The organism is Micromonospora sp. IBHARD004 (assembly GCF_052814115.1).
The window spans coordinates 1286127-1341594 of sequence record NZ_CP199934.1 but is presented as its reverse complement, the minus strand read 5'-3'; the positions used below and the strand labels follow the sequence as shown (position 1 = coordinate 1341594).

Genomic DNA, 55468 nt, shown 5'->3' with positions numbered 1-55468 from the left:
GTCGCCTTCCAGGGCCTGCCCGCACGGATCTGCTGGCTGGGCTACGGCGAGCGGGACAAGGCGGGGGTGCGGTTCAACGAGATGGTCGCCTCCGGCGAGCTGTCCGCGCCCGTGGTGATCGGCCGCGACCACCTGGACTGCGGCAGCGTGGCCAGCCCCTACCGGGAGACCGAGGCGATGGCCGACGGCTCCGACGCGATCGCCGACTGGCCGCTGCTCAACGCGCTGGTCAACACCGCCAGCGGGGCATCCTGGGTCTCCATCCACCACGGCGGCGGGGTCGGCATCGGCCGGTCCATCCACGCCGGCCAGGTCTGCGTCGCCGACGGCACCGCCCTGGCCGGGCAGAAGATCGAGCGGGTGCTCACCAACGACCCGGCGATGGGCGTCATCCGGCACGTCGACGCCGGCTACGACACCGCCCGCGAGGTCGCCGAGCGGACCGGTGTCCGGGTGCCGATGGCGGAGGGTCCGGCGTGACCGACCTGGCCGGCCGGTTCCGCCGGCTCTGGGACGAGATCGCCCCGGTCGGGCGGGACGCCGGCAGCGGCGGCTACCTGCGCTACGCCCTCACCGAGCCGGAGGTGTGGCTGCGGGAGTGGTTCCGTGAGCAGGCCGACCGGCGGGGCATGCCGGTGCACTCCGACGGCAACGGCAACCTGTTCGCCTGGTGGGGCGACCCGGCGGCCGGCGAGGCGGTGCTCACCGGCAGCCACTTCGACTCGGTGCCGCACGGCGGGGCGTACGACGGGCCGCTCGGCATCGTCAGCGCGTTCCTCGCCGTGGACGAGCTGCGGGCCGCCGGGGTCACCCCGGTCCGGCCGGTGGTGGTCGGCGCGTTCGTCGAGGAGGAGGGGGCGCGCTTCGGCGTACCGTGCCTGGGGTCGCGGCTGCTCACCGGGGAGATCGCGGTGGAGCGCGCGGCCGGGCTGCGCGACGCGGCCGGGGTGAGCTTCGCCGACGCGCTGGGTGACCGTCCGGCGGGCGCCGACCCGGCGCTGCTCGGCCGCTTCGCGGCCTTCGTGGAGCTGCACGTCGAGCAGGGCCGCGCGCTGGTCGAGCAGGACGCGCCGGTCGCGGTGGCGAGCGCGATCTGGCCGCACGGCCGCTGGCGCTTCGACTTCCACGGCGAGGGCAACCACGCCGGTACGACCCGGATGGCCGACCGCCGCGACCCGATGCTCACGTACGCCTTCACGGTGCTGGCGGCGAACAAGGAGGCTCGGCTCCGCGACGCGCACGCCACCGTGGCCCGGGTGGCGGTGGAGCCGAACGCCACCAACGCCATCCCGTCGAAGGTGACCGGCTGGCTGGACGCCCGGGCGGCCGAGCCCGATACCCTGCACGGCCTGGTCGAGGCGGTCCGCGCCAAGGCCGCCGAGCGGGCGAGGCGGGACGGCACCGAGCTGACCCTGACCGAGGAGTCGGCGACGCCGCTGGTGGCGTTCGACGGCGGGCTGGCGAAGCGGCTGGCCACGCTGCTCGACGCGCCGGTGCTGCCGACCGGCGCCGGGCACGACGCCGGGGTGCTGTCCGCGCACCTGCCCACCGCGATGCTCTTCGTGCGCAACCCGACCGGGGTGTCGCACTCCCCGGCCGAGTCCGCCACCGACGCCGACTGCGCGGCCGGGGTGACCGCCCTGGCCCGGGTGCTGGAGGAGCTGGCATGCCGCTGACCCGCTGGCTCGCCGAGTACGCCTGGCTGCCCGACCACGCCGAACCCACCGCCGACGTGCTGATCGAGGCGGAGGACGGCCGGATCACCGCGGTGACGCCGCTGGTCGGCGGCGGCGCCCCGACCGCCGGGATCGAGGTGCTCCGCGACGCGGTCCGGCTGCCCGGGCTCACCCTGCCCGGGCTGGCCAACGCGCACTCGCACGCCTTCCACCGGGCGCTGCGCGGGCGGACCCACGCCGGCCGGGGCGACTTCTGGAGCTGGCGGGACCGGATGTACGACGTCGCGGCCCGCCTGGACCCGGACTCCTACCTGGCGCTGGCCCGGGCCGCGTACGCCGAGATGGCACTCGCCGGGATCACCTGCGTCGGCGAGTTCCACTACCTGCACCACGGCCCCGACGGTAAGCCGTACGCCGACCCGAACGCGATGTCCGCCGCGCTGGTCGAGGCGGCGGCGCACGCCGGCATCCGGCTCACCCTGCTCGACGCTTGTTATCTCACCGCCACGGTGGACGGCGCGCCGCTGGCCGGGCCGCAGCGGCGGTTCGGCGACGGGGACGCGCTGCGCTGGGCGGAGCGGGTCGGCGCCTTCCGGCCGGAGAACGACCACACGCGTGTCGGGGCGGCGATCCACTCGGTCCGCGCGGTGCCGGCCGAGCAGCTCGCCACCGTCGCCAATCTGGCCGACCGCGCCGGCGTGCCGCTGCATGTGCACCTCTCCGAGCAGCCCGCCGAGAACGACGCCTGCCGCGCGCTGCACGGCTGCACCCCGACCCGGCTGCTCGCCGACCACGGCGTGCTCGGCCCGGGGACCACCGCCGTGCACGCCACCCACCCCACCAGCGCCGACCTGGCGCTGCTCGGGGAGAGCCGGACGGGCATCTGCCTCTGCCCCACCACGGAACGGGACCTGGCCGACGGGATCGGGCCGGCCCGGCGGATGGCCGAGGCGGGCAGCCCGCTCAGCCTGGGCAGCGACAGCCACGCCGTGGTCGACCTCTTCGAGGAGGCCCGCGCGGTGGAGCTGGACGAACGGCTGCGGACCCGGCGGCGCGGCCACTTCAGCCCCGTCGAGCTGCTGACCGCGGCCACCGCCGCCGGGCACGCCGCGCTGGGCTGGGCGGACGCCGGCCGGCTCGCCGTCGGCGACCGCGCCGACCTGGTCACCGTACGGCTGGACAGCGCCCGCACGGCCGGGGTGCCGCCGGTCGGGGCGTTCTTCGCCGCCACCGCGGCCGACGTCAGCCACGTCGTGGTGGACGGGCGCGTGGTGGTCGCCGAGGGACGGCACCGGACGGTGGACGTGCCGGCGGAGCTGCGCGCCGCCATCGGGGAGGTCACCGGATGAGCAGCGTGCTGATCGACGACATCGGCGAGCTGGTCACCAACTCCCCCGGCGAGGGTGAGGCCGGCCCGCTGGGCATCCGCCGGAACGTCGCCCTGCTGGTCGAGGAGGGGCGGGTGGCCTGGATCGGGCCGACCCGGGACGCCCCGGCCGCCGACCGGCGGATCGACGCCGAGGGGGCGGCCGTGCTGCCCGGCTTCGTGGACAGCCACGCCCACCTGGTCTTCGCCGGGGACCGGGCCGCGGAGTTCGCCGCCCGGATGGCCGGGCAGCCGTACACCGGGGGCGGCATCCGCACCACGGTCGGCGCCACCCGGGCCGCCTCCGACGACGAGCTGCGGGCCACCGTGCGCCGGCTCCGCGCCGAGGCCATGCGGCAGGGCACCACCACCATGGAGACCAAGAGCGGGTACGGCCTCACCGTCGCCGACGAGGCCCGCTCGCTGCGGATCGCCGCCGAGGTGACCGAGGAGACCACCTTCCTCGGCGCGCACGTCGTCCCCGCCGAGTACGCCGACCGTCCCGACGACTACGTCGGCATGGTGTGCGGGCCGATGCTCGCCGCCGCCGCCCCGTACGCGCGCTGGATCGACGTCTTCTGCGAGCGGGGCGCCTTCGACGTCGACCACGCCCGGGCGATCCTCGCCTGCGGGCAGGCGGTCGGGCTCGGCGTGCGGCTGCACGCCAACCAGCTCGGCCCCGGGCCGGGCGTCCGGCTCGGGGTGGAACTCGGCGCGGCCAGCGTCGACCACTGCACCCACCTGTCCGACGCCGACGTCGACGCGCTGGCCGGCTCGCCGACCGTCGCCACCCTGCTCCCGGGGGCGGAGTTCTCCACCCGGTCGCCGTACCCGGACGCCCGCCGGCTGCTCGACGCGGGCGCGACCGTGGCGCTGGCCACCGACTGCAACCCCGGGTCGTCGTACACCTCGTCGATGCCGTTCTGCGTCGCGCTCGCCGTACGCGAGATGCGGATGACCCCGGCGGAGGCGGTCTGGGCCGCGACCGCCGGCGGGGCCGCGGCGCTGCGCCGCGACGACGTCGGCCGGCTGCGGCCCGGCGCCCGGGCCGACCTGATGATCCTCGACGCCCCGTCCCACCTGCACCTGGCCTACCGGCCAGGTGTGCCACTGATCCGCCAGGTTCTGCACAACGGAGTCCCGCAATGTCGACCGTAATGATCCAGCCCACCGGAATCTCCCCCGCCGACGTGCTCGCCGTGGCCCGCGGCACCGCCAAGGTGGTGCTCGATCCGGCCACCGTGGACGCCATGGCGACCAGCCGGGCGATCGTGGACGGCATCGAGGCCGCCGGCCGGCCCGTCTACGGCGTCTCCACCGGTTTCGGGGCGCTCGCCAACACCTTCGTCGCGCCCGAGCGGCGGGCCGAACTCCAGCACGCGCTGATCCGCTCGCACGCCGCCGGAGTGGGCGCGCCGATGCCCCGCGAGGTGGTCCGGGCGATGATGCTGCTCCGGGTCCGTTCGCTGGCGCTGGGCCGCTCCGGGGTCCGCCCGCTGGTCGCCGAGGCCCTGGTCGACCTGCTCAACCACGAGGTCACCCCGTGGGTGCCGGAACACGGCTCGCTGGGCGCCTCCGGCGACCTGGCCCCCCTCGCCCACTGCGCGCTGGTGCTGCTCGGTGAGGGCTGGGTGCTCGGGCCGGCCGGCGAGCGGCTCGACGCGGCCGAGGCGCTGCGCCGGGTCGGGCTGGCGCCGATCGAGCTGGCCGCCAAGGAGGGGCTGGCGCTGATCAACGGCACCGACGGGATGCTCGGCATGCTGCTGCTGGCCATCCACGACGCCCGGCACCTGTTCGCCATGGCCGACGTCACCGCCGCCCTGGCCATCGAGGCGATGCTCGGCTCGGAGCGGCCCTTCATGCCCGAGCTGCACGCCATCCGCCCGCACCCCGGGCAGGCCACGTCGGCGGCGAACATCCACCGGCTGCTCCAGGACTCGCGGGTGATGGACTCGCACCGGGACGACCTGGCGCACGCCGTGCAGGACGCGTACTCGATGCGCTGCGCGCCGCAGGTGGCCGGCGCGGCCCGGGACACCCTCGACTTCGTCGAGACGGTCGCCGGGCGGGAACTGCGCTCGGTGGTGGACAACCCGGTGGTGCTGCCGGACGGGCGGGTCGAGTCGACCGGGAACTTCCACGGCGCGCCGCTCGGCTTCGCCGCCGACTACCTGGCCATCGCCGCCGCCGAGGTGGGCGCGATCGCCGAACGCCGGGTCGACCGGCTGCTCGACGTCACCCGGAACCGGGAGCTGCCCGCCTTCCTCTCCCCCGACGCCGGGGTCAACTCCGGCCTCATGATCGCCCAGTACACGGCGGCCGGGATCGTCGCGGAGAACCGCCGGCTCGCCGCCCCCGCCTCGGTGGACTCGCTGCCCACCAGCGGCATGCAGGAGGACCACGTCTCGATGGGCTGGGCGGCGGCCAAGAAGCTGCGCACCGTGCTGGACAACCTGACCAGCCTGCTCGCGGTGGAGCTGCTGGCGGCCGTACGTGGGCTCCAGCTCCGTGCCCCGCTGGAGCCCTCGCCGGCCGGCCGGGCCGCGGTGGCGGCGCTGGGCGGGATCGCCGGCGAGCCGGGGCCGGACGTCTTCCTCGCCCCCGTGATGGAGGCGGCCCGGGCGGTGCTGGCCGGGCCGGAGCTGCGCGCCGCGATCGAGCGGGAGGTCGGTCCGCTCGGCTGACCGGTTCCGGACCCGGGCGATCCACACTGGAGGGGTGGAGCCGACGACCCGACCGGTCGACGTGCCGGCGCCCCTCCGGCGGGGCCGGCTGCTCTGGCCCGCCCTCGTGGGATACGTCCTGGTGGCGGCGAGCGCCCGACCGCTCACCGGTCCCGCCGCCGTCGCCGTCCTGCTGCCCGGCTGCGTGCTGCTCGGGGTCGGCCTCCGGCGGACACCGACCCGGCAGCGGGCCGTGGGCCGGCGGACCGCCGCCACCTGGCTCGGTCTCGGGGTGCTCTTCTGCCTGTGGGAGCTGGGCGCTTTCCTGGCCGGCAACGACGAGGCGCACCCGACGTTCAGCATCCTCGCCGATCCGCTGCTCGCCACCTACCCGGGGCGGGTCGCCGGCTATCTGCTCTGGCTCGGCACCGGCGGATGGCTGGTGACCCGGTGAACGGCCGCGCCGTGATCGTCGCCGGCTTCGCCGCGATCATCCTGGCCATGCTGTGGACGGACGTGGCCGCCCGGCGCGGCGCGGGCCGGGCCGGGCTCGTCCCGCTGGGTGAGGCGCTCACGGCGGCGCTCCGGAGCACCGCCGGCCGGGCGGTCGTGCTCGGCGTCTGGCTCTGGCTCGGCTGGCACTTCCTCGCCCGGTGACGCCGCCGCAATCGGAGGGGGCATCCCGGTCAGAGGTCGATCACCGTGAGCCACTCCCCGCCCCGGACGGCGCGGTAGCTGTACCTTTCGCGCAGGGTCTGGACCACCGTGGGCAGGTGAGCCGCCCCGTAGACGACCGCGACCCGGATCGCCTCGTCGTGGCGGGCGTCGTGGATCCGGGCCAGCTCGGCGAGGAGTTCGTCGTCCCGATCCTCCAGCAGCGGCTTCTGCAGGAAACGCAGGAAGATCCGCGGGTCGGTGTCGTCGCTCACCTCGTACCCGCGCCGCAACAGCTGACTCCGGCCGCCGACGGCCGCCATCACGGTGAGCACCGGGACGAGCAGGACCACGTCGAGCCAACCCCACCACGACAGCCGGTCCCGTCGCCCCCCACCGGTCAGCCGCTCCGGCCACACCACCGGTACGCCGAGCGCCCGGTAGTCGATGTCCTGGTTGACGAGCCCGCGCGCGCCGCGCTGCCGGGTCAGTCGGTAGGCGATCGCGTACGCAAGGCCGGTACCGCTCGGGCCGTCGTACCCCTCGGCCATGATCAGGTCGCACGCCGAGAGCCGGCTGGAGACCTGCCGGTAGAAGGACGGCAGCCCGAAGTGGACCATCGGGAAGAGCACGATCCGCATCGGTGACCCGGCCCGGGCGAGGGTGATCACGGCGGACCGCAGCCCCAGCTCGCTGACCTCGGTGATCTGCACGGCCGCCCTCCCCTGCCAGCGGTGCGGTCAGGGTAGACGGGGCGGACAAAGGAACCGCCACCGAGCGGACGGCGCGTCGGACACGTGCTGGTCCGCCGGTCCACTCAGCCGGCCAGCGGGCGGTCAGGCCGGCGGCGGGAGCACCTTGGCGACCAGCTTGGCCAGCTCGCGCAGCGCCTTGCCGCGGTGGCTGACCGCGTCCTTCTCCTCGGGCGTCAGCTCCGCGTTGGTCCGCTGCTGCCCGTCGCCGAGGAAGATCGGGTCGTACCCGAAGCCGCCGTCGCCGCGCGGCGCGCGCAGCAACCGGCCGGACTGGCGGCCGTCGACCAGGTGCTCCTTGCCGCCCGGCAGCACCAGGGCCACCGTGCAGACGAAGGAGGCGGCCCGGTGCTCGTCCGGCAGGTCGGCGATCTGGTCCAGCACCAGCTGGAGGTTGGCCAGGTCGTCGCCGTGCCGGCCGGCCCAGCGGGCGCTGAACACGCCGGGCATGCCGTTGAGCGCGTCCACGGCCAGCCCGGAGTCGTCGGCGATCGTCGGCAGGCCGGTCCGCCGGACGCCCTCGCGCGCCTTGATCAACGCGTTCTCGCCGAAGGTCAGGCCGGTCTCCGGCAGCTCCGGGTACTCCTCCACGTCGTCGAGGCCGAGCAGGGCGATCCGGTGCGCGCCGAGCGCGCCGTCGAGGATCCGCTGCAGCTCGACGAGCTTCTTCCGGTTCCGGGTGGCGAGGAGGACCTTGTTCATGAGGCGAGCGCCTTCCGCTGTGCGTCGGCCAGTTCCAGACAGCCCGCCACGCCCAGGTCGAGCAGGGCGTCGAGCTGGTCGCGGGCGAAGATCCCGGCCTCGCCCGTCCCCTGCACCTCGACGAAGTCGCCGGTGCCGGTGCAGACCACGTTCATGTCGACCTCGGCCGCCACGTCCTCGGTGTAGCAGAGGTCCAGCCGCGGCTCGCCGTCGATGATGCCCACGCTGACCGCGGCCACCGACCGGTGCATCACCTTCTCCGGCTTGCCGGCGAGGGCCTTGCGCTCGCCCAGCCAGCTCACCGCGTCGTACAGCGCCACGTACGCGCCGGTGATCGCGGCGGTCCGCGTGCCGCCGTCGGCCTGGAGCACGTCGCAGTCGAGCACGACCGAGTTCTCACCGAGCGCCTTCAGGTCGATGCAGGCGCGCAGGCTCCGGCCGATCAGCCGGGAGATCTCGTGGGTACGACCGCCGACGCGGCCCTTCACGCTCTCCCGGTCGGACCGGGTGTTCGTGGCCCGGGGCAGCATCGCGTACTCGGCGGTCACCCAGCCGAGCCCGGAGCCCTTGCGCCAGCGGGGCACGCCCTCGGTGACGCTCGCGGTGCAGAGCACCCGCGTCGCGCCGAACTCGACGAGGACGGAGCCCTCCGGGTGGGTGCTCCAGCCCCGGGTCAGGGTCACCGGTCGGAGTTGGTCGGGCTGCCGCCCGTCAGGTCGCGCCATGCCTGCACCTTATGCGGTGCCGTGATCGAACCGTCTCGCGGTGTGCCCGGGAAGTCGGCGGAATGGGTCGGGCCGCCCGCGGTGGTGTTGCCTCCGCCGCAGCGGAGCAGCGGGCGGGTCAGGAGACGGCGGTGACGTCGGACTGCGCGGGCCCGGGTTCGACGCCGTGCGCCCGGAGGAAACCGGCGACCGCTGCCGGCCAGCCGAACTCCTCGGCCCGGCGACGGGCCGCCGCCCGCCGGTCCGCCGTCGGGCGCGCCAGCAACCGGACGACCGCCGCGGCGATGGCAGTCGGGGTGCCGTAGGCGGCCAGCCCGGCCGGCCCGATCACCTCGGGCAGCGCGCTGGCCGCGTTGGCCACCACCGGCGTACCGCAGGCCAGCGCCTCCAGCCCGGCCAGTCCGAAGGTCTCCACCGGGCCGGGCGCGAGCACCACGTCCGCGGTGGCCAGCAGCGCCGCCAGCGCGGTCCGGTCGGGCAGGAAACCGGCGACGTGCACCGGCAGGCCCGCCGACCGCCGCACCAGCGCGGACCGCAGCGGCCCGTCGCCGACCATCACCAGCACCGCCGGTACGCCGGCCCGGCGCAACCGGGCCAGCGCGTCGACCGCCAGCTCGGGCCGCTTCTCCACGGAGAGCCGGGCGCAGTGCACCAGCAGCACCTCGGTCGCGTCGGCGTACCGCTCGCGCAGCGCCGGGTCGGCGCGGTCCGGGTGGAACGTGGTGAGGTCGACGCCGAGCGGCACCAGGTCGACCCGGGGCGCGCCGAGCTGTTCGAACTCCTCGGCCGCCCAGCGGGTGGTGCAGACGATCCGGTCGTACCGTCGGGCGGTCTCCCGGTTCAGCCGGTCCGCGACCCGGCGGGCCGGGCCGGCGGGCAGCCGCCACTGGCCGAGCAGGCCGGTCAGGCTCTCGTGGGAGACCATCACCGACGGCACGCCGCGCTCCCGCGCCCAGCGGCCGGTCCAGCGCAGGGTGCTCCGGTCGGAGACCTCCAGCCGGTCGGGGGCGAGGTCGGCCAGCACCCCGGCCAGCCGTCGCCGGTCGGTCAGCAGCCGGTATCCGCCGCTGCCGGGGACGACCGGCCCGGGCAGGGTGACCACCCGCCCCCAGGGCCGCCGGGTGTCGCCGTACCGCTCGCCCGGGACCACCAGCACCGGCTCGTGGCCGGCGGCGAGGTAGCCCTCGCCGAGGTGCCGCAGCGCGGTGCGCAGGCCGCCGGAGCGGCCGGTCACGAAGTTGGCCACCCGGACGATCCGCAGCGCCCGGCGCCCCGCCTGACCGGTCATCCCCACGCCGCCAGGCCGGTGGTCGGCGCGCCGGCCACCGCGGCCCGGTAGTGGCCGATCAGCTCGTCCCCCACCGCGCCCCAGCTCCGCCGGCTGACCGCGGCGCGGGCGGCGCGGCCGTACGCCGTCCGGCGGGTGGGGTCGGCGGCGAGCTCCGCGACGGCGGTGGCCAGCGCGCCGCCGTCGCCGGGCGGGACCAGCAGCCCGGTCACCCCCGACTCGACCAGGTCCACCGGCCCGCCGCTGGCCGGCGCGACCACCGGCACCCCGCTGGCGGCGGCCTCCTGGAGGGTCTGGCCGAAGGTCTCGTGCGGGCCGGTGTGCACGAAGACGTCGAGGCTGGCGTAGAGCCGGGCCAGCGCCTCGCCCTGCTGGACGCCGAGGAAACGCACCGCCGGCAGGGCCCGTTCGAGCTGCCGCCGGAGCGGCCCGCCGCCGGCCACCACGACCCGCACGCCGGGCAGCTCGGCCGTCGCCGCCAGCAGCTCGACCCGCTTCTCCGGGGCCAGCCGTCCCACGTAACCGACCAGCACCGCGCCGTCCGGCGCCAGCGCCCGCCGCAGCGATTCGCAGCGCCGGGTCGGGTGGAACCGCTCCGCGTCGACGCCCCGGCGCCACAGCCAGATCCGCTGCACCCCGTTGGCGATCAGGTCGGCGGCGGCCCGGGTGGAGGGCGCGAGCGTGCGCTGCGCCGAGTTGTGGATCTCCCGCAGCCGCCGCCAGGCGGCCGCCTCGCCCCACCCCACCCGGTACGCCCGGGCGTAGGAGGCGACGTCGGTCTGGTACACGGCGACGGTGGGCAGCCCGTGCCGGGTGGCCAGCGACGCGCCGGCCGCGCCGAGGACGAACGGGCTGGCCAGGTGGACGACGTCCGGCTCGTGGCCGAGCAGCGCGCCGGCCAGCCGGGCGCTGGGCACGCCGAGCCGGAAGCCCTGGTACCGCGGCAGCGGCACGCTGGGGATGCGCACCACCGGGTACGGCAGCCGGTCGGCCGCCCGACCCCGCGCGCCGGCCGGCGCCGGCGCGATGACCAGCGGCTCGTGCCCCCGCGCCACCAGGTGCTCCGCGGTCCGGACGACGGAGTGCGCCACGCCGTTGACGTCCGGCGGGAACGACTCGGTCACGATGGCGATCCGCATGGCCCGAGAGTGGAGGCCGCACCGGAGCGGCAGGCGACCGGCCGCTGACCGGTCGGCGAACAGTACGGCAACCCGGCGCGCCGGGCGGCGGTCAGACGTCGTAGCAGGCGCCGGCGCGGACCACCTCGAGCGGACCGGTGTACGCGGCGGCGGCCGACTCCAGGGTGTGCGCCTCGCTGCCCCAGGCCGCCACCAGGTGGGTGAGCAGCAGCCGGCCGGCGCCCGCCTTGGTCGCCACCTCGCCGGCCTCCCGGCCGGTGAGGTGCAGGTCCGGCGGGTTCTCCACGCCGTCGAGGTAGCTGGCCTCGCAGAGGAAGAGGTCGGCGCCCTGGGCCAGCCGCAGCAACGAGTCGCAGGGGGCGGTGTCCGACGAGTAGCAGAGCACCCGGCCGTCGTGCTCCAACCGCACGCCGTACGTCTCCACCGGGTGGTTCATCCGGTCCACGGTGACGGTGAACGGGCCGATCGGGAACGTGCCCGGCTGGAGGCCGTAGAACTGGTAGACGTCCTCGACCGTCCCGCCCTCCTGGCCGTACGCGGCGGCCAGCCGGTCCGGTGCGCCGGAGGGGGCGTAGACCGGCAGGGGCGGGTACGGCCCGTCGGGGGCGTACCGGCGCACCACCACGTACGTCACCGCGTCGAGCATGTGGTCGCAGTGCAGGTGGGTGAGGAGGATCGCGTCGGGGGCGTGCAGCCCGACGTAGCGCTGGAGTGTGGAGAGCGACCCCGAGCCGAAGTCGATCAGGAGCCGGAAGCCCTCCGCCTCCACCAGGTAGGCGGAGCAGGGGGATTCGGGGCCGGGGAAGCTGCCCGCGCAGCCGAGGACCGTCAGTCGCATCCGGTCGTCCTGATGTCACGCCGCGTAGTCGACGCGCCGGCAACCGCCCCGCCGATGATCTCTACCGACGCGTACGCCACGCTGCGCAGCCTACGCGTCGCCACTGCGGGTGAAGAATCATCTGCCGGAAGATGTCATCAACGTGACACCCGTACGCGTATCGCCGCGAGCCGGCGCCGACGGGCCGGCCGGCGTCTCCGCCGACCGGCCCGGACCAGCGCGTCAGGCCCAGAGCTGACCCTCCAGGGCGTCCTCGGCGTCCGCGAGGGTGCCGCCGTACGCCCCGGTCGAGAGGTACTTCCAGCCGCCGTCGCAGACCACGAACGCGACGTCGGCCCGACGGCCGTCCCGGACCGCCTCGTGCGCCACGGCCAGGGCGGCGTGCAGGATCGCGCCGGTGGAGAACCCGGCGAAGATGCCCTCCACCTCGACGAGCTGACGGGTGCGCAGCACCGCGTCGCGGGTGCCCACCGAGAAGCGGCGCGACAGCACGGTGGCGTCGTACAGCTCCGGGACGTACCCCTCGTCGATGTTGCGCAGGCCGTAGACCAGCTCGCCGTAGCGGGGCTCGGCGGCGACGACCTGGATGCCGTCGACCTTCTCCCGCAGGTAGCGCCCGGTGCCCATCAGGGTCCCGGTGGTGCCCAGACCGGCCACGAAGTGGGTGATCGTGGGCAGGTCGTGCAGCAGCTCCGGCCCGGTCGTCTCGTAGTGCGCCCGGGCGTTCGCCTCGTTGCCGTACTGGTAGAGCATCACCCAGTCGGGGTGCTCGGCGGAGATCTGCTTCGCGGTGGCGACGGCCTGGTTGGAGCCGCCGGCGGCCGGCGAGAAGATGATCTCCGCGCCGTACATCCGGAGCAGCTGGACCCGCTCCGTGGAGACGTTCTCCGGCATCACGCAGACCAGCCGGTAACCCCGCAGCTTGGCCACCATGGCCAGCGAGATGCCGGTGTTGCCGCTGGTCGGCTCCAGGATGGTGTCACCCGGGCGGAGCCGGCCGGCCTCCTCGGCCGCCCGGACCATGAACAGGGCCGCGCGGTCCTTGATGCTGCCGGTCGGGTTCCGGTCCTCCAACTTCGCCCAGAGCCGCACCGGCGGCGCCCCCTCGGGCACCGTCGGCGAGAGCCGGGGCAGCCCCACCAGGGGCGTGCCGCCGCAGGCGTCGAGCAGGCTGTCGTACCGCGACATGGAAGACCGCCCTCAGCGGGCGGCGACGGCCGCGTCGCGCGCGGCGCGCGCGGCTGCCGCCGCACTGTGCTGCGCGATCGCCGCTGCAGCGGCGAAGCCGAACGCGCCACCGGCCACGGCCGGCAGGATGGTCACGCTGTCGCCGTCGTTGAGCTTGGCGTCGAGCGCGCCGAGGAAGCGGACGTCCTCGTCGTTGACGTAGACGTTGACGAAGCGGTGCAGCGCACCGGCGTCGGTGACCAGCCGGGCCTTCAGGCCGGCGTGCCGGGAGTCCAGGTCGGTGAGCAGGTCGCTCAGGGTGTCCCCGGCGCCCTCGACGACCTTCGCGCCGCCGGTGTAGCTGCGCAGGATGGTGGGGATGCGAACCTCGATAGCCATGATGTCGTGCTCCTTGATCGGGTGTGCCGCGGTGACGGGAAGGACGGGAATGGGCCGGCGCTGAGAGGTCAGCGGCCGGAACACTCGTAGTCGACCGTCGCCGGGCTCTGCCCGAACATGTAGGACTGGACGGCGTGCGGGTCCACGGCGGCATCCACGATCCGGACCGGCTCCTCGGTCACCACGCCGTCGACGATCCGGAAGGAGCGGATCTCCTCGGTGTCGGGCTCACGGGTCGAGACGAGCAGGTAGTGCGCTCCCGGCTCACCGGCGAAGGAGACGTCCGTGCGGGACGGGTAGGCCTCGGTCGCGGTGTGCGAGTGGTAGATGACGACCGGCTCCTCGTCGCGGTCGTCCATCTCCCGCCAGACCCGCAGCTGCTCCATCGAGTCGAACTCGTAGAACGTCATGGACCGGGCGGAATTCTCCATCGGGATGTGCCGGCTCGGGGTGTCGCTGCCGACGGGACCGGCGACCACGCCGCACGCCTCGTCGGGGTGGTCCCGGCGCGCGTGGGCGACGATCGCGTCGACGATCGACCGGTCGATGCTCAGCACGCCGATCAGCCTAGCGCCTGCCGCTCACACCCGGCGAGGTGGCGACCGTCACGACTCAGTCGATCAGGGCGTTGAGCAGGGACTCCTGCAGATAGCCCAGGTACGCGTAGACCGAAAGCTGGAACACCCGGGAGGAGGTCGGGTCCTCGGCGACCGCGTCGTCGAGCTCCTCCCCCAGGTCCGTGCCGTCCTTGATCTCCAGGCGGACGCCCATCGCCAGCCGGGCGTCGTTGAGCGCGCGCAGCCACGCCTCCGCCGCCTCCGCGTCGAGGCGCACCTCGCCGCCGGCCTCGCCGGAGTCGGGCAGGGCGGCGAGGATGGCGCCGGCCTGGTCGATCTTGGCGGTCTTCAGGTCGCCCTCGGTGTACCGGCGGAACTCGGCGGTGCTCGCCGAATCGTCCGGGTAGACCTCGGGGAAGAGCCGGCCCACCACCGGGTCGCTGTGGTCGAAACCGTCGGTGAGCAGGCCGACCACCTCGGAGGCGACCTTCCGCAGCACCCGGACCTCGTCCGGCGCGAGGTCGGCGACGTACCGGTCGCCCTGGCGACGGAACATGCTCACGACCGGTCCACCGTCGCCCAGAGCCCGTACGCGTGCAGCTGCGACGCGTCGTGCTCCATCCGCTCCCGGGCGCCGGTGGACACCACGGCCCGACCCTTGTGGTGCACGTCCAGCATGAGCTGCTCGGCCTTCTCCCGGCTGTACCCGAAAAGCTTCTGGAAGACCCAGGTCACGTACGTCATCAGATTGACCGGGTCGTCCCACACGATCGTCACCCATGGCCGGTCGGAGACCGGCACCTCGTCGGTGTCCGGCGTCTCGACCGGTGCAACCTGTGGAGCCGCCATGCCCCCCATCGTGCCACCGGATTCGGCGAAGCGATGAACCGGAACGCCGCGCCGGCCCGGATCACCCTCCCGGGCGGCCGGCGACGGGTCGGCGCGGCCGACCTCAGGCGAGCAGGATGCCGTGGTCGACAGCATCGGTGAGCACCGCGCCCAACGAGAGACGGATCACCTCGAAGCGGCGGGACACCTCGCTGGAGAGCTCCAGCTCGACCTCACGCAGCGCCCGCTGCGCCCAGGAGCGGGCACCGTTCGGGTCGTCGGTGCCGGGCCCGCGCCAGTGCTGCCAGCAGCCCCCGGAGAGGGCCACCCCGACCGGGGGCAGGACCTCGACGCGTGCCGCACCGGGAAATCCGGCCAGCGCGTCGATGGCGCCCGTGCCGCTCAGCCCGGCCACCCCGGCGGTGCTGGTGACCAGGAGGACCCGGTCCAGCTCCTGACCGGCCGGGTGGTCGGCGAGGCCCCAGCGCACCGCGTTGACGATCCGGCGACGCACCCCCTCGGCGACGGGCGCGCCGAAGACCTGGGCGGCCGCCTCGTCGAGGACGGTCCGGACGGCCTGGTCGCACTGGGCGGTGGCGAGCAGCGACAGGGCCTCCATCTCCCGGTCGAGCAGCTGCGGCAGGCCGGCGGGGCCGACCCCGAAGACGATATCCTGCACCACCCGGAGGTGGATGTTGGCCAGCTCCAGGGCCAGGTGCTGGCGGATCCGCTGGGCGCAGGAGCGGATCTGCCGGTCCAGCCGGTCGCCGAGGTCACCCGGGTCGAAGCCCGGCACCACGTTCACCCGGCCGTGCTCGCCCGGCAGCACGGGCGGCTGCGCGCTGGCCCGACGCAGCCCCTCGTCCGCGGCCCAGCCGACCAGCGCTCGGCGCAGGGCGGCGTGGTCGGCGTGCCGTACCGGGTACCAGCGGGCCGCGGCGAGCCCGGGCACGGCGGCGAGCAGGGCGGCGCGGTGGGCCGCGACGGAGATCTCGACCGGGTCGACCGGACGCGCGGCGGCCCCCGGGGCCGGCGCACCGGTGCGGGCGACCGACGGGACGGAAACCCCGGCGCCCTCCGTCGTCGTCGCGCCGTCCGATGCCGGGGCCCAGCCCGTGGCCCCGGGGGTGACCGCGAAGAAGACCGCGACCTGGGCATGGGCGACCTGCGCCAGCAGGTGCAGCTCGGCGGCGGTGAAAGCTTGCTCGGCGGAGATCACGAAAAGCAGCGCGCCGGCCCGCCCGACCGCCTCCAGCAGCACCTGCCCCCCGGCGACGCCGAGCGAACCGGTGTCGGGCGTGTCGACCACGGCGAAGTGCCGCAGCAGCGGATCGGGGAGGCTCAGCTCCACCCGGCGCGGCGGACGGGCCAGCGCCGGGCCGGCCGCCACCGGATCGGCGCCGTAGGAGTGCGGCTGGCGGTAGCCCGGCACGTACGCGGCGCGGGTCGGCACCCGGGCATGGGTGACCACCAGACAGCTGCCGGCCGGCACCGTCAGCATTCCGGGCTCGAGCCCGAGCAGGGCGGCCAACACCTGGCGTCGGCCCGCGCCGGCCGGGCCGGCGGTGACCACGGCCAGCGGCTCCTCCGGGCGCGGGGCGGTCGCCCCGAGCCGGGTGGGCAGCGGCACACCGCGGGGCAGCTCAACAGTCGGCCCGCCCGCGTCGTCGGGCACGGCGAACGCGGGGAGAGGACCCGGCTTCATCAGGCGGCCTCCCGGTTGGGCGACCGGTAGCGGGGCCGGTCGCGTGCGGATCATCCGGTGATGCCACCCGGATGCTGCCGGAAGAGTACGCGCGGGGCCCACTCCCAGCCGAACACATCGGATACTCACCGGTAATGAACAGGCTACTCAACTTCGCTCCGTGACGATATACACGCGGACGGAGAACCGTCGATATGCTGCTGCGATGAGTCGGTGGGACTTCGTCGGCCGCACGGATGAGCTCAACCGTCTGCTGTCGACGGTCGGCAGTCCGGAGGGGCGTGGACTGCTCTTCAGCGGCAACGCGGGGGTCGGCAAGAGCCGACTGCTGTGGGAGGGGGTCGCCACTCTGCCCACCGACCGGTACGCGATCTGGTCGGTCTCGGCCAGCGCCACCACCGCCGCGCTGCCCTTCGGCGGGCTGGTCCAGGTGCTCCCGGCCGACCAGCCCCAGGGCCTCTCCCCCGCCGGCATCCTGCGCTGGGCCGTGGACGTGCTGAAGGAGCAGGCGGCCGGGCGCACCATCGTGCTGGCGATCGACGACGCGCACCTGCTCGACCCGCCCTCGGCGGCGCTGGTGCACCTGATCTCCCGGGCCGGGAACGTCACCGTGCTCGGGACGCTGCGCAACGGCGAGCAGATCCCGCTGCCGATCCGTGCCCTCTGGACCGACGACCTGGTCGACCTGGTGGAGCTGGGCCCGCTGAGCCCCGTCGAGACCACCGGGCTGCTCGCCGCGATCCTCGGCGGGCCGGTCGACGCCGGCTCGGCCGACCGGCTGTTCCGGCTCTCCGCGGGCAACCCGCTGCTGCTGCGCGAGCTGGTGCTGGCCGCCGCCGGTGGCGCCGAGCTGACCCGCACGTACGGCATCTGGAAGTGGACCGGCCGGCTGGAGCTGGCGCCGAGCCTGACCGACCTGATCGACACCCGGATCGGCCAGCTCACCCCCGGCGTCCGGTCGGTGGTCGAGCTGGTCGCGTTCGGTGAGCCGCTCGGCCTGCAACTGCTGGAGCGGGCGGTGGAGCCGACCGACGTGGAGACCGCCGAGGAACGCGGCCTGATCAGCCTGGTGCACGACGACCGGCGGCTGAACGTGCGCCTCGCCCACCCGCTCTACGGCGAGGTGATGCGCCGGCAGTGCCCGGTGAGCCGGACCCGCCGGCTCCAGGCGACCCTGGCCGACCTGCTGGAACAGGTCGGCAAGCGGCGCCGCGACGACCTGCTCCGGGTGGCGGTGTGGCGACTGGACTCGGGCACCGCGCAGGACCCGGCCCTGCTGCTCGACGCGGCGGCCCAGGCCTTCGGCCGGTACGACGTGCCGCTGGCGACCCGGCTGGCCCGGGCGGCGCTGGAGGCCGACGGCGGGTTCGACGCCGCCGAGCTGCTCGCCACCATCCTGATGTTCGCCGACCGGCCCGACGAGGCGATCGAGGTGCTCGACTCGGTCGCCGGGGACGTCCGCTCCGACCGGCGGCGCAGCCGCTGGCTGACCGTGCGCGGCATGGTCAGCTACTGGGGGCTGAGCCGGGAGTCCACGGTGGAGGAGATCGCCGCCCGGAGCGAGGAGCTGACCGACCTGGCCGACGTGGCCCGGGCCCGCGCCTTCGAGGCCATCATGCGGCTGCACCGGCTGGACACCGACGTCGCGCTGCGGCTGGCCCAGGGCGTGCTGGACCGCCCGGCCGCCTCGGTGGCCGCCCGGGAGCTGGCCCGGTGCACCCTCGCCCACCTCCAGGCCGCCCAGGGCCGGTTCCGGCGCAGCGCGACCGCGATCGCCCGGGTGCAGGCCGAGGCGGCGGGCTGGCGGGGCGACATGCCGTACCTCCAGCTCGCCATGGAGCTGGCCCGGGGCACCCGGCTCGCGCTCTCCGGGGACCTGGCCGGCATCGACGCGATCGTGGCGGACGAGTTCGCCGACCTCGCGGGCGCCGGCGACTTCCGGCTCGGCACCGGCTACCTGGCCATCCTGCGGGCGTACGCGGCGCGGTTGCGCGGGCAGAGCGACGAGGCGCTGAAGACCAGCCTCGGCGCCTGCGCCGTGCTCGCCACCAGCCGGGTGTACGCCGGGCTGGCGCACGCCGAGCGCGCCCAGGCGGCGGCGCTGCGCGGCGACCCGGCACACGCCGCGGAGGCGATGGCCGAGGCGGACCGCACCCACGCCCCGGGGATGGCGGTGCTCTACCCCTGGCTGGAGCAGGCCCGGGGCGCGGTGCTCGCGGCGAGCGGCGACCTGCCCGGCGCGGCCAAGCACCTCGGCCAGCTCGCCGACCGGCTCCGCGCGGACGGGCTCACCGGCCACGAGGTGCTGGTCCTGCTCGACCTGGTCCGGCTGGACCAGGCCGCCGCCCCGGTCGGCCCGACCTGCACCGACGGCAGCCGACGTACGGTGGCACAACGCCTGGCCGAGCTCTGCGAGCAGGTCGACGGGGTGCTGCCGCCGCTGCTCGCCCGGTACGCCCGCGCCGCCGTGGCGGACTCCCCCACCGACCTGCTCGCCGTCGCCGAGGCCCTGGCCGGGCTCGACCTGACCGTGTACGCCGCCGACGCGGTCGCGATGGCGCTGCACCGGCTGCGGCAGAGCCGCTCCGCCACCACCGGCCCCGCGCGGGAGCGGCTCGCCGCCCTGCTCGGCAGCTGCGACCGGATCTCCACGCCGGCGCTGCGACAGCTCCGGCCGGCGTTGAGCGACCGCGAGTGGGAGGTGGCCCGCCTCGCCGCCGACGGGGCGACCAGCCGGGCCATCGCGGAGCGGCTCTACCTCTCCAGCCGGACGGTGGAGAACCACCTCCAGCGCGTCTACAGCAAGCTGGGCGTGGCCGGGCGGGCCGAGCTGAAGGCGGTGCTCCGGTCGATGCCGGGCCACGACGGCGGGGATCCCGCCTGAACTCTAGGCTGGACCGGTGAGCACCCTTCGCCCCGCGCTGCTGACCGACCATTACGAGCTGACGATGGTCAGCGCCGCCCTGCGGGACGGCACGGCCGACCGCCGCTGCGTCTTCGAGGTGTTCAGCCGGCGGCTGCCGGCGGGCCGCCGCTACGGGGTGGTCGCCGGCACCGGGCGGCTGATCGAGATGATCCGGGACTTCCGGTTCGACGCCGAGGAGGTCGACTTCCTGCGCCGCACCGGCGTGGTGGACGACCGGGCCGCCGACTGGCTGGCCAACTACCGCTTCACCGGCGACGTCGACGGGTACGCCGAGGGCGAGCTCTTCTTCCCCAACTCCCCGATCCTCACCGTCTCCGGCGGCTTCGCCGAGTGTGTGGTGCTGGAGACGCTGGTGCTGTCGGTGCTCAACCACGACTGCGCGGTCGCCGCGGCCGCCGCCCGGATGGTGACCGCCGCCCGGGGCCGGGCCCTGATCGAGATGGGGTCCCGCCGGGCGCACGAGGAGGCGGCGGTGGCCGCGGCCCGGGCCGCGTACCTGGCCGGCTTCCGGTTCACCTCGAACCTGGCCGCCGGCCAGCGGTACGGCATCCCCACCGCGGGCACCGCCGCGCACGCGTTCACCCTGCTGCACGACGACGAGAAGGCGGCGTTCGCCTCGCAGGTCGCCACGCTGGGCAAGGACACCACGCTGCTGGTCGACACGTACGACATCAGCCAGGGCATCCGCAACGCGATCGAGGTGGCCGGGCCGGAGCTGCGGGCGGTCCGGATCGACTCCGGCGACCTGGCGGTGATCGCCCAGCAGTCCCGGGAGCTGCTCGACTCGCTCGGTGCCACCGAAACCAAGATCATCGTCTCGGGCGACCTCGACGAGTACTCGATCGCCTCGCTCGCCGCCGAGCCGGTCGACATGTACGGCGCCGGCACCGCGGTGGTGACCGGCTCCGGCGCGCCCACCGCCGGCCTGGTCTACAAACTGGTCGAGGTGGACGGGCGGCCGGTGGTCAAGCGCTCCGAGCACAAGGCCACCATCGGCGGCCGGAAGGTGGCGGTACGCCGGCACAAGCCCACCGGAACCGCCACCGAGGAGATAATCGTCCCGCAGGGCGTACCGGACCGGCAGCCCAACGACCGGCTCCTCCAGCGCTCGTTCGTGGTCGACGGCAAGCCGGTGGCGCTGCCGACGCTGGACGAGTCGCGGGAGCACCTGCGGCAGTGCCTGATCTCCATCCCGTGGGAGGGCCTGAAGCTCTCCGGCGGCGACCCGGCCGTACCGGTGACCGTCGTACCCGCGACCTGAACGCTCGGAAGGAGCCACGCCGATGGCGAACGCGCTGATCATCGTGGACGTGCAGAACGACTTCTGCGAGGGCGGGTCCCTCGCGGTGGCCGGCGGGGCAGACGTGGCGGCCGGCATCTCCCGGCTGCTCGCCGGCGAGCCGGACCGGTGGGACCACGTGGTCGCCACCAAGGACTACCACGTCGACCCGGGCGCGCACTTCGGTGACCCGCCGAACTACGTCGACTCCTGGCCCCGGCACTGCGTGGTCGGCACCGCCGGCTCCGAGTTCCACCCGAACCTGGAGACCGGGCGGGTGGAGGCGATCTTCCACAAGGGCGAGCACGCGGCCGCGTACTCGGGCTTCGAGGGGCACGCGGACGACGGCGAGTGCCTGGCCGACTGGCTGCGGGCGCGGGGGGTGGACCGGGTGGAGGTGGTCGGCATCGCCACCGACCACTGCGTCCGGGCCACCGCGCTGGACGCCGTCGAGGAGGGCTTGGGAACCACGGTGCTGCTGGACCTCACCGCCGCGGTCGCGCCGGCGACCCTCGACGTGGCGCTGCGGGCGATGGACGGCGCCGGGGTCTCCACGGTCGGCGAGCCTGTGATCAGGACCGCTTGACCAGGTAATCGCTTGCGGCTGTCGTACCCCCGGTCGAGGATGGCGCCGGAGGTACGGACCGTCGTGAACTTGAAGCCTTACCGGCAGGCACTCGCCCTGCCCGGTCTCCGGTCGCTGCTGCTGGTGTCGGTGCTGGCGCGCATCCCGCTCACCGCGACCGGGGTGACGCTCACCTTCTACGTCGTGCTCGACCTCGGCCGGGGATACGGCGCGGCCGGCCTGGTCGGCGCCGCGTCGACCGTCGGCGCCGCGCTGGGCTCGCCGCTGCTCGGCCGGCTGGTCGACCGGCGCGGCCTGCGACCGGTGCTCGTCCTGACCACCGTCGCCGAGGCGGTCTTCTGGGCCAGCGCCCCCGCGCTGTCGTACCCGGTCCTGCTGCCGGCCGCGTTCCTGGCCGGGCTGCTCGCCCTGCCGGTCTTCTCGGTCGTCCGCCAGTCGGTGGCCGCGCTGGTCCCGGCCGAGCGCCGCCGCCCGGCGTACGCGCTGGACTCGATGTCGGTCGAGCTGTCGTTCATGGTCGGCCCGGCGCTCGCCGTGGCGCTGGCCACCGCCATCTCCCCCCGCACCACCCTCTGGGCGGTCGGCGCCGGGATCGTCGCCTCCGGCGTCGCGTTCTGGCTGTTGAACCCGCCCACCCGCAGCGCCGACGAGCCGGCGGGCCCGCACCGGAAGGTGCCCCGCCGCGAATGGCTCACCCCCCGGCTGCTCGCCGTGCTGGCGGTGAGCCTCGCCGCCACCCTGGTGCTCGGCGGCACCGACGTCGCGGTGGTCGCCGTGCTGCGGGCCAGCGGCGAGGTCGGCTGGACCGGAGTCGTGCTGGCCATGTGGGCGGTCGCGTCGCTGGTCGGCGGGTTCGCCTACGGGGCGGTCAGCCGGTCCTTCTCGCCGCTGGCGCTGATGGCCGCGCTCAGCCTCTGCACCATCCCGGTCGGGCTGGGCGGGTCGCACTGGTGGCTGCTCTGCCTGGCACTCGTCCCGGCCGGGGCGCTCTGCGCCCCCACCATCGCCGCGACCTCCGACGCGGTGAGCCGGCTCGCCCCCGCCGGCGTACGCGGCGAGGCGATGGGCCTGCACGGCTCCGCGGTCACCGTCGGCATCGCCGTCGGCGCCCCGCTCGCCGGCGCGGTGATCGACGCCTCGGCGCCCCTCTGGGGCTTCGCGGTCACCGGCGCCGTCGGCGTGCTGGTCGCCGTCGTCGTGCTCCCCGTCGAGCTGCGCCACCGCCGGGAGACCGCCGGCGAGGCCGTCCCCGCCGAGCTGGCCACCGTCACCACCTGACCGTTTCCTTTCATGATGCGCAAGTGAGCTCATGATTGGATGTCCTACCTTGCGGTGGGACGGTCCCGGTCTTGCCCGCTCTGGCGGTGCCGGGTTGACGTTTCACGGCCACCAGCCCCGCGAGCGGGGTCTTACGGTCGGCTCCACGTCCGTTTCGCGTCTCCGAGCCACTCCCGGCGACGGTGACCGCCAGCGCGGCCAGGTTCCGTGCGGCGTTGACGTCCCGGTCCAGGACGAGGCCACAGGTGGTGCAGGTGTAGGTGCGCTCGGACAGGGCGAGCTTGGTTTTCACTACGCCGCAGCCCGAGCAGGTCTTCGAGGACGGATACCACCGGTCGGCCACCACCAGCCGCCCGCCATTCCACCCCGTCTTGTACGCCAGTTGCCGGCGCAACTCGGCGAACCCGGCATCGGCGATCCGCCGAGCCAGCCGCCGGTTGGCCAGCATCCCGGCCACGTTGAGGTCTTCCACCACCAGCGTGCCGTACTCGCGGGCCAGCCGGGTGGTCAGCTTGTGCAGACCGTCACGGCGCAAATGAGCAACCCGGGCATGCGCCCGACCGAGCCGGACGCGCGCCCGCTCCCACCGCTTCGACCCACGCCGGCCCGTGCGCCGGTCAGGGTCGACCCGGCGAGAGGCGCACCGGGCGAGAGCGCGCATCCGGCGGGTGGCCGTGTGCAGGTAGCGTGGGTTGGGCTCCACCTCACCGGTGGACAGCACCGCCAGATGCTTGACGCCCAGGTCTACGCCGACCACCGCTTGTGGCTGGTGTGGAGTGCGTGCGGCGCGGTTGACTTCGACGCAGAACGCCACGAACCAGCGGCCACCGTCGCGGCGCACCGTCGCCGACAAGATCCGGGCGGTGCCCGCCTCCAGCCGGCGGGCGAGCTTGCGAGCCGACTCGTGCAGCTTCAACCGGCCCAGCCGGGGCAACACCACATGCCTGCGGTCCCGCTCGACGCGGATGGCCCCGGTGGTGAACCGCACCGAGGGTGTGGACCGGCGGCGTGACTTGAAGCGGGGGAACCCGACCGGGCGCCCGGCGCGCTTGCCGTGACGGGAGTCCGACCAGTTCTTCAACCCCCGGGCCAACGCGTCCAGGCCCGTGTTGAAAGCCTCCTTCGAACACTCGGCCCACCACGGCGCCACATCGGACTTCGCCTGATTCCACGCTCTACGCAGCGCCGGCAGAGACCAGCCCTGCGTCGGGGTCAGGTCCACCTCGTCGATGCCATAAGTGCGTTCGGCAGCCCGCTGATCCATTACCGCCTTGACTCGGGCCAGCGCCCAGTTGTGCGCCACCCGCGCCGCCCCCGCGTGAGCCAACACGGCCCGCTCCTGTCGCGGCGTCAGGTCCAACGCGAACCGGTACGCCTGCACGACACTCAACCGCTCCCGGCCCGCCACGCCCAGCACGATAAACACCCGCTACGACATTCACGCGCAACCACCATGGCCACCCGCAAGCCACGCTTCCAAGGTCACCAACACATACCAATGTCTACTCAACCGGCAACAGTTGACAGCCCCTCCACCACGGTCCCGCCAGCCCGGGCCCACCAGCCTGAGCCGGCCGGTCCAGGCGGTGGCCAGCCCGGTGATCCCGCCACCGACGACCGCTGCCCGCCACGGTTACGGCCACCCGCCCGGCCCTGCCTGCGCGCACTGCCCGCCCGGCCCGGGCCGAATCGCCGGCGCGCCGCGGGTGCCCGGCGCGGCCCGACTGTCGGGCGCAGCGTTGGCGCCCGGTCATCTGCCCGGAGAGCGATATACCTGGGAGTCACAAATATGCCTGAGAGTCATGTCGCTCGTGAGCGGTGCCGCATCCGGGGACGCTGCCGACGGTAGCCGTCACCGGACGGGTGCCGCCGCTCGCCGGGTCGTCAGTCCGCGGCGCGGCCGCCAAATCCTGTTCCGCCGTGCCGCCGGGCACATTCGGGAGCCGGAGCGGAAACAGCGACGGGCGCCGTACCCCTGTTCGGGGTACGGCGCCCGGGGCGCGGTGTCGCAGCGGGTCAGCGCTGGTCGAGGTTGCCGGCGGTGTCCTCCTGGTAGCTGGCGCCACCGTTGGACTCGCTGGTCAACGGCCTGGCGCCGCCCTCCGGCGGGCCGGCCAGGCTCTGGCCGGCGGCCAGCTCCGGGAACTTCAGGTCGAACGCCGGCCGCTCGGAGCGGATCCGCGGCATCCGGTCGAAGTTGCGCAGCGGCGGCGGCGAGCTGGTCGCCCACTCGAGGGAGTTGCCGTGACCCCACGGGTCGTCGACCTCGACCACCGGGCCGGTCTTGTACGACTTCCAGCAGTTCCAGATGAACGGCAGCGTCGAGATACCGGTGATGAAGGCGCCGATCGTGGAGATCGTGTTCAGCGTGGTGAAGCCGTCGCTGGGCAGGTAGTCGGCGTACCGGCGGGGCATGCCCTCGGCGCCGAGCCAGTGCTGAATCAGGAACGTGGTGTGGAAGCCGATCATGGTCAGCCAGAAGTGCACCTTGCCGAGCCGCTCGTCGAGCATCCGGCCGAACATCTTGGGGAACCAGAAGTAGATGCCGGCGAAGACGGCGAACACGATGGTGCCGAAGAGCACGTAGTGGAAGTGCGCCACCACGAAGTACGAGTCGTGCAGGTGGAAGTCGAGCGGCGGGCTGGCGAGCAGCACGCCGGTCAGACCACCGAAGAGGAAGGTCACCAGGAAGCCGACCGCCCAGAGCATCGGGGTCTCGAAGGTGATCTGGCCCCGCCACATGGTGCCGATCCAGTTGAAGAACTTCATGCCGGTCGGCACGGCGATCAGGTAGCTCAGGAAGCTGAAGAACGGCAGCAGCACCTGACCGGTGGCGAACATGTGGTGCGCCCAGACGCTCATCGACAGGGCGGCGATCGAGATGGTGGCGGCGACCAGACCCTTGTAGCCGAAGATCGGCTTCCGGGAGAAGACCGGGATGATCTCGGTGATGATGCCGAAGAACGGCAGCGCCACGATGTAGACCTCGGGGTGCCCGAAGAACCAGAACAGGTGCTGCCAGAGCATCGGGCCGCCGGTGGCGGGATCGTAGACATGGGCGCCGATCAGGCGGTCCGCGGCGAGCGCGAAGAGCGCGGCGGCGAGCAGCGGGAAGACCAGGATCGCCAGCAGGCTGGTGACCAGCATGTTCCAGGTGAAGATCGGCATCCGGAACATGGTCATGCCGGGGGCACGCAGGGTCAGGATCGTGGTGATCAGGTTGACCGCGCCGAGGATGGTGCCCAGACCGGAGATGGCCAGGCCGACCACCCACATGTTCGCGCCGACGCCGGGCGAGTGCTCGACGCTGCTCAGCGGGGTGTACGCCGTCCAGCCGAAGTCGGCCGCGCCACCGGGGCTGACGAAGCCCGCCACGGCCATCGTGCCGCCGAACAGGTACAGCCAGTAGGCGAAGGCGTTCAGCCGGGGGAACGACACGTCCGGCGCGCCGATCTGCAGCGGCACCACGTAGTTCGCGAAGGCGAACACGATCGGCGTCGCGAAGAACAGCAGCATGATCGTGCCGTGCATCGTGAACAGCTGGTTGTACTGCTCGGGCGACAGGAACTGCAGGCCCGGCCGCGCCAGCTCGGCGCGCATGATCAGGGCCATCAGGCCACCGATCATGAAGAACGCGAACGCGGTGACCATGTACATGATCCCGATCTGCTTCGCATCCGTGGTGCGCAGCAGCCGCGCGATTGCCGACCCCTTGACCGGCTCTCGGACCGGCCAGGGCCGGGTCACGACCGGCTTGGGTGCGACGGTGGTCACGAGTGGCCTCCGGTTCTCGGTTGTCCCGCTCGGCGCGCGCTGTGTCTGCGGGCCGTCATCCGCAAGGAGGATAGTCCCCGGCAGGTGGCCTCGCCGCGTGGGGTGGGCGGCTACGATCACCCGCCCCGGCACCGCCCCTCAGAGCGGGTCGACCAGCAACCGGTAGTGCTCCTGGAAGATCCGTCCGCCGCGCCCGCGCAGCAGCGGGTCGCGCAGCGCGGGCGGCACGTCGCGGGTCCGGTTGCGGTCCCGGGTCCGGTCCCGCACCCATCGGGTACGCGGTCGCCGCCGACTCTCGTACGCCAGCAGCGCGGCCTCGACGCTGCCGGCGGCCTTCAGCGACTCGGCGAGCACGACGGCGTCCTCCAGGGCCATGGCGGCGCCCTGGGAGAGGGTCGGCGCGGTGGCGTGGGCCGCGTCACCGACGAGCAGCACCCGGCCGTGGAACCAGCGGCCCAGCTCCACCTCCTCGGTGATGCCGACGTGCACCTGGTTCAGGGCGGCCAGGACCTCGGGCACCGGCCCGCCGTAGCCGGCGCAGAGCTCCCGCAGCCGGGCCAGCGGGTCGGCCGGTGGGACGGTGCCGGCCTCGTCGGCGTAGCAGTACAGCCGCCCGGCGCCGATCGGCACCAGCAGGAAGCCGGACCGCTGGCCGAGCAGGGCGGTCCAGTCGGCGATCCGGGGCCCACCGCGCACCACGCCGCGGTAGACGACCTGCCCGGCGGGCCGGGGCGGGCCGCCGAGGGCGGCGAGGGTGCGGACCGCCGAGCGCGGCCCGTCGGCGCCGATCACCAGGTCGTACTCCCCGGAGGTGCCGTCGGTGAAGCCGACGGCGACCCGGCCGGGGCCCGGCTCGACGGTGCTGACCTCGGCGCCGTGCCGGACGGCGCCGCCGGCCCCGGTGAGCAGCACCCGGTGCAGTTCGGCGCGGGGCAGCGCCCGGCACTCCCCCACCCCGGCCCAGAGGGCGTCGAGGTCGACCTCGCAGAGCGGCGCGCCGGCCGCGTCCAGGAAGCGCTGGCGGTGGATCACCTGGCCGAGCGGGCGGACCGGCCCGTCGAGGTCGAGCCGGCGCAGCGCCCGGGCCGCGTTGCCGGGTAGGTAGAGGCCGGTGTCGACCAGCTCGGTGGGGGGCAGCTTCTCGGTGACGTCGGGCCGGAACCCCGCGAGCCGCAGCGCCCGGGCCACGGCCAGACCGGCGATGCCCGCGCCGACGACGAGGATGCGCAGGGGGGAGCAGCCACCCATGGTGGTGTACGCCTCCGGAGGGGTTCGGCACGCGTTGGAGGCAAGACATTACTCGGCGCAATCAGTACACACCAGGGCCGATCGTCCCGCCCCGGCCGCCCCTCCCGGCGGCCGAAATTTCCTTACGGCCTGCTGAACGTCGTTCCGTCGGCGTCCGCAGGTGCAGAACATCAGCAGCGCGCCCGGCAGCATCAGCTACAACTACGTCAGGAAGCGTCGGGCGTCCGGACCCGGCTCACCGCGCCGTCAGTGCCCCAGGGCGTCGATGTCGCGCATCTCCTCCGCGGTCAGCGAGAACCCGAAGATGTCGGCGTTGGCCCGGATCCGGTCCGGGGTGACCGATTTCGGGATCACCACGATCTCGTGGTCGATGTGCCAGCGGAGCACCACCTGCGCCGGGGAGACGTTGTGCGCCTGGGCGATCCGCACCAGCACCGGGTCCGAGAGGTCGCTGGTCTTGAACGGGCTGTAGCCCTCCAGCACCACGCCCCGGTCCCGGTGGGCGGCGTGCGTCTGCCGGTCGTACAGCGACGGGCTCCAGCGGATCTGGTTGACCGCCGGGGTCTCCTCGGTGGACTGGATCAGCTCGTCGATCTGGCTGATGCTGAAGTTGCTCACCCCGACGGTGCGGGTCATCCCCTCGTCCCGGGCGGCGAGCAGCTCACGCCAGACCGGGATGCTGTCGCCCGGCGCGGACGGCGGCCAGTGGATCAGCCACAGGTCGAGGTAGTCGGTGTCGAGGGCGCGCAGGCTCGCCTCGATGGTCTCCCGTTCCCGGCCCACCCGGTCCGGCGGCAGCTTCGTGGTGAGGAAGACGTCCTCCCGGCGCAGGTCGCTCTCCTGGATCGCCCGGCCGACCTCGTCCTCGTTGCCGTACATGGTGGCGGTGTCGATGTGCCGGTAGCCGGCGTCGAGGGCGGCGAGCACGGCCTTGTAGCCGGCCTCGCCGGTGGCCTGCCAGGTGCCGAAGCCGAGCAGCGGCATCCGGACGTCGCCGGCGAGCGGAACGGTGGGCTGTTCAGCGCTGGTCATGGCGGCTGTTCTACCCCTGATCAGGCCCGCCATGCCGGCGACCCGCCGACACCTCCGGAACCGGTCGGACCGGGGCGGCAGCGGCGGCTCCGGCCGGAACGGCGCGGCGGGGCGGCTTTCCGGGGAAGGGGGACGAATCGTCCGGGCGGCGCCCTGCGAGCGGCCCCGGGGTGCCGCAGAATGCGGGGATGGCGGACCGGCTGGAGGAGTACCGGCGGCGGAGGGACGCGAAGCGTACCCCCGAACCGGTGCCGGGACGGACTCCGGAGCCGGCGCGGGCGGGCCGCGCCAAGGCCCGGTTCGTCATCCAGCAGCACCACGCCCGCCGGCTGCACTGGGACCTGCGGCTGGAGCACGAGGGGGTGCTCGCGTCCTGGGCGGTGCCGCGCGGCCTGCCCCGCGAGCCCGGCCGCAACCACCTGGCCGTGCACACCGAGGACCACCCGATGGAGTACCTCACCTTCCACGGCGAGATCCCGGCGGGCGAGTACGGCGGCGGGAAGATGACCATCCATGACACCGGGACGTACCGCGCGGAGAAGTGGCGCGACGACGAGGTGATCGTGGTGCTCGACGGGAAACGGACGAAGGGCCGCTACGTGCTCTTCGCCACCGGCGGCCGGGACTGGATGGTCCGCCGGACCGATCCGCCGCCGCCCGGCTGGACGAGCATGCCGGAACTGGTCCGGCCGATGCACCCCACGAAGGCCGGGCGGCTGCCGAAGGACGAGTCCGCGTGGGGGTACGAGCTGAGCTGGGACGGGGTCCGGGCGATGGCGTACGTCTCCGGCGGCCGGCTGCGGCTGCTGGCGGAGACCGACGAGGAGATCACCGGGACGTACCCGTGGCTGCGGGCGCTGGCCGAGGAGCTGGCACCGACGGAGGCGGTGCTGGACGGCGCGCTGGTCCGGATCGACGGCGCGGGCCGGGTCCGGCCGCCGACCGGCCGGGGCGGCCCGGAGGCCCAGTTCCTGATCTTCGATCTGCTCTGGCTGGAGGGCGTGACCAGCATCGACGTGCCGTACGCGAAGCGCCGGGAGCTGCTCGACGGTCTGGCGCTCGCCGGCCCGCACTGGCAGACTCCGCCGTGGTTCCCCGGGGTCGGTGCGGACGCCCTGCGGACCGCCCGTGAGCAGGGCCTCCCGGGGGTGGTGGCCAAGCGGCTCGACTCCCCGTACGAACCGGGTCGGCGCAGCCGACGCTGGCTGAGCATCGACACGAGCTGAGGAGCATCGTGCACCTGACGCACCTGGAGTGCCCGCGCTGCGGCGCGGAGCGCCCGGCGGACAAGTTGCAGAACCTCTGCGACTGCGGCTCCCCGCTGCTGGCCCGCTACGACCTGGCCGCGGTGGCCGCCTCTGTGACCCCGGAGCAGTTCGGGCTCCGCCCGGCGGACCTCTGGCGCTACCGGGAGCTGCTGCCGGTGGCCGACCCCCGGTTCGTCACCACGCTGGGCGAGGGCTGGACGCCGCTGCTGCGCGCCCCGGCGTACGGCGCGGAGATCGGCATTCCGGACCTGCTCGTCAAGGACGAAGGGCTCACCCCGACCGGGTCGTTCAAGGCGCGCGGCGCGGCGGTGGGGGTGAGCCGGGCCCGGGAGCTGGGCGTCGAGCGGATCGCCATGCCGACCAACGGCAACGCGGGAGCGGCCTGGGCGACGTACGCGGCCCGGGCCGGGATGGGCGCGACGATCGCCATGCCGCTGGACGCGCCGACCATCTGCCGCCGGGAGTGCCTGGCCGCCGGGGCCGACCTGCGCCTGATCGACGGCCTGATCAGCGACGCCGGCCGGTGGGTCGCCGGCCTGGTCGCCGAGTCCGGCGGGCGGATCTTCGACGCGGGCACGCTGCGCGAGCCGTACCGCCTGGAGGGCAAGAAGACCATGGGGTACGAGATCGTCGAGCAGCTCGGCTGGCAGGTACCCGACGTGATCATCTATCCGACCGGGGGCGGGGTCGGGCTGATCGGCATCCACAAGGCGCTGCACGAGCTGCGCGAGCTGGGCTGGGTGGAGGAGAAGCTGCCCCGGCTGGTGGCGGTGCAGTCCACCGGCTGCGCGCCGATCGTCCGGGCGTTCGCCACCGGGGAGCCGCGGGCGACCCCGTGGGCGGACGCGCACACCGTGGCCTTCGGCATCACCGTGCCGTCGCCGCTGGGCGACGAGCTGATCCTGGACGCGCTGCGGGAGAGCAGCGGGACCGCGATCGCGGTGGACGACGCGGAGATCCTGGCCGACCTGCGCGACTTCGCCGCCCGGGAGGGGCTGCTGCTCTGCCCGGAGGGGGCGGCCTGCCTCTCCGCCGCCCGGCAACTGCGGGCGGGTGGCTGGATCCGGGCCGGCGAGCGGGTGGTGGTGCTGAACACCGGCGCGGGCCTGAAGTACCCGGAGACGGTCGACGTTTCGGGCGTGCCGGTGGTGTAAGGAGGCCCCTTCTTGACGCCTGCGGTAGAGCAGGGGCCTCTTTTTAACAGCCGCCTCAGTCGGCGGTCGGGTCGGTCAGTCGCCAGGCGGCGCTGATCAGGCCGATGTGCGACAGCGCCTGCGGTGTGTTGCCCAGCTGCGCCCCGGTGCTCAGGTCGATCTGCTCGGCGAAGAGGCCCAGGTCGTTGCCGTGCCCGAGGACCTTCTCGAACAGCACCCGGGCCCGGTCCGGCTCGCCCGCCATCACCAGGCACTCCACGAGCAAGAACGAGCAGAACACGAAGCCGGCCGGGTCGGTGTTCCAGCGCCGGACCAGCCCGTCCTCGGTGCTCAGCTCGCGTTCGATCACGTCGATGGTGGAACGCATCCGCGGATCGGCCGCGGGGAGGAAGTGCACCATCGGCAGGAGGAGCGCCGAGGCGTCCAGCTCGGCCGAGCCGAAGGCCCCGGTGTACGCGCCGATCCTGTCGTTCCATCCCTCGCGCAGCACCGTCTCGCGGATCTCGTCCCGGATGGCCGCCCAGCGGCGCGGGTCGGCCCGGTCCCCGAGCTGCGGCGCCAGCTGCACCGCCCGGTTCAGCGCCGCCCAGCAGAGCACCTTGGACGACAGGAAGTGCCGCTCGACGTCCCGGGTCTCCCACATCCCCCGGTCGGCCAGCCGCCAGGTCGCGGCGACCTGCTCGGCCAGCCCGACCACCATCTCCCGCAGCTCCTCGTCGAGCGTCTCGCCGAGATAGTCGTGCAGCCGCCAGACCGCTGTGATCACCTCGCCGGGCACGTCGAGCTGTCGCTGCAGCCAGGCGTCGTTGCCGATCCGCACGGGTCGGCTGCCTGCGTACCCGCGCAGGTGGGGGCACTCGTGCTCGGAAAGGTCCCGCTCCCCCTCGAGGCCGAAGAGCACCGGCACCGGCTGGTCCCCGACCTGGCCGATCGAGCGGGCCACCCAGGCGAAGAGCCGGGACGCCTCGGCGGGGCAGGCCGCCACCCAGAGGGCGCGCATGGTCAACGCGAAGTCGCGCAGCCAGGAGTAGCGGTAGTCGTAGTTGCGGTCGCCGCCGATCTGCTCGGGCAGCGACGTGGTCAGCGCGGCGGCGACCGCGCCGCTGCGTGCGTAGGTCAGCCCGGTGAGCACCGTCGCGCTGTTCCGGACCTGCTGGGGGTACTCGCCGTCGTAGCGGTGGGCCTCCCGGAACGCCTCCCATGCCTGCGCGGTCTCGGCGAGCGTGATGACCGGATCCAGCCGGGCCGGCGGAGGTCCGTAGACCGGGGCGTACGCCAGGTCGAAGCCGACCACCTGCCCGGCGGCCACCTCGAAGGTGTGCGCCACCCGGTCCCGGTCGACGCGCAGCGCCTGCCCGCCGCCGCGCAGTATCAACGCCACCGGTCCGGCGGTGGCCAGCACCCCGCCGTCCGGCTGCTCGTGCAGGTACGGGGTGAGCAGCCCGTACTCCGGGCGCGGGGCGAAGTCGAGGTGCATCCGTACCCGCCCGCTCAGCCCCTCGACCACCCGCAGCAGCACCGCCGGCGAGTTCATCCCCAACTGGTGGCCGCGGGCGCCCAGCTCGGCGGCGAGCGCGTCGGTGACCGCGACGCTCCCCTCGGGGGTGTGGTGGACGGTCCGCAGCACCAGGGTGTCCGGCCGGTACGCCCGCTCCACCCGGCTCGCGGCCAGCGGCGCGATCCGCCAGTGGCCGGCGTCCGGGTCGAGGAGCCGGCCGAAGACAGAGGTCGTGTCGAAGCGGTCCGGGCACCACCAGTCGACCGACCCGTCCCGGCCGACCAGGGCGCCGGAGCGGCAGTCGGAGATGAATCCGTAGTCGGAGATCGCCGGCTGGTCCACCCGGCCCGGGTACCCGGACGCGGCGCGTTCAGGCCGGGCCGTCAGGCGGTCGGCGGCTCGTCCTGGCCGGCCGCCTCCGCCGCGTCGGCCTCCTCCTTGGTCCGGTGCACGGCCTGGTCGGCGTGCTCCGGTGGCCCGTAGACGGTGTAGAGGACCAGCGGGTTGGGGCCGGTGTTGACGAAGTTGTGCTTCGTGCCGGCCGGTACGACCACCAGATCGCCCGAGACGACCTCCTTCTTCTCGCCGGCGACCCGGGCCTCGCCGGTGCCGCTGACGAAGGTCAGGATCTGGTCGATGCCCTCGTGGACCTCCTCGCCGATCTCCCCGCCCGGCGGGATCGTCATGATCACCAGCTGGGTGTGCTCCCCGGTCCAGAGCACCCGGCGGAAGTCCGGGCTCTTCTCGGCGACGGTCGCGATCGTGAAATGCTCCATGGCGCGCACATACCCGGTCGGACCCGCGGTCACGCCGGGACTCGCAGATGGTGGAATTCCCCACTGCTCCGTGGTTTGGATCCCCTCAGGGCGGGCATCTGGAGCGCCAAGACCGGTGCACGGACGGCCGGTCGAGCCAGGTCCCCGCTGTCGTACCGCCGTCCGGCTGCGGTGGTGGGAGACGGCCAGAGCGCGGCGACGTTACGACTTCGGTCGAACGGCGCCGTGCGCTCGTCTGTGCGGCCACCCGCGCCCCGCCGAGCTGCGCAAATGTCCTCAGTCGTCGGCCGCGGTCACCGGTTCCGCGCCGACGCACCGCAGCTTCAGCTCGTGCTCACCCTCGGGACCGACGAACCGGTGAGGCCGAGGTGGAGCACCGGCGTCCGGTGTGGAGCGTCAAGATTGTCAAGGGCGGCAGGGTGCTCGAGGTCAAGGTCGACCGGGGCAACGGCGCCGTGGACGAGATCGAGCGGAAGCGGTCCGACGACCGCAGCGGTGACCGTACCCGCACCCGGACCGACGACCGCAACGACGACCATGGTGGCGATCGCACGGGCAGCGACGACGGGGGACGACGACTGAGTGACCGATCCTCTCCGGGTCGGGGCGGACCACGTCCGCCCCGACCCCGGAGCAGGTCGGCGCGGTGCTGCGCAGCCCGGTCACCAGCCGAACCGGTGGTCGGAGAGCCTGTGATCGGCGCCGATGTCTCGCTACCCTGAAGTATGGTGCCCGCCCACGGCGGTCGGGCGGCGGAACCGGTCTACCGCCCCATTCTGGCCGGTCGCCGAGGTGAGCTCGAGGCACTGGCCCATCTCGACGACGCCGCCGTTCCGCTGCTCGCTCCGGTTCTCGATGTCTGTGTGGTCGATCCGTGCACGGTGGACCTCGTCGGCCGGCTGCCGGCCGGGCTGCTCCCGGCCGTCGACGTCTCCGCGCTGCCGGACGTTCCGGAGAGCGAGCTGGTCCGCTGGGGCGTACCCCTGGTGCCGGTGGTCGGGCTGGCGGAGAGCGACCGCCGGCTGGTGGCGCACGGGGTGGCCGCGCGGGCGTACGCCCGGCGGGCCGTGGTCCGGCTGCGGACCGGGCAGGACCGGACGGGCCCGGACGCGACGACGACCGCGGTCGAGCGGGTCTGGCGGCTCGCCCGGCTGGTCCCGGAGCAGTGCGACCTGCTCGTCGACGCGGGCGATGTCTGCTGCCCGGCGGACGTGCGGCTGGCCGAGCCCCGGATCCGGCGGCTGCTGGACTGGGCCCGGCGGCACGCCTGGCGCTCGGTCACCGTGGCGGCCGGCGGGATGCCGCCGAACCTGGCCCGCCTCCCCACCGACGAACCGGTACGCCTCGACCGCTTCGACTGGCAGCTCTGGCAGCGCCTGGCCGACCTCGGCGTGGGGTACGGCGACTACGGCGTCGGCTCCGCGGTGCCGGGCGCGGACGGCCCCGGCGACCGGCTGCCGACGCTGCGCTACACGGCCGACGGGGCCTGGTGGGTCTACCGCTGGTCGCGGCGGGGCGGTCGGGGCGACGACCGCTTCGCCGACCTGTGCCGGACGCTGGTGGCGGCCCCGCACTGGCCGACGGCCGGGGCGGCGTTCTCCTGGGGCGACCACGAGATCCTGCGCCGGGCCCGGCGCGGGGCGGGAGCCGGGTCGGCGAGCAACTGGGCGGCGTGGAGCACGTCGCACCATCTGGCGTACGTGCTGGGCACCCTGCTCCGGCCGGACCGCGGGCAGCGGCCCGGGCCCTGGGGCGCCGGCCAGGACGCCCCCGAGCGGGGACGGTCCGGCCGGCCGCACCGGGGCGGGGAGACCCGCCGCGCGGGCTGAGCCGCGCCGGTCACTCCTTCTCGGTGAAGCCGAACTGCACGATCCCCTCGTCGTCGACGGTCGCGTCGACGGAGGTGTCGTGAAGCAGCTCGGCGGCATCGGCGTCGAGGAAGATCCGGGCACCCTCGTTGTCGACCACCTGGTCGCCCTGCGCCGGCTGCGGCACCAGCTCGATGGAGAGCGAGCCGGCGTCGGTGTCGGCGGCGATGCGCAGGCCGCCGTCCTGGCCGACGTCCTGCTGGGTGGCGAGGTCGCGGATCACCATTACGGCGTTGTCGGTCATGCTCAGCATGGCGGAACTCCTCGTGCTGTTCGGGATCGCGGTAGGTCGGCGCGGCCGCGCGGGCCGGGCCCGGACCCAGGAAGGCGAATCGGTCTTCGCCGTGCAAACCAGGGCAGCTTGAACGCCCCTCATGGCCTACGGTGCCCCCTGGCCGGGCATCCGTCAAATAGAGCGGGGTCAGTCGACACCGTGCCGGCCGGCGCCGGGCGTGACCCGCCCCGGAACGGGTAACCGGGGTGGCGACCAGGGGTTTTCCGGACCCGGACCGACCCGGATGTCCATAAGCTCGACGGCGTGGACGACGCCCGCCGGCGCACCGCCGGATCGCTCGGCCGCCGGGCCGCCGATCGGCCCGGCCCGGCCCGCCTCGGCCAGGTCCCGTACGCTGCGCGCCGACGTGGCGTCGCCGGTGACCGTGCGCACCCCGGCCGGACGCTCGCGGTGCTGGCCGATCGCCTGCTGACCCGGCGCCGGGTCCGGCACCGATTCTCCGGCCGGCGCGCCCCAAGGTCGATTACCCGCGAGGTAAGGGCGGGTCAGACCCGTTCGAGCACCACCACCGGGATCTCCCGGTCCGTCCTGGCCTGGTACCCGTCGTACGCCGGCCAGATCGCGGTCATGGTGCGCCACATCCGGGGCTTCTCCTCCGGGGTGGCGAGCCGTGCCCGGGCGGTGAACTTCTCCGCCCCGACCTGCACCTGGACCTCCGGCTCGGCGACCAGGTTGAGGTACCAGGCGGGGTGCTCGGGGGCACCGCCCTGGGAGCCGACCACCAGGTAGGCGTCGCCGTCCCGGCCGTAGATCAGCGCGGTGCGCCGCAGCTTGCCGCTGCGCCGGCCCCGGGTGGTCAGCAGCAGGGTCCAGACGCCGGGACGCCACTCGTGGCCCTCCGCGCCGTCGGTCTCGACGTACCGGCGGATGTGGTCGGCGACCCACCCCTCCGGGCTGTCCAGCACCTGCTCGCTCGCCGTCATGGGTCCCCTCCCGGGTCGTCGGCCGGCCCTCGCGCCCACGCTACTCCCGGCCGGCGGACGGCACCGCGCGAACAGCGGTCAGCGCAGCCCGACCGCCTGCACGCTGACGTTGCCGCAGTCCCCGAAGGACTCCTCCACCGTCCAGTTCACCAGCAGCTTCGCCCCGCGGGGCGCCCGGAACCGCACGGTGAACTCGGCGGTGTGCTGGGTGTGCGGGTCCTCCATCCGCAGCGTGCTGGTCGGCCCCCCGGTGGAGAGCCGCACGTCGAGGCGGCCCCGGGCCATCCAGAGGCCGGCGAAGAGCCGTACCGTGCGCGGCTCGCCGTCGGCGGTCACGGCGAGCGCGAAGCCGCTGCCCCGGCCGCAGGTGTAGAGGCCGGACGTGGTGCCGCTGGCGGACCCGACCGGTGCGCCGTCCCGCCAGGTGTACTCCTCGGGGTTGTTGCTGTAGCTCTCCCGCTGGCCGCGCCCGCCCTCGTCGCGGATCGCCCCGGAGCCGTTCCGCTTGCGCACGGGCTGGTCCGCACCGAGCAGTCCCCAGTGGAGCCAGTCGACCGGGCCGGCCGCGCTGAGGTCGACGCGGGCCGGCACGTCCGCCCGGGTGACGGTGAGGACCGGTTCGACGGCCGGCCGGGACGGTGAAGGCGACGGCGGCCGCTGCCGGGGACGCAGCCCGGGCGAGGCGGCGTCGGCGTCCGGCCGCTGGGGCGACGGTACGCCCGGCCGCCCGGCCCCGGGCGCCGGTCCGCCGGCGCTCTCCTCCTGGCCGGGCCCCGCGTGCTGCTCGGTGCCGAGGTACGCGACGACGGCGGCCAGGCAGGCGAACGCGGCCACCGCCTCCACGATCCAGCGGCGGCGTCGCCGGGCCCGCGCGATCCGCCGCAGCGTCGACCGGGGCTGCCGGTGTCCGTGCGGGGACGACGCCCGGCCGCCGATCCGAGTGCGGTCTTCCTCCGCCACCGAACCTCCGCTCCCCACCCACGCACCGGCCGGCGGACGGGCGGGGCGGGACGCTTCACGTTTCCATCGGCCGGGCGAATGCGCCATATGGGGGCGGCTCTGCGTTTCCAGTTCGTTACCAAGCGGTACCGGACGGCTCCGGACGGCGGACCCGGGCGCGCAAAACCGTCCCGGACGAATCCGCGGGCCGCCCGGACGCCGCTCAGCGGCGCTCCCGGCGGCGCAGCCCGCGCCCGGGGTGCCAACTTTCGATCACCAGATGGTCGGGCGGGTCACCGACCCGGGTCAGCACCACCTCGGTCAGCTCGACCCGGAACCGGTGCGAACCGTCCTCGCCCGGCGGCTCCTCGTGCGCCACCCCGGCGATCTTCGCGTCGCCGCCCCAGGACCCCGGATCGTCCTCCGGGGCGTCCTCGGTCGGGCAGTGCAGCGCCACCCGGGGGTCGCGCCGCAGGTCGAGCGCCTTCAGCGCGCCCGCCATGCTGCCCAGCCGGAGCTGCCCGTCGGCGGCGAAGTCGAACTCGGTGCCGCTGATCCGCGGCGAGCCGTCCCGCCGCAGGGTCGCCATCGTGCCGTGCTTGCGTACCTGGAACCGGGCGCGGACCCGCGCCGCGAAGTCGGGTTCGGATGCCACCAGGTCGGACCACCATGTCATGGCCCCGAGCCTGGCAGGAAAACCTGACAGGACGCGGCGTCTTTGCCCGCGGCCGTCAGCGGATCTCGAAGCCGAGCGCCTGCGCCAGCACGATCGCCTGCTCGGCGTCGACGATCGCGCCGGCCCGCTCCACCACCGTCGGGTCCAGCGCGGTCAGATCGCTGCCCCGCAGGTCCGCGCCGGAGAGCCGGGAGCTGTGCAGCTGGGCGCCGGACAGGTCGACGCCGGTGAGCGTCGCGCCGGTCAGGTTGGCGCCGGTCAGGTCCACCTCGCGCATCCGGACGTCGGTGATGCTCACCCCGCGCAGGTCCGCGCCCGGCAGCGCGACGAACGACCAGTCGCCGCCACTGATCCGCAGCGGGCGCAGGTCGCACTGCTCGAAGCTGCTGCCGACCAGCTTGCAGCCGGTGAACTCGGCCTCGAAGAGGTTGCACCGCTTGAAGGTGCAGCGGGTGAAGGCCGAGTCGGTGTGCCGGGACGCGTTGAACGCCACGTTGCCGAAGACGCAGTCGGTGAAGGCGGCCCCCTGGCTGACCGCCTCGGTGAGGTCGACGTGGAAGAACGAGCAGCGGACGAAGTGCCGGTCGACCAGCTCTTCGGCGTACCAGTCCTCGTGACGGTAGGTGACGTCCTCGGTGGGCTCAGGCATCGGGCCAGATTAGTGGCGTGGGACGACACTTCCCGACCGGCGTACCGACGAGTAGGTTCGGCGGCGTGAGCGTGGCAGTGAGCACCGACCCGGACCGTATCGGCTTCGACCCCGCCCGGCTGGCGCGGATCGACGAGCACTTCGGCAGGTACGTCGACGACGGCCGGCTCGCCGGCTGGCAGATCGTCGTCACCCGCCGGGGCGAGATCGCCCACTCGTCGACCTACGGCCTGCGGGACCGGGAGGCCGGCGCCCCGGTCGAGGCCGACACCCTCTGGCGCATCTACTCGATGACCAAGCCGATCACCTCGGTCGCGGCGATGATGCTCTGGGAGGAGGGCCGGTTCGAGCTGAACGACCCGATCAGCCGCTGGCTGCCCGAGTTCGCCGACGTCCGGGTCTACGACAAGGGTTCGGTGCTCAAGCCGTACACGGTGCCGGCGGTCGAGCCGATCCGGGTCTGGCACCTGCTCACCCACACCGCCGGCCTGACGTACGGCTTCGCGCAGAGCACCGTGGTCGACGGCCTCTACCGGGCGGCGGGGTTCGACCTGGGCGTGCCGGCCGGCGCGGACCTGGCGACGGCCTCGGCGGGGCTGGCCCGGCTGCCGTTGCTCTTCCAGCCCGGCACGGGCTGGAACTACAGCGTCTCCACCGACGTGCTGGGCCGGCTGGTCGAGGTGGTCTCCGGGCAGCGGCTGGACGAGTTCTTCACCGAGCGGATCCTCCGGCCGCTCGGCATGACCGACACCCGCTGGTGGGTCGACGAGCCGGACGCCAAGCGGCTGGCCGCCCTCTACACCCCGCACCCGGCGACCGGGCAGGCGGTCCGCGCCGACGGCGTCGGCCGGTGGGCGCTGGCCGAGCCGAGCTGGCTCTCCGGAGGCGGCGGGCTGGTCTCCACGGCCGCCGACTACCACCGCTTCACCCAGTTCCTGCTGCGCGGCGGCGAGCTGGACGGGGTTCGCCTGCTCGCGCCGCGGACGCTGCGCTTCATGACCCGCAACCACCTGCCCGGCGACCGCGACCTGGCCTCGTTCGACCCGGAGGGCTTCGCCGAGACGGTGCTCGACGGCATCGGCTTCGGCCTCGGCTTCGCCGTGGTGCTGGACCCGGTCCCGGCCCGGGTGCCGAGCAGCGTGGGCGAGTTCTACTGGGGTGGCCTGGCCAGCACCGCGTTCTGGGTGGACCCGGCGGAGGAGGTCACCGCGCTGCTCTTCACCCAGCTCATGCCGTCGAGCACGTACCCGCTGCGTTCGCAGCTGCGCCAGCTCGTCTACTCCGCGCTGATCGACTGACCGGCCGGGGCGCGTCGCCGGGTGGCGGCGCGCCCCGGCGTCGGTCAGGCCAGCCGCTGCGCGCGGATCGCCGTCACGGTCGCGGTGCCGCCGCTGGTCAGACCCGAGATCAGGTACGCGTGGCTGGTGCCGTCCGGCAGCACGGTCCACAGGTCCGGCGTGCCGTCGACGTTGATGTCGGCGGCCCAGAGCGTGCTGATCGCCACGCCGGTGTTCCAGTTCGCCGCCACCTGGTACTGCGTGTGGGCCAGCGAGCCGGTGCCGTCGCCGTTGTCGACCAGGGTGACCCCGGTCCAGAGGTAGAGGCCGCCGCTGGTGGCGTTGCGCAGGAAGATCGCCGTGCCGGAGGAGAGCTGGGTGCTGGTGATGCTCCAGTTCTGCCAGTCGGTGCCACCGGTCGGGGTGGGGTTGGTCAGCGTGGAGCCGTAGAGGTAGAGGCCGGGCGCCCCGAAGCTCGGCAGGTAGCCGAGACCGTAGCCGCGGACCGGGTCGCCGTAACGGCCGATCAGGTCCGGGAGGCCGTTGTCGTTGCCGTCGGTGACGAAGGCGTTGACCAGCTCCAGCGGGCTGTTGCCGTTGGGGTCGGCGAGCTGGCTCGGGTCGATGCTGGCCTGGTTGCCGCTCACGTACGGGTCGAGCATCGTGCCGTCGCCGGCCCCCCGGATGATCCCCGCCCCGCCGGGGTTGGCTCCGCCCGGGTAGTAGGCGAGGAAGTCCTCGGCGGAGCCCCCGAAGAAGCGGCCCGTGACCACCTGCGCGCCGTCGAACTCGGCGGGCAGGCCGGCGCCGCCGACACCGTTGCCGCGCAGGCCGATGTTCGTGGCCGGGGTCTGGGGCGACGCCGGGATCGGCGGAACGGCACCGACCGGGCGGTCCGCTCCATAGCCTGGGAGGCGAGGCAGGTCGGGGCGGGAGGTGGTCAGGCCATGAGCAACATCGTCGTGTTCGGCGCCGGTGGCACCGCGGGGTCGCGGATCACCGCCGAGGCGGTCGAGCGGGGTCACCGGGTCACCGCGGCGGTACGCCGCCCGGAGGCGACCAGCTACCTGCCGGCCGGGGTGCGCACGGTCACCGGCGACGCCACGTCGGCGCGCAGCGTACGGGACCTGGCCGACGACACCGACGTCTTCGTGGTGGCGGTCGGCGGCGGTGACCGGACGCTCTGGCGGGACGCCGCGCAGACCCTGGTGAACACCCTGCGCGAGCTGCCCGACCCGCCGCGGGTGATCCACGTCGGCGGCGGCGCGACGCTGCTGACCCCGAAGGACACCCCGTACCTGGACGAGCCGGACTTCCCGGCCGAGTACCGGGATTCGGCCGAGGGGCAGGCCGACGCGTTGGCCGTCTACCGCTCGGCGGCCGACGGGGTGACCTGGACGTACGTCTCCCCGCCGCCGCTGGAGTTCCACCCGGGCGAGCGGACCGGCCACTACCGCACCGGCACCGACCACCCGGTGACCGACGCCCAGGGCCGCTCGGTGCTGACCTACGAGGACCTGGCGGTGGCGATCGTGGACGAGATCGAGAGCCCGCGGTTCCCGAACGCCCGCTTCACCGCCGCGTACTAGTCGGCGAGCCGGGCGGGGAAGCCGCCGGTGGCGATCGGTCCCCAGCTGTCGATGGTGACCCGGATCAGCGACTTGCCCTGCTTGACCATCGCCGCCCGGTACTCGTCCCAGTCCGGGTGCTCGCCGGAGATGCTGCGGAAGTACTCCACCAGCGGTTCGATGGCCTCGGGCAGGTCGAGCACCTCGGCGGTGCCGTCGACCTGCACCCAGGGCCCGTTCCAGTCGTCGGAGAGCACGCAGGCGGAGACCCGGGGGTCGCGCCGGATGTTGGTCACCTTCGCCCGCTCCGGGTAGGTGGAGATCACCAGCCGGCCCGCGCCGTCCACCCCGCAGGAGACCGGGGAGGACTGCGGCCGGCCGTCGGCGCGGGTGGTCATCAGCACGACCTTGTGCCGGGGGCGGAGGAACTCGATGAGGGCGTCCCGGTCGACCCGGGTGTTGCTCGCGATGCTGCGTGCCATGCCACGGTTCTACCAGGCCGCCGGCCCGCGGGCCGGGTGCGCCCCGGCCGGGTGGCGCGGCGTCACCGGGGGTGGCCGGCTTCGCGGCGCGGGGTTGGCTGCGCCGGCACCCGGGGGCGGGCCGTCGGCCGCCAGGCCCGGCCGTTGGCGTAGATCACCCGGAACCCGAGGTACGACGCCAGCGGCGCCCAGTGCGCCGAGCCCATCCGCAGCTCGGCGGCGTTGTGCCGCTGACCGTTGGCGAGCACGTCGAGCAGCACGGTCTCGAAGGCGGCCGACTCGACCCAGTCGACCTCGCGGGTGAAGCCGCAGATCAGCGCCGCCCCGGTGATGTCGAGGAAGTCCCGCAGCGCCGCGTCGGAGGCGCGCAGCACGGAGCAGCTGCCGAAGTAGAGCCGCCGCCCCTCGCACCGGCCGGCCATCCGTTCGGCGACGTCGGCCAGCTCGACGGAGTCCCAGTCGGTGAGGCAGAGCCGGCTCGGTTCGCCGTGCATCGCGAAGAAGCCGACCCGGTAGTCGGCGTACTGCTTGAGCAGCCAGCGGTCGAGGAAGTAGAAGAGCTCGTCGCGGGTGGCCGCGTCCTTGTGGATGAACCGGATCCGGCCGAGCCGTTCGAGCAGCTCGAGCGTGGGCAGGACGGACCCGCGCTCGTTGAGGTCCCGGTGCCACTGGCCCTCGATGCAGAAGACGCCACCGCGTGCCACGCCCACCTCCCCGTTCGCGGAGCCCGGCGCAGACGTTACCGGCCCCGGGTCACGCGCCGGCATCACCCTCGGTGCCCTCGAATCGCCGATTTCGTCACCTCTGTGCATTTCCGGGGCGCCTCTGCCCCGGACGCCAAAACTGGCCGTTTCGTAATTGGCCGCAATTCACGACTGATGCCCATGAGCAGGCAGTTATGAGAACAATTCTGCTTATTAGGCCACGAATCAGCCCAGCGGCTGTCAGGGTGGAAGGGACGGGACGTCCCGGTCGATGTCCCGATCACCATCCCACTGGCTCTTCTATCGGGAGGACTTCTGTGCGCGTGAACACCTTGAAGCGGGCTCTCGTCGCGTTCGCCCTGGCGTTGCCCGGGGCCGCGATCGCCACGCTGGTCGCCGCGCCGGCGGCCCATGCCGACGGCTGCTACACGTGGCAGCGGACCTTGTCCCAGGGGCGGTCCGGCGCGGACGTCCGCCAGTTGCAGATCCGGGTGGCCGGCTGGGCCGCGTACCGGGACATCGTCCCCGTCGACGGCAGCTACGGACCGGAGACCGCCGCCGCGGTCAGGCGCTTCCAGGCCGCGTACGGGCTGCGCGCCGACGGGATCGCCGGCCCACAGACGTTCAACAAGCTCTACCAGTTGCAGGACAACGACTGCTCGCCCGCGCACTTCAGCTACAGCGAGCTGGACGGCGGCTGCGGCCAGGGCGGGTTCAGCGGGGGCCCGCTGTCGGCCGCCAGCACCCGGGCCAACGCGACGCGCACCATGTGGAAGCTGGAGGCCTTGCGCCGAAAACTCGGCGACGAGCCGCTCCGGGTGACCAGCGGCTTCCGCAGCACGGCCTGCAACCGCCAGGTCGGGGGCGCGTCCAAGAGCCAGCACCTCTACGGCACCGCCGCCGACGTCGTCCCCAGCACCGCCACGCTCTGCCAGGTTGCCAGGGAAGCCCGGAGCCACGGCTTCAGCGGCATCCTCGGCCCCGGCTACCCCGGCCACAGCAACCACGTGCACGTGGACTCCCGCCGGGAGAACAACAGCGACGGTCTGCCAAACACCACCACCTGGTCCGCGCCGAACTGCGGGGTCAGGTGAGGCAGCTGGACCGGACATCGACGGCGGCCCGGCGCAGGGGTGGGGGACCCTGCGACCGGGCCGCCGTCGTGCCACCCCGGGTCGCGGGCTGTCGGGCGTGCCCCCGATCAGCTCGCCCGGGGCCAGCGCGGCGTGGTGGCCGGGGGCGCTACCGGCCGACCGGTACCGCCGGGCCGGATGGCGGGCCGCACCCCAGGTGCGACGATCCGGCCGGCCTGGCCGCGCGGGGACTGGGTGACCGGGGCCGGCGGACGCGCGGACGCCGGCCCGGTCAGCACGAACGGGAAGGGCACGTGCACGAACGGGTTGCCGTGCCGCACCAGCGCGTCGATCTGCCGCTCGTTGAGGCCGTGGGCCGCCAGCACCCGCCGGCCCCAGCGGTGCAGCCGGCACGGGTACGCCGCCCCGTCGTTGCGACACTTCGGTCCAGCGGGCCACTCCTCGGCGGCGTGCACCACCACCGCCCGGACCGCGAGCCGGACATCCTCGGGGGTCAGCGGCGCCGGCACCGGCACCTCGCCCAGGATCTGATCGATGGGATCCGTCGACTGCTCACCAACTCGCACGGCAGGCCTCCCGCAGCTCGGCAGCGGTGCGGCTGACCCGCCGCACCACATCCTCGCCCGGTGGTACGGCCCCGGGCCGGCAGGAGTTCAATCCCCAGGTCCGTCACCGCGGGAGGCCGGTAGCGTTTCCGGCAGGACAGCGAGGCCGGGAGCGTGCGATGACCGAGCGGCAACCGTACCGGGTGGTGGCCCGCCATCCGGGCTTCGAGCTGCGCCGCTACCCGGCACACCTGGTGGCCGAGGTGCGCGTCGAGGGTGACTTCCCCACGGCCGGCAAGGAGGCGTTCCGACCGCTGGCCCGGTACATCGGCGGGGCCAACCGGTCCCGGCGGCAGATCGGCATGACGGCGCCGGTGGTGCACGAGCCCGCCAGGGCGCAGAAGATCGAGATGACCGCCCCGATGGTCCAGGAGGAGGGCGACCGGCCCGGCTGCTGGCTGGTGCGGTTCGTGATGCCGGCGAGCTTCACCGCGGCGACGCTGCCCGAGCCGGAGGATCCCCGGATCACCACCCGGGAGATCCCACCACAGCTCGTCGCCGCGACGCGGTTCTCCGGCCGCTGGACCACCCGGGCGTTCGAGGAGCGGGCCACCGCGCTGGGCCGGGCGGTCGCCGCCGCCGGGTTCCAGCCGGCCGGCGCGGTCCGGTACGCCCGCTTCGACCCGCCGTGGAAGCCGTGGCTCCTGCGCCGTAACGAGGTCGCGCTCCCCGTCGCCGAATAGGTCGGCGGCCGGCGCGGTCGCCGGGTCACCCCTAGACTCCCGGTGTCCCGCCCCCGGCCCAGATGGGAAGTCCCGTGCGTCGCTGGCCCGCCGCCCTGGCCCTGGTCCTGCTGCTCGCCGGCTGCGGCGGCGGAACCGAACGGGCGGCGCAGCCGCCGGCCTGGCAGACCCCCTCGCCGACCGCCCCGGCCCCGCTGACCGCGCAGGAGGCCAAAGGCCGCTACCTGGCGATCGTGGCGCCGTACAACACGGCGCTGGAGGAGCTGCAGGAGGCGCTGAAGGCGGGCCGGCCGTGGCGTACGGTCCGCGCCCTGGCCCGGACGGTGGCCACCACCAACGCCGCCCACGCGGAGCAGCTGCGGACGACCGTCTGGCCGGCGAAGGCGCAGGCCCCGGTGGCGGCGCTGCTCAAGGAGAACGACCTGGCGCTACGGCACTGGAAGCTGGCCGGCGAGGCGACGAGCGCCGCGGCGCTGATGCGGGAGATCCGCGCGGCCGCCGCGCACGACGGCGGCGAGCAGGCGAACAAGGTACGCGCCACCCTCGGCCTGCCGGTCTACAAGAAGCCCTGAGCCGCTCGGCCGGTACGGTTGCGCTGCCGGCACGGTAGCCACTGGCGCCCGATCCCGACGCGGCGGTGGGCCCGTGCCGCCGTGCGGCACGGGCCCACCCGGTGGTGGTAGGTCCTAATTCCTGTTGCCGGTATTGCTGACCTGGAACGTGTAGTCCGCGTCGAGGACGGTGAGGTCACCGGTCGGCAGGTTGGAGATCAGGACGGCGAAGTCGTCCTGGTTGCCGTTGGCGCACTTCGTCTGCAGACCGCTGGCGGTGAACTGGTCACCGGTGAACCGGTAGACCCAGTTGCCCGCTCCGTCGGTGGTCTCCCCCGCCGAGGTGGTGCCCGGCGTCAGGTCGCAGTGGGCCACGATCTGCACGGTCCAGTTGTTCTTCTGGACGCCGTCGGTCAGGAACCAGTCGCCGGCCGGCGACGAGAGGGTGGCGGCGGCGCCGTTGACCCGTACATCGTCGACGAACCAGCCGGTGTCCAGGTACGCGGCGTCGGTGGAGTACCGGAACCGCACGTCGGTGGTGCCGGCCGGCAGGTCGGCGGTGAGGTGCTGGTAGACCGGGTCGTCCACGAAGTACTCGCCGCCGGAGGTGCCGGTCAGGCCGTTGCCCTCGGTGTTGTTGCCGTGCGGGTCGTCGTTGGTGGTAACGACCTGCCCGGCCTCGTTCTTCACCGGCACCGTCACCCAGTTGCCGCCGACCAGGGCCTCGACGAAGCCGAAGTCCCAGCCCTCCTCGATGAAGTACCAGCTCCAGAAGTCCAGCGAGGTGACCGGGCCGGAGGTGGCGACGTCGAGGATGTTGTCGGACTGGCTCTCGTAGCCGGCGTACCAGTGGTTCGGGGCGCTGTGCGGGGCGACCACGGTCTGGTCGTCGCCGTCGAACGCCACCGACACCGTCGGCCCGGGGTTGCGGAACCGCTCGACCGACATGCCGAACGGCACCGCGGTGGTGTCCGTTCGGTTCTTCAGCCGCGCCCACTTGGCCTCGGGCGTCGCGCCGGTGTAGCTGCCCCGGCCCGCCCAGAAGACGTCGTCGGCGATGTCGATGGTCCACGACGTGTCGGCCGGGTTCCCGAAGTCGAAGGCCTTGATGTCGTAGATCGGCGACTGCTCGTCGTCGAGGTAGACCGCCACGGACCAGTCCCGGAACAGGTCCGCCGCGCTGCGCAGGTGCGCGCCGGTCGCCGCGTTGAAGTCGTCGATGGCGTTCTGCACGCCGGTCATGCCGTCGGCCTGCTCCTCGAAGATGGTCTTGATGAGCAGGTCACCGGCCTTGCCGTCGTACTGCTTGTCCGGGGTGTAGGTGCCGTCGCCGTTGCCGCCGGCCTGTTCCCAGAGGTACTGGAAGTAGGTGAACGAGGCGCCGTAGTTGGCCAGCGTGCCACCCCAGCGGGTCAGCGAGGTCTCCTCGTAGAAGACCTGGTGGTTGCTCAGGTGCGAGCCGCCGGCGTCCAGGCCGTTGAGGAAGATGGCGAAGTCGGCCAGGCCCTCGTCCACCCAGGAGAGCTCGCCCGGGTCGCTGTAGTTGTGCAGCAGGTGCTGCAGCTCGTGGGCGACCGTGCCCTCGTACAGCTCGGGGCGGTCGTTGGCCGGGTTGGCGTCGCGCCACGGCGAGTCGTTCGGCCCGACCCGGTTGGCCCAGTCGAGGGCGTCGACCACGATCACGTTCATGCCGACGCTGTCGATGAAGTCCGGCGCGAAGTAGCCGGCGGTGTAGGACCCGACGGCGCAGTCGTAGTAGGCGTCGTCCTGGATGTTGTAGAGGACCATCACCAGCGAGTCGCTGGCCGGCTCGTCCGGGTCGGCGGCCTGCATCGGGCCGAAGTGCTCCTCGTCCACCGCGACGATCTGGTCGGCGAGCTTGTCGCCGACGTAATTGATCTCGGCCTGGGTGAGGGTGAACTGAGCCGGCGTGGCGGTGGCGCAGGGGGTGAACTCGTCGGTCGGGTTGTGGTCGAACTGCGGGTCGAGGCTGGCCACACCGGTCGGCGCGGTGCCGTCGAGCGGGGTCCCCTTCGGGACGTAGATGTAGACCGGGGTGCCGTCGGGGGTGGTGTTGGCGTACACCCGGGTGAAGTCCTGGTCGTACGTCCCGCCCGCGGCGCTGTCGTTGATCGGCAGCGTGATGGTCGGTTCGCCGGGAAGGTTCTCGTGATCGTCGGCCTGGGCCGGGGCCGAGACCGTGAAGGCGAGCGCCGTGGCGCTCGCCGTCAGGGCCGCGATCCGGCTCCATCGTGTCATTCGCAACGCGGATGCCTCCTGCCGGTGGGGCGGTGGACAGCTCCGGCCACCGCCGTCGGTGTGCGCTTCCGACCCCTCGGACGCTGCGCTCGGCGCAGCTGACCTGGGGAGATGCTCCCAGCAGACCACTTGCGACGATGAATGCGAAGTGTCGTCAGGTTACAGAACTGTCACGAACGCGAGACAGGGCCCTCGGACGCCCGTCCGACGGTCCGGTGTGGGCGGTTCGTCACCCCCCACGGCCGCCCGTTACCGTTCCCGGTCGGGGAGGTGCCGGTGTACGTCGTATCGGTGATCAATTACAAGGGCGGGGTGGGCAAGACCACCATGACCGCCAACCTCGGGGCCGAGCTGGCCAACCGGGGGATGAAGGTGCTGCTGATCGACCTCGATCCGCAGGCCAGCCTCACGTTCAGCTTCTACGACCCGGACGACTGGCGGGACCGGTTGCGCGACGACCGCACGGTCAAGCGCTGGTACGACGGGCTGCGCGGGGACAGCTCCAAGGTCACCCTCGGCGAGCTGGTGGTCTCCCCCGGCCCGGCGAACGCGCACCTCAAGGGCGCCGGCCGGCTCGACCTGATCGCGTCCCACCTCCAGCTCGTCGACATCGACCTGGCGCTGGCCCGGGGCGTGGCCGACGGCGACGAGTACGACGCCGAGCTGTTCCGGGTGCGGGGCTCGCTCGCCGAGGGGCTGCACGACGCGGCGTTGGACCCGTACGACCTGGTGCTGATCGACTGCCCGCCGAACTTCAACGTGGTGACCCAGTCGGCGATCATCGCCAGCGACCACCTGCTCATCCCGGCGAAGGCCGACTACCTCTCCACGCTCGGCATCGACTACCTGCACGGCAACGTCCGGGAGCTGGTCGACCGGTACAACGCGGACTCCCGCCGGTTCGCCACCATCCGCCGGCACCACAAGGTGGCGCCGGGGATCGCCGGCGTGGTGTTCACGATGATCCAGCTGATGGCGCAGCGGCCGATCGCCGCCCACCAGGGCTACATGGACCAGGTGCGGGCGCTCGGCGTGCCGGTCTTCCCGACCGCGCTGCGGGAGAACGTCACGCTCTTCGCCACGAACACCCCGCGCGGGGTGCCGGTGGTGCTGCGGGACCGGGTCACCGCCCCGCCGGTCCGCGACGAGCTGCGGCAGATCACCACCGAGTTCCTCGCCCACCTCCAGCCAGCCGGAGCGACCGCATGACCGACCCGACGCGCGCCGCGCTGGCCCGGATCGCCGAGTTCCTGACCGGCCTCTCGGCGGCGGACCTGACCGAGCTGGCCGCCGGGCGGGCCCGCCTCGCACTGCTCCCGACCGACGCCCCCGCGTCGGTCACCACGCCGGCCACCGCACCCGCCGCAGCCGCGCCGAGCGCCGGACCGACGGGCGCGCCCGGCGCGGGCATGCCGAGCGCCGGGCCGGGGAGCGCGGCGGCACCCGCAGCCGTCCTGCCGCCGGCCGGGGCGTCCACTCCGGAGATCGAGCGGGCGCACGCCGCGCTCGCCGCCATGTCGCGGCGCGAGGACGGTACGGCGTACCTGGCGGCGTGGACCACGCGGGAGCTGCGCGCGTTGGCGGCGCGGGCGGGGCTGCGCGGGGTGACCGGGCTGCGGAAGGTGGAGCTGGTCGAGCGGCTCGTCGACCGCACCATCGGCTTCCGGCTCGACTCCACCGCCATCCGCCGGCGCTGAGGCGCACCGCCCCGGCGCGGCGACCGGGCGCAGCGGCCCGCCGAGGGCGGCCGCACCCGGGCGGGAGCGGGTAGCGCCGCGAGCGTCATGACTCTCCGGCATATTTATGACTGTCAGGCATATCGCTCGACGGACACCTGCCCGGACGGGCGCGACACGCCCGCACCGCCCGCGCAGCACGCCGGAGATCATCCAGCGTCGGGCCACGACGTGGACGGCCATCGGCGCGAGCGCCGGTCACATAGGCTGCACGGCGAGACACCTCGACGGTGAGGAGACCCGGATGGCCGACGGCACGACCCGGTACGTCGCCCTGCTGCGCGGGGTCAACGTCGGCGCCACCCGGCTCGCGATGGCCGACCTGCGCCGGCTGGTCACCGACCTCGGCCACGAGGAGGTGAAGACCTACCTGCAGAGCGGCAACGTGGTCTTCACCGGCCGGACGGCGGAGACCGCGAAGGTGGCGCGGGGCATCGAGCGGGCGCTCGCCGACGAGCTGGGGCTCGACGTACCGGTGCTGGTCCGCACCGGAGCCGAGCTGACGGCGGTGACCGCGGGCAGCCCGTACGCCGACCGGCAGGACGATCCGACCCGGCTGCTGGTGGCCTTCCTGTCGGCGCCGCCCGCGAAGACCCGCGTTGGCGCGCTGACGGTGCCGGCCGGGGAGAACGTCGAGTACACGGTGGCCGGTCGGGAGATCCACCTGCACTTCCCCGACGGCGGGTACGGCCGGTCGAAGTTCACCAACGCGTACCTGGAGAAGCAGCTCGGCGTGGTGGCGACCAGCCGCAACTGGAAGTCGGTGTGCGCGCTGCGCGACCTGGCGACGGGCTGACCGGCGGGTCCACCATCCGGCTGGACTTCATCTTCTCGATCTTGTCGGGTGGTCCACGGCCCCGTTACGCTCCCGGCCGCAACGTCATCCGTGAAAGGACCACCGTGACCGCTCCTGTCTCCGCCACCGCCCAGAAGTCCTGGCTGGTCGCCCTTCTGCTCTGCTTCTTCATCGGCCTGCTCGGCGTGCACCGCTTCTACGTCGGCAAGGTCGGCACCGGCGTCCTGCAGCTGATCACCTTCGGTGGTCTGGGCATCTGGACCCTCATCGACTTCATCCTGATCCTGGTCGGGTCGTTCAAGGACAAGCAGGGCCAGCCGCTCGCCAAGTGAGCACCGCGCGGCGGTGGAGGGGTCGGGCCCCGTGGTCCCGGCCCCTCCGCTGTGCGCCTAGAAGTGGTAGGCCGTGTGGTACTCCGGCACCACCACCCGGCTGCGCGGCGACGCCTTCCGCACGGCCGCGATGAGATCGTCGAGGCGCTCGCGGTCGCTCGGCGCGACGGTCGGCGGGTTGGTCAGCGGGGTCTCGAAGTTGTCCCAGTGCACCGGCACCACGACCTTCGGGTGATCGAGCGCCGCCATCAGCCGGGGCACGTAGTCGGCGGTCGACCTGGTCGCCGCCGAGGCCACCATCGCCACGTCCGGCGCCAGCCCGGTCAGGTTGCGCTCGTCGAGGTCGCTGGCCCCCATGAAGAAGACCGCCGGGCCGCCGGCGACCCGGATCTGGTACGCCAGGGTGTCGCCCTCCGGCAGGTCCGCGATGGTGGCCGGCTTCGACGGCGGGGTCACCCGCACCCCCGGGAAGGCCAGCGAGTACGCCCCGTTACGGCTGTGCAGCGAGCTGACCACCTCGACGGTGTAGTCGCCGAAGTCGAGCACCTCGCCGCCCTTGACCGGGCTGAGCTGCCCGGCCGGCACCCCGTACGCCAGGCCCAGGTGGTACGCGGTCAGGGTGCCGAAGACCCGGGCGCCGGTCCGGCCGGCGATGTGCGGCACGTCGTTGAAGTGGTCCCAGTGGGTGTGCGTGACCAGCACGTTCTCGGCCCGGTCGACGTGCCGGTCGACGACGGCGGTGTCCACCCGGAGCGGGCTGGCCGGGTCGAAGGCGCCCCGGAACAGGCCGGTGTCGTAGCGGCTCAGGTAGGGGTCGACCAGGACGGTCCGGTCGCCGATGTCGATCCGCCAGCCGGACGTACCCCACCAGCGGAAGCTGACCGCGCCGCGGCGCCGGCCGATGGTGGCGCCGAGCGGCGCGGTGGCCGGCGGCGCGGCCTGGGCCGGCGCGGTCAGCGCGGCGGCGGCGAGCCCGCCCGCGGAGACGGCGGCGGTGCCGACCGCGGCGTCGCGGAGCAGGCGGCGACGGTCGATGCCGGGCGTGCGGTTCTCGGGCATGGTGGGTCCTCCCCGTGAGGTTCGGTGATCGGTAGATCCACCCCACCACCAGGACGAGCCCCACGTCCAAGATCGACCAGCCGCACCGGCGATATCCGGTCGCATATCGCCGCAGCTCACGACGGGTGCCGACGCCCACGGCCGGCCGGAAACTCAGCCGGCGCGCAGCGCCTCGACGGCTTCCCGGGCGGCCTCGCCCATCGCCAGGTCCACGTCGATCCGGCGGGTGTCGAGCCGCTCGGTGCGGGCGGAGACGGCGATCGCGTACCGGCCGCCGTCGGGGTACTCGGCGACGCCGGCCTCCAGGTGCAGGCCCGGTAGGGTGCCGCTCTTCGCGGCGACCCGCACCCCGGGCGGGAAGCCGGAGGCGAGCCGGGTCCAGAGGAGCTGGCGGCCCATCAACTCCCGGACCGTCGCGCAGGCGGCGGGCGGTCCGGCCTCGTCCCGCCAGATCAGGCCGAGCAGCCGGGTCAGCTCCCGGGCGGTGCTGGACGTGGTGTGCGCCGGGTCGAAGACCCGCATCGCCCGGACCCGCTCCGGGGGCAGCGTCGGGAAGATCCGGGCGAAGTCGCCCTCGGTGCAGGCGCCGACGTCGGCGAGCATCGTCTCCACCAACTGCCGGGGGCCACCCACGATCCGGGTACGCGACAGCCCCAGCTCGGCGGCGAGCATCGGCACCACGTCCGGGCCGACCCAGCGCAGCAGCAGGTCGGCGGCGGTGTTGTCGCTGACCGACATGGCGAAGTACGCCAGGTCGCGCAGGGAGACCTCGGCGTCGTCGGCGCAGCCGGCGATCCCCCACCCGCCCAGCCGGTCGTCGGCGCGCACCAGCACCCGCTCGGTCGGGTCGAGCTGACCGGCGGCAGCCTGCCGGGCGAACTCCAACACCAGCAGGATCTTGAACACCGAGGCGATCACCACCTGCTCATCCGCCCGAACCCCCACCTCAAGCCCCCCACCCCCGCCCTCCACCGGGACCACATGCAGGTTCCCCCGAACCCCCACCCGCCCGAAGATCTCCCCAACCTGCTCCCCCACACCCATCCCCCCACGCTAACCCCGCCCCCCGCCTCGTCGATCTTGCACTTCGGGTCCGCGTCTCGCGGCGTTCACCCGAAATGCCCGGGCCCCAACCGCAAGATCGCCGGAAGGGGAGGTGCCGCCGGCCGAGGGGTGGGCCGTTAGGTATGGGGCAGCCGGCGCCAGAGCAGGAGGGCGGCGATGAGGACGACGGTGGCGACGGGGATCGTCAGGGCGGCCGGCCAGGGGCCGCGTTGCGGGCGGCCGGCGTGCCGGACGGTCAGGTCGGGCAGCAGGCCGGTGGCGAGCTGCAGGTCGAACACCTGGCAGGTCTGCATGCCCAGTTCGCAGGTGTCGCCCGTGTCGAAGCGGGACAGTGTCCGGCGGGTGCCGACGCCGAGCTGCACCTCGGTCAGCGACAGCTGCCCGGCGGCGTTCGCGGTCGCGGCGACCACGCTGCCCGCCGAGCGCCAGCCCAGGAGCTGCACGACGTCCTGGACCGGCGCCGGCGGCACGCCGCCGCCGGCGGTGATGGCGACGAAGTCGACGTTGCCGGAGATCGACAGGAACACGCCGTGGTTGGTGTTGCCGCCGGCGGTACCGTCGAATGGCCCGTCCGCGGCCCACGGCACGGTGGCGAGGAACCTGCCGTCCGGCGACCAGCCGACGTTGGCGGCCAGCTCGCGACCGACCGGGAGGCGGACGCTGCCGGACTCGCGGCCGTCGAGGTCGATGAGGTGGGCCTCCTGGCCGACCTGCACGGCGAGCCGGCGACTGTCCGGCGCGAACGCCGCCGTCCACGCCGGTCTGGCGGCCGGCACCTCGGTGCTCCGCCCGGTCGACAGGTCGAGCAGCCGCAGCGTGCCGGTGCGGGCCACCTCGGGGTCGACGAAGTTGACGCTGCCGAATTCGCCGGAGCCGGCGAGGGGCGCGGCGCTGTACGCGACGTGGCGGCCGTCGGGCGACCAGGCCAGCAGCCGCACGCCGACCGGGTCGCCGAGCGGGATCGACCGGCGCTCGCCGGTGGTCAGGTCGACGAGGACCAGGTCGCCGGTCGCGCCGCGGTCGTCGCCGAGCAGCACGCGGGTGCCGTCCGGGGCCAGCAGCGCCGACGGGCGGTTGCGCTCCTGCAGGGCGTCGACCTGCCGGTACGTGTCCCGGTCGGCCCCGACGACCAACGGCTGGAACATGTTGAACAGTTCGCCGTTGCCGTAGCCGTAGAGGGCGATCGCGCGGCCGGGCGGGGCCTTGGTGACGGTGCTGGTGAGCAGCGAATACCCGGCGAGGCGGTCAGGCAGGCCGGGCTTCTTCGACGGGGCGCCCGGCTGGGCCGGAAGCTGCACGCCGGGCACGACCAGGACGGCGAGGGCGAGCACGACGACCGCCCACACCGCGGCGGTGCCGATCCGCCGGCGGTGGGCCGAGCGACGGCCCAGGGTGAGCACGGTGTCCAGGTAGCCGGCCGGCATCGGCGGCGCCGGCTCGTCCGGCAGGGTGGCGAACAGGTCTCTCATGGGATGTCCGACCCTCCCGGCACGTAGTTCGGCAGCAGGCGTCGCAGCGCCGCGATGGCGTACGACGTCTGGCTCTTGACGGTCCCGGTCGAGCAGCCCAGCGCCGCCGCGGTCCGGGCGACGTCTAGGTCCTCCCAGTAGCGCAGGACCAGCACCGCACGCTGCCCGCGGGACAGCTTGCCGAGCGCGGCCAGCAGGTCGATGCGGTGTTCGGCGCCGGCCAGCGGCGCACCCGAGGGCCCGGCCACGTCGGCGGCGGGGCGGACCCGGCGGGTCCAGGTGCGCTCCCGCTCGGCCAGGTAGGCGTGGACCAGCATCGCCCGCACGTAGGCGTCGATCGAGTCCGCCGCCGACGCCTTCCGCCAGTGCCGGTACAGCGCGACCAGACACTCCTGCACCAGATCGTCAGCGGCCGACCACTCTCCGCACAGCCGGTGTGCGAGCCGCCGCAGCGACGGCGTGCGCGCCTGCACGTAGTCGACGTATTCCCGTTCATCCCGCAACCCGACCTCCCCGCAACACTATGAGTGGTCCGGGACCCGATTCGGTTGTGGCTTCGGAGGACTAGGGTGCGGGAGTGGATCTGCTGCGGCATCTGCGGCACTTCGTGGTGGTCGCGCGGGAGCTGCACTTCGGGCGGGCGGCGGAGGAGCTGGGGATGGCGCAGCCGCCCCTGAGCCAGTCGATCCAGCGGCTGGAACGCGAACTCCAGGTCGAGCTCTTCGACCGGTCCCGGCGGCAGGTCCGGCTCACCACCGCCGGTCAGCTGCTGCTCGGCGAGGCCGACGAGCTGCTCGCCGGGGAACAGCGGCTGCGCAACCTCATCCACCAGGTACGCCGGGGCGCGCTCGGCGTGCTGCGGGCCGGCGTACCGCCGGAGACGCCGGCGGTGACCCTGCGCGCGCTGCTGGACCGGCTCGCCGCCGAGGCGCCCGGGCTGGAGGTCGACCTGCACGAGCTGACCAGCGCCGAGCAGGTCCGGATGCTCGCCGAGGGCGGGCTCGACGCCGGCCTGCTGCACCACCCGGTGGACTCGGCCGGGCTGCGGTTCGGCCCGGCGGTGGACGTACCGCTGGGGGTGCTGCTGCCGCGGGCCTCGCCGCTGGCCCGCGGCCGGCAGGTCCACCTGGCCGAGCTGGCCGGGCTGGATCTGGTCACCG

The 55468-nt window shown here is 73.9% G+C and carries 57 protein-coding genes (2 of these 57 only partly in view); 24 read left to right on the top strand and 33 right to left on the bottom strand.

From position 1 onward, the window contains the following. The 7 genes in view from hutU to ACTWO6_RS06575 are tightly spaced (at most 34 nt apart) and all read left to right on the top strand, a layout consistent with a single transcriptional unit that may run on beyond the window. Positions 1 to 480 carry the final stretch of a urocanate hydratase gene (gene hutU / locus ACTWO6_RS06605; protein ID WP_446218769.1) on the top strand. 1176 nt of this gene lie to the left of the window's left edge, so the window shows 480 of its 1656 coding nt (coding positions 1177-1656); its start codon lies off the left edge, out of view; it ends in the stop codon at positions 478 to 480. Then, positions 477 to 1676, top strand: a complete 1200-nt coding sequence (locus ACTWO6_RS06600; RefSeq protein WP_446218768.1) for an allantoate amidohydrolase — start codon at positions 477 to 479, stop codon at positions 1674 to 1676. Before hutU ends, ACTWO6_RS06600 begins: the two co-directional genes overlap by 4 nt. After that, on the top strand, positions 1673 to 3025 hold the full coding sequence (locus ACTWO6_RS06595) for a formimidoylglutamate deiminase (protein ID WP_446220575.1): 1353 nt from the start codon (positions 1673 to 1675) through the stop codon (positions 3023 to 3025). Before ACTWO6_RS06600 ends, ACTWO6_RS06595 begins: the two co-directional genes overlap by 4 nt. Then, positions 3022 to 4200 carry an imidazolonepropionase gene (gene hutI, locus ACTWO6_RS06590; RefSeq protein WP_446218767.1) on the top strand — a complete coding sequence of 393 codons (1179 nt, stop codon included), beginning with the start codon at positions 3022 to 3024 and terminating at the stop codon, positions 4198 to 4200. Before ACTWO6_RS06595 ends, hutI begins: the two co-directional genes overlap by 4 nt. After that, on the top strand, positions 4188 to 5726 hold the full coding sequence (gene hutH / locus ACTWO6_RS06585; protein WP_446218766.1) for a histidine ammonia-lyase: 1539 nt from the start codon (positions 4188 to 4190) through the stop codon (positions 5724 to 5726). Before hutI ends, hutH begins: the two co-directional genes overlap by 13 nt. A gap of 34 nt (positions 5727 to 5760) precedes the next feature. After that, a complete protein-coding gene (locus tag ACTWO6_RS06580) occupies positions 5761 to 6159 on the top strand; it encodes a hypothetical protein (protein WP_446218765.1) in 399 nt (132 codons plus the stop codon). Then, positions 6156 to 6362: a DUF6186 family protein gene (locus ACTWO6_RS06575; protein WP_425751855.1), complete on the top strand. Its 207-nt coding sequence runs from the start codon at positions 6156 to 6158 to the stop codon at positions 6360 to 6362. Before ACTWO6_RS06580 ends, ACTWO6_RS06575 begins: the two co-directional genes overlap by 4 nt. Before the next feature lie 29 nt (positions 6363 to 6391). Here the strand turns inward: ACTWO6_RS06575 and ACTWO6_RS06570 are convergent, their stop codons facing one another. The 12 genes from ACTWO6_RS06570 to ACTWO6_RS06515 all read right to left on the bottom strand — a co-directional run bounded on the left by ACTWO6_RS06570 (position 6392) and on the right by ACTWO6_RS06515 (position 16459). Further along, positions 6392 to 7072 carry a hypothetical protein gene (locus tag ACTWO6_RS06570; protein WP_446218764.1) on the bottom strand — a complete coding sequence of 227 codons (681 nt, stop codon included), beginning with the start codon at positions 7070 to 7072 and terminating at the stop codon, positions 6392 to 6394. Between the two features lie 123 nt (positions 7073 to 7195). Next, positions 7196 to 7813, bottom strand: a complete 618-nt coding sequence (gene rdgB, locus ACTWO6_RS06565) for an RdgB/HAM1 family non-canonical purine NTP pyrophosphatase (RefSeq protein WP_446218762.1) — start codon at positions 7811 to 7813, stop codon at positions 7196 to 7198. Then, entirely contained in the window at positions 7810 to 8538 is a 729-nt protein-coding gene (gene rph / locus ACTWO6_RS06560) for a ribonuclease PH (protein ID WP_446218761.1), read from the bottom strand. The genes rdgB and rph overlap by 4 nt, the downstream gene beginning before the upstream one ends. A 118-nt stretch (positions 8539 to 8656) precedes the next feature. Then, positions 8657 to 9826 (bottom strand): glycosyltransferase, encoded by a 1170-nt coding sequence (locus tag ACTWO6_RS06555; RefSeq protein WP_446218760.1) that lies wholly within the window; start codon positions 9824 to 9826, stop codon positions 8657 to 8659. After that, entirely contained in the window at positions 9823 to 10965 is a 1143-nt protein-coding gene (locus tag ACTWO6_RS06550; protein ID WP_446218759.1) for a glycosyltransferase family 4 protein, read from the bottom strand. Before ACTWO6_RS06550 ends, ACTWO6_RS06555 begins: the two co-directional genes overlap by 4 nt. Before the next feature lie 91 nt (positions 10966 to 11056). Further along, positions 11057 to 11803 carry an MBL fold metallo-hydrolase gene (locus ACTWO6_RS06545; RefSeq protein WP_130332492.1) on the bottom strand — a complete coding sequence of 249 codons (747 nt, stop codon included), beginning with the start codon at positions 11801 to 11803 and terminating at the stop codon, positions 11057 to 11059. A 222-nt stretch (positions 11804 to 12025) separates the two neighbouring features. Continuing rightward, complete coding sequence (locus ACTWO6_RS06540) at positions 12026 to 12991, bottom strand: PLP-dependent cysteine synthase family protein (RefSeq protein WP_446218758.1); 966 nt, start codon at positions 12989 to 12991, stop codon at positions 12026 to 12028. A gap of 12 nt (positions 12992 to 13003) precedes the next feature. Then, on the bottom strand, positions 13004 to 13369 hold the full coding sequence (locus ACTWO6_RS06535; protein WP_446218757.1) for a MoaD family protein: 366 nt from the start codon (positions 13367 to 13369) through the stop codon (positions 13004 to 13006). A gap of 68 nt (positions 13370 to 13437) precedes the next feature. Then, positions 13438 to 13926, bottom strand: a complete 489-nt coding sequence (locus ACTWO6_RS06530; RefSeq protein ID WP_446218755.1) for a Mov34/MPN/PAD-1 family protein — start codon at positions 13924 to 13926, stop codon at positions 13438 to 13440. 55 nt (positions 13927 to 13981) lie between these two features. Then, positions 13982 to 14482 (bottom strand): DUF2017 domain-containing protein, encoded by a 501-nt coding sequence (locus ACTWO6_RS06525; RefSeq protein ID WP_446220574.1) that lies wholly within the window; start codon positions 14480 to 14482, stop codon positions 13982 to 13984. Between the two features lie 2 nt (positions 14483 to 14484). Beyond that, positions 14485 to 14775 (bottom strand): ATP-dependent Clp protease adapter ClpS, encoded by a 291-nt coding sequence (clpS, locus tag ACTWO6_RS06520; RefSeq protein ID WP_130332482.1) that lies wholly within the window; start codon positions 14773 to 14775, stop codon positions 14485 to 14487. Positions 14776 to 14878: 103 nt separating this feature from the next. Further along, positions 14879 to 16459, bottom strand: a complete 1581-nt coding sequence (locus ACTWO6_RS06515) for a hypothetical protein (protein WP_446218754.1) — start codon at positions 16457 to 16459, stop codon at positions 14879 to 14881. A gap of 205 nt (positions 16460 to 16664) precedes the next feature. Between ACTWO6_RS06515 and ACTWO6_RS06510 the strand changes: the two genes are divergently transcribed. The 4 genes from ACTWO6_RS06510 to ACTWO6_RS06495 are packed head-to-tail and all read left to right on the top strand — an operon-like array spanning position 16665 to position 22528. Further along, complete coding sequence (locus ACTWO6_RS06510; RefSeq protein WP_446218753.1) at positions 16665 to 19343, top strand: LuxR C-terminal-related transcriptional regulator; 2679 nt, start codon at positions 16665 to 16667, stop codon at positions 19341 to 19343. 16 nt (positions 19344 to 19359) lie between these two features. Continuing rightward, complete coding sequence (locus ACTWO6_RS06505; protein ID WP_446218752.1) at positions 19360 to 20646, top strand: nicotinate phosphoribosyltransferase; 1287 nt, start codon at positions 19360 to 19362, stop codon at positions 20644 to 20646. A 22-nt stretch (positions 20647 to 20668) separates the two neighbouring features. Then, positions 20669 to 21250: an isochorismatase family protein gene (locus ACTWO6_RS06500; protein ID WP_446218751.1), complete on the top strand. Its 582-nt coding sequence runs from the start codon at positions 20669 to 20671 to the stop codon at positions 21248 to 21250. Between the two features lie 39 nt (positions 21251 to 21289). Then, positions 21290 to 22528, top strand: a complete 1239-nt coding sequence (locus ACTWO6_RS06495) for an MFS transporter (protein WP_446218750.1) — start codon at positions 21290 to 21292, stop codon at positions 22526 to 22528. Between the two features lie 10 nt (positions 22529 to 22538). Here ACTWO6_RS06495 and tnpB read toward each other — a convergent pair whose 3' ends face one another. From tnpB to ACTWO6_RS06475, 4 genes are all read right to left on the bottom strand, one after another. Then, the gene (gene tnpB / locus ACTWO6_RS06490; RefSeq protein WP_446218749.1) at positions 22539 to 23954 is read right to left on the bottom strand and encodes an IS607 family element RNA-guided endonuclease TnpB; all 1416 of its coding nucleotides are present in this window, start codon (positions 23952 to 23954) and stop codon (positions 22539 to 22541) included. A gap of 590 nt (positions 23955 to 24544) precedes the next feature. Further along, positions 24545 to 26302, bottom strand: a complete 1758-nt coding sequence (ctaD, locus tag ACTWO6_RS06485; protein ID WP_446218748.1) for an aa3-type cytochrome oxidase subunit I — start codon at positions 26300 to 26302, stop codon at positions 24545 to 24547. A 138-nt stretch (positions 26303 to 26440) separates the two neighbouring features. Further along, complete coding sequence (locus ACTWO6_RS06480; protein WP_446218747.1) at positions 26441 to 27550, bottom strand: FAD-dependent monooxygenase; 1110 nt, start codon at positions 27548 to 27550, stop codon at positions 26441 to 26443. Positions 27551 to 27796: 246 nt separating this feature from the next. Further along, positions 27797 to 28582, bottom strand: coding sequence for an aldo/keto reductase (locus ACTWO6_RS06475; RefSeq protein ID WP_446218745.1), 786 nt, complete (start codon positions 28580 to 28582; stop codon positions 27797 to 27799). A 188-nt stretch (positions 28583 to 28770) separates the two neighbouring features. On the opposite strand from ACTWO6_RS06475, the gene ACTWO6_RS06470 reads away from it, so the two are divergent. Together ACTWO6_RS06470 and ACTWO6_RS06465 are read left to right on the top strand one after the other, a co-directional pair. Beyond that, entirely contained in the window at positions 28771 to 29808 is a 1038-nt protein-coding gene (locus tag ACTWO6_RS06470) for a DNA polymerase ligase N-terminal domain-containing protein (protein WP_446218744.1), read from the top strand. Positions 29809 to 29816: 8 nt separating this feature from the next. Then, positions 29817 to 31004, top strand: coding sequence for a threonine synthase (locus ACTWO6_RS06465; protein ID WP_446218743.1), 1188 nt, complete (start codon positions 29817 to 29819; stop codon positions 31002 to 31004). Positions 31005 to 31059: 55 nt separating this feature from the next. On the opposite strand, the gene ACTWO6_RS06460 is transcribed toward ACTWO6_RS06465, so the two are convergent. Beyond that, positions 31060 to 32844, bottom strand: a complete 1785-nt coding sequence (locus ACTWO6_RS06460; RefSeq protein WP_446218742.1) for a glycoside hydrolase family 15 protein — start codon at positions 32842 to 32844, stop codon at positions 31060 to 31062. Between the two features lie 41 nt (positions 32845 to 32885). Continuing rightward, positions 32886 to 33278, bottom strand: a complete 393-nt coding sequence (locus ACTWO6_RS06455) for a cupin domain-containing protein (RefSeq protein ID WP_130332459.1) — start codon at positions 33276 to 33278, stop codon at positions 32886 to 32888. A 725-nt stretch (positions 33279 to 34003) separates the two neighbouring features. Here ACTWO6_RS06455 and ACTWO6_RS06450 point away from each other — a divergent pair. Continuing rightward, a complete protein-coding gene (locus tag ACTWO6_RS06450; protein WP_446218741.1) occupies positions 34004 to 35107 on the top strand; it encodes a beta family protein in 1104 nt (367 codons plus the stop codon). 10 nt (positions 35108 to 35117) lie between these two features. Here ACTWO6_RS06450 and ACTWO6_RS06445 read toward each other — a convergent pair whose 3' ends face one another. The 6 genes from ACTWO6_RS06445 to ACTWO6_RS06420 all read right to left on the bottom strand — a co-directional run bounded on the left by ACTWO6_RS06445 (position 35118) and on the right by ACTWO6_RS06420 (position 38628). Next, complete coding sequence (locus ACTWO6_RS06445) at positions 35118 to 35399, bottom strand: adhesin (RefSeq protein WP_446218739.1); 282 nt, start codon at positions 35397 to 35399, stop codon at positions 35118 to 35120. A gap of 168 nt (positions 35400 to 35567) precedes the next feature. Next, entirely contained in the window at positions 35568 to 35873 is a 306-nt protein-coding gene (locus tag ACTWO6_RS06440) for a hypothetical protein (RefSeq protein WP_446218738.1), read from the bottom strand. Positions 35874 to 35926: 53 nt separating this feature from the next. Next, complete coding sequence (locus tag ACTWO6_RS06435) at positions 35927 to 36364, bottom strand: nitroreductase family deazaflavin-dependent oxidoreductase (RefSeq protein WP_446218737.1); 438 nt, start codon at positions 36362 to 36364, stop codon at positions 35927 to 35929. 78 nt (positions 36365 to 36442) lie between these two features. Next, a complete protein-coding gene (locus ACTWO6_RS06430) occupies positions 36443 to 37324 on the bottom strand; it encodes a hypothetical protein (protein ID WP_446218736.1) in 882 nt (293 codons plus the stop codon). Between the two features lie 202 nt (positions 37325 to 37526). Next, positions 37527 to 37979 carry a pyridoxamine 5'-phosphate oxidase family protein gene (locus ACTWO6_RS06425; protein ID WP_446218735.1) on the bottom strand — a complete coding sequence of 151 codons (453 nt, stop codon included), beginning with the start codon at positions 37977 to 37979 and terminating at the stop codon, positions 37527 to 37529. Positions 37980 to 38034: 55 nt separating this feature from the next. Continuing rightward, positions 38035 to 38628: a pentapeptide repeat-containing protein gene (locus ACTWO6_RS06420; RefSeq protein ID WP_446218734.1), complete on the bottom strand. Its 594-nt coding sequence runs from the start codon at positions 38626 to 38628 to the stop codon at positions 38035 to 38037. A gap of 65 nt (positions 38629 to 38693) precedes the next feature. On the opposite strand from ACTWO6_RS06420, the gene ACTWO6_RS06415 reads away from it, so the two are divergent. Further along, positions 38694 to 39926, top strand: a complete 1233-nt coding sequence (locus tag ACTWO6_RS06415) for a serine hydrolase domain-containing protein (RefSeq protein ID WP_446218733.1) — start codon at positions 38694 to 38696, stop codon at positions 39924 to 39926. Between the two features lie 44 nt (positions 39927 to 39970). On the opposite strand, the gene ACTWO6_RS06410 is transcribed toward ACTWO6_RS06415, so the two are convergent. Next, positions 39971 to 40678, bottom strand: coding sequence for a hypothetical protein (locus tag ACTWO6_RS06410; RefSeq protein ID WP_446218732.1), 708 nt, complete (start codon positions 40676 to 40678; stop codon positions 39971 to 39973). Between the two features lie 174 nt (positions 40679 to 40852). Here ACTWO6_RS06410 and ACTWO6_RS06405 point away from each other — a divergent pair, with 174 nt between their 5' ends. Beyond that, positions 40853 to 41494: an NAD(P)-dependent oxidoreductase gene (locus ACTWO6_RS06405; RefSeq protein WP_446218731.1), complete on the top strand. Its 642-nt coding sequence runs from the start codon at positions 40853 to 40855 to the stop codon at positions 41492 to 41494. Here ACTWO6_RS06405 and ACTWO6_RS06400 read toward each other — a convergent pair. Together ACTWO6_RS06400 and ACTWO6_RS06395 are read right to left on the bottom strand one after the other, a co-directional pair. After that, positions 41491 to 41955 (bottom strand): PPOX class F420-dependent oxidoreductase, encoded by a 465-nt coding sequence (locus ACTWO6_RS06400; RefSeq protein ID WP_446218730.1) that lies wholly within the window; start codon positions 41953 to 41955, stop codon positions 41491 to 41493. The two genes, ACTWO6_RS06405 and ACTWO6_RS06400, sit on opposite strands and share 4 nt — an antisense overlap. 62 nt (positions 41956 to 42017) lie before the next feature. Continuing rightward, positions 42018 to 42659, bottom strand: coding sequence for a DUF6642 family protein (locus ACTWO6_RS06395; protein ID WP_446218729.1), 642 nt, complete (start codon positions 42657 to 42659; stop codon positions 42018 to 42020). Positions 42660 to 42976: 317 nt separating this feature from the next. Between ACTWO6_RS06395 and ACTWO6_RS06390 the strand changes: the two genes are divergently transcribed. Continuing rightward, positions 42977 to 43753, top strand: coding sequence for a D-Ala-D-Ala carboxypeptidase family metallohydrolase (locus ACTWO6_RS06390; RefSeq protein ID WP_446218728.1), 777 nt, complete (start codon positions 42977 to 42979; stop codon positions 43751 to 43753). 107 nt (positions 43754 to 43860) lie between these two features. Here the strand turns inward: ACTWO6_RS06390 and ACTWO6_RS06385 are convergent, their stop codons facing one another. After that, positions 43861 to 44319, bottom strand: coding sequence for a hypothetical protein (locus ACTWO6_RS06385; protein WP_446218727.1), 459 nt, complete (start codon positions 44317 to 44319; stop codon positions 43861 to 43863). A 158-nt stretch (positions 44320 to 44477) separates the two neighbouring features. On the opposite strand from ACTWO6_RS06385, the gene ACTWO6_RS06380 reads away from it, so the two are divergent. Both ACTWO6_RS06380 and ACTWO6_RS06375 read left to right on the top strand, forming a co-directional pair. Continuing rightward, on the top strand, positions 44478 to 45041 hold the full coding sequence (locus ACTWO6_RS06380) for an SOUL family heme-binding protein (RefSeq protein ID WP_446218725.1): 564 nt from the start codon (positions 44478 to 44480) through the stop codon (positions 45039 to 45041). Between the two features lie 74 nt (positions 45042 to 45115). Beyond that, on the top strand, positions 45116 to 45613 hold the full coding sequence (locus tag ACTWO6_RS06375; RefSeq protein ID WP_446218724.1) for a hypothetical protein: 498 nt from the start codon (positions 45116 to 45118) through the stop codon (positions 45611 to 45613). Positions 45614 to 45727: 114 nt separating this feature from the next. Here the strand turns inward: ACTWO6_RS06375 and ACTWO6_RS06370 are convergent, their stop codons facing one another. Then, on the bottom strand, positions 45728 to 47851 hold the full coding sequence (locus ACTWO6_RS06370) for a hypothetical protein (RefSeq protein ID WP_446220573.1): 2124 nt from the start codon (positions 47849 to 47851) through the stop codon (positions 45728 to 45730). Positions 47852 to 48127: 276 nt separating this feature from the next. On the opposite strand from ACTWO6_RS06370, the gene ACTWO6_RS06365 reads away from it, so the two are divergent. The 4 genes from ACTWO6_RS06365 (at position 48128) to ACTWO6_RS06350 (ending at position 50715) form a co-directional block, all read left to right on the top strand. Continuing rightward, positions 48128 to 49060 (top strand): ParA family protein, encoded by a 933-nt coding sequence (locus ACTWO6_RS06365; protein WP_446218723.1) that lies wholly within the window; start codon positions 48128 to 48130, stop codon positions 49058 to 49060. Further along, complete coding sequence (locus ACTWO6_RS06360) at positions 49057 to 49548, top strand: hypothetical protein (RefSeq protein ID WP_446218722.1); 492 nt, start codon at positions 49057 to 49059, stop codon at positions 49546 to 49548. The genes ACTWO6_RS06365 and ACTWO6_RS06360 overlap by 4 nt, the downstream gene beginning before the upstream one ends. Before the next feature lie 283 nt (positions 49549 to 49831). Then, positions 49832 to 50383 (top strand): DUF1697 domain-containing protein, encoded by a 552-nt coding sequence (locus ACTWO6_RS06355; RefSeq protein ID WP_446218721.1) that lies wholly within the window; start codon positions 49832 to 49834, stop codon positions 50381 to 50383. Between the two features lie 104 nt (positions 50384 to 50487). After that, positions 50488 to 50715 carry a TM2 domain-containing protein gene (locus ACTWO6_RS06350; RefSeq protein ID WP_446218720.1) on the top strand — a complete coding sequence of 76 codons (228 nt, stop codon included), beginning with the start codon at positions 50488 to 50490 and terminating at the stop codon, positions 50713 to 50715. Positions 50716 to 50772: 57 nt separating this feature from the next. Here the strand turns inward: ACTWO6_RS06350 and ACTWO6_RS06345 are convergent, their stop codons facing one another. From ACTWO6_RS06345 to ACTWO6_RS06330, 4 genes are all read right to left on the bottom strand, one after another. Further along, complete coding sequence (locus ACTWO6_RS06345; protein WP_446218719.1) at positions 50773 to 51774, bottom strand: MBL fold metallo-hydrolase; 1002 nt, start codon at positions 51772 to 51774, stop codon at positions 50773 to 50775. Between the two features lie 153 nt (positions 51775 to 51927). Continuing rightward, positions 51928 to 52818, bottom strand: coding sequence for a serine hydrolase (locus tag ACTWO6_RS06340; protein WP_446218718.1), 891 nt, complete (start codon positions 52816 to 52818; stop codon positions 51928 to 51930). Positions 52819 to 52955: 137 nt separating this feature from the next. Then, a complete protein-coding gene (locus ACTWO6_RS06335; RefSeq protein WP_446218717.1) occupies positions 52956 to 54308 on the bottom strand; it encodes a hypothetical protein in 1353 nt (450 codons plus the stop codon). Beyond that, positions 54305 to 54811, bottom strand: coding sequence for a SigE family RNA polymerase sigma factor (locus tag ACTWO6_RS06330; protein WP_446218716.1), 507 nt, complete (start codon positions 54809 to 54811; stop codon positions 54305 to 54307). The genes ACTWO6_RS06335 and ACTWO6_RS06330 overlap by 4 nt, the downstream gene beginning before the upstream one ends. A 74-nt stretch (positions 54812 to 54885) precedes the next feature. Between ACTWO6_RS06330 and ACTWO6_RS06325 the strand changes: the two genes are divergently transcribed. Further along, positions 54886 to 55468, top strand: partial view of a LysR family transcriptional regulator gene (locus ACTWO6_RS06325; protein ID WP_446218715.1) — the 5' portion only. 395 nt of this gene lie beyond the right edge of the window; 583 of the gene's 978 nt are visible here — the first part of the coding sequence; the start codon lies at positions 54886 to 54888; the stop codon falls past the right edge of the window.

Bases quoted from the DNA above. Each gene is read 5' to 3' on its own strand.
- hutI (WP_446218767.1), top strand. From the start codon at position 3,022: ATGAGCAGCGTGCTGATCGACGACATCGGCGAGCTGGTCACCAACTCC.
- hutH (WP_446218766.1), top strand. From the start codon at position 4,188: ATGTCGACCGTAATGATCCAGCCCACCGGAATCTCCCCCGCCGACGTG.
- rdgB (WP_446218762.1), bottom strand. From the start codon at position 7,813: ATGAACAAGGTCCTCCTCGCCACCCGGAACCGGAAGAAGCTCGTCGAG.
- rph (WP_446218761.1), bottom strand. From the start codon at position 8,538: ATGGCGCGACCTGACGGGCGGCAGCCCGACCAACTCCGACCGGTGACC.
- ACTWO6_RS06555 (WP_446218760.1), bottom strand. From the start codon at position 9,826: ATGACCGGTCAGGCGGGGCGCCGGGCGCTGCGGATCGTCCGGGTGGCC.
- ACTWO6_RS06550 (WP_446218759.1), bottom strand. From the start codon at position 10,965: ATGCGGATCGCCATCGTGACCGAGTCGTTCCCGCCGGACGTCAACGGC.
- ACTWO6_RS06545 (WP_130332492.1), bottom strand. From the start codon at position 11,803: ATGCGACTGACGGTCCTCGGCTGCGCGGGCAGCTTCCCCGGCCCCGAA.
- ACTWO6_RS06540 (WP_446218758.1), bottom strand. From the start codon at position 12,991: ATGTCGCGGTACGACAGCCTGCTCGACGCCTGCGGCGGCACGCCCCTG.
- ACTWO6_RS06535 (WP_446218757.1), bottom strand. From the start codon at position 13,369: ATGGCTATCGAGGTTCGCATCCCCACCATCCTGCGCAGCTACACCGGC.
- ACTWO6_RS06525 (WP_446220574.1), bottom strand. From the start codon at position 14,482: ATGTTCCGTCGCCAGGGCGACCGGTACGTCGCCGACCTCGCGCCGGAC.
- clpS (WP_130332482.1), bottom strand. From the start codon at position 14,775: ATGGCGGCTCCACAGGTTGCACCGGTCGAGACGCCGGACACCGACGAG.
- ACTWO6_RS06515 (WP_446218754.1), bottom strand. From the start codon at position 16,459: ATGAAGCCGGGTCCTCTCCCCGCGTTCGCCGTGCCCGACGACGCGGGC.
- ACTWO6_RS06510 (WP_446218753.1), top strand. From the start codon at position 16,665: ATGAGTCGGTGGGACTTCGTCGGCCGCACGGATGAGCTCAACCGTCTG.
- ACTWO6_RS06500 (WP_446218751.1), top strand. From the start codon at position 20,669: ATGGCGAACGCGCTGATCATCGTGGACGTGCAGAACGACTTCTGCGAG.
- ACTWO6_RS06495 (WP_446218750.1), top strand. From the start codon at position 21,290: ATGGCGCCGGAGGTACGGACCGTCGTGAACTTGAAGCCTTACCGGCAG.
- ACTWO6_RS06480 (WP_446218747.1), bottom strand. From the start codon at position 27,550: ATGGGTGGCTGCTCCCCCCTGCGCATCCTCGTCGTCGGCGCGGGCATC.
- ACTWO6_RS06475 (WP_446218745.1), bottom strand. From the start codon at position 28,582: ATGACCAGCGCTGAACAGCCCACCGTTCCGCTCGCCGGCGACGTCCGG.
- ACTWO6_RS06470 (WP_446218744.1), top strand. From the start codon at position 28,771: ATGGCGGACCGGCTGGAGGAGTACCGGCGGCGGAGGGACGCGAAGCGT.
- ACTWO6_RS06455 (WP_130332459.1), bottom strand. From the start codon at position 33,278: ATGGAGCATTTCACGATCGCGACCGTCGCCGAGAAGAGCCCGGACTTC.
- ACTWO6_RS06450 (WP_446218741.1), top strand. From the start codon at position 34,004: ATGGTGCCCGCCCACGGCGGTCGGGCGGCGGAACCGGTCTACCGCCCC.
- ACTWO6_RS06445 (WP_446218739.1), bottom strand. From the start codon at position 35,399: ATGCTGAGCATGACCGACAACGCCGTAATGGTGATCCGCGACCTCGCC.
- ACTWO6_RS06435 (WP_446218737.1), bottom strand. From the start codon at position 36,364: ATGACGGCGAGCGAGCAGGTGCTGGACAGCCCGGAGGGGTGGGTCGCC.
- ACTWO6_RS06425 (WP_446218735.1), bottom strand. From the start codon at position 37,979: ATGACATGGTGGTCCGACCTGGTGGCATCCGAACCCGACTTCGCGGCG.
- ACTWO6_RS06420 (WP_446218734.1), bottom strand. From the start codon at position 38,628: ATGCCTGAGCCCACCGAGGACGTCACCTACCGTCACGAGGACTGGTAC.
- ACTWO6_RS06405 (WP_446218731.1), top strand. From the start codon at position 40,853: ATGAGCAACATCGTCGTGTTCGGCGCCGGTGGCACCGCGGGGTCGCGG.
- ACTWO6_RS06400 (WP_446218730.1), bottom strand. From the start codon at position 41,955: ATGGCACGCAGCATCGCGAGCAACACCCGGGTCGACCGGGACGCCCTC.
- ACTWO6_RS06380 (WP_446218725.1), top strand. From the start codon at position 44,478: ATGACCGAGCGGCAACCGTACCGGGTGGTGGCCCGCCATCCGGGCTTC.
- ACTWO6_RS06370 (WP_446220573.1), bottom strand. From the start codon at position 47,851: ATGACACGATGGAGCCGGATCGCGGCCCTGACGGCGAGCGCCACGGCG.
- ACTWO6_RS06360 (WP_446218722.1), top strand. From the start codon at position 49,057: ATGACCGACCCGACGCGCGCCGCGCTGGCCCGGATCGCCGAGTTCCTG.
- ACTWO6_RS06355 (WP_446218721.1), top strand. From the start codon at position 49,832: ATGGCCGACGGCACGACCCGGTACGTCGCCCTGCTGCGCGGGGTCAAC.
- ACTWO6_RS06345 (WP_446218719.1), bottom strand. From the start codon at position 51,774: ATGCCCGAGAACCGCACGCCCGGCATCGACCGTCGCCGCCTGCTCCGC.
- ACTWO6_RS06340 (WP_446218718.1), bottom strand. From the start codon at position 52,818: ATGGGTGTGGGGGAGCAGGTTGGGGAGATCTTCGGGCGGGTGGGGGTT.
- ACTWO6_RS06335 (WP_446218717.1), bottom strand. From the start codon at position 54,308: ATGAGAGACCTGTTCGCCACCCTGCCGGACGAGCCGGCGCCGCCGATG.